Here is a 57,671-nt window from a genome sequence, read left to right on the forward strand (position 1 = left end):
TCTTAGTAACGTCTTCTCCCCGCTCTTTAGCGATACGAGAGACTTGACTTTCTGCGGCTACCACACTGATATGCGGATCAACACCGCTTGCAGAGTTTGTGACTAAATCGATTGGGATCTCCGTAGTTTGATTGCTTTGTTGTGCCAATTTCGTTTTATCTTCTACTAATTTCTTTTGCTCCGATGAGGTTGGTGAAAGTTGGGTCACGTCTTGCCCTCTTCCACTAAAATAAGCTGCCTGTTGAAAGGATTGTCCAATCAACGAAGAGCCAACCACCTTCCCTGAAACGACTTCCTGACTACCATTGGCTTGATGAGCAAAGAAAAGTTGACCGATACCAGTAACAGCGACGGTGTATAGCCCACCGAGGAGTAGGATGCTGAGGAATAAAAAACTAAGCTGTGCTCTAAGGATCTTTTTCATAGGTGAATTCCTTCTTTCTGCAAAATGTCTTTCTTTTTATATTAAGAAAAAGCTCAAAACGAGATCGATCAGTTTGATGAATATGAATGGGGCAATTAAACCACCTAATCCATAGACCAATAGATTATGCCGCAAAATCTGACTGGCAGGTTTTTCTGTATACTTGACTCCTTTTAACGCTAAAGGAATCAATGCGACAATAATCACTGCATTATAGATAACAGCCGATAAAATCGCCGTAAGAGGACTACCTAATGCCATGATATTCAATTGGGCCAATTCGGGATAGATCCCATAAAACAAGACTGGGATCACAGCAAAATATTTTGCGACGTCATTTGCAATACTAAACGTGGTCAAAGCACCTCTAGTCATCAATAATTGTTTACCGATACGTACGACCTTCAATAGCTTCGTTGGACTAGAATCTAAATCGATCATATTGCCCGCTTCTTTTGCTGCTTGTGTCCCTGTATTCATCGCCACTGCCACATCCGCTTGTGCTAATGCTGGCGCATCATTCGTTCCATCACCTGTCATTGCTACAAGATGACCTTTTTCTTGATAGTCACGAATAAGATCCATTTTATTTTCAGGTGTTGCTTCTGCGAGAAAGTCGTCGACCCCCGCCTCAGCCGCAATCGCCGCTGCTGTCAAAGGATTATCTCCTGTGATCATGATAGTTTTAATCCCCATTTTACGCATATCTGCGAAGTTTTCCTGTACGCCATTTTTTACAATATCTTTGAGATAAATGACCCCCATCACTTGATCATTTTTTACAACCACCAAAGGAGTTCCGCCAGCTTGGGCAACTTTTGCAACGATGTGATCACATTCTTCTGGATATTGTCCACCACGTGCCTGCACATATTTCTTGATCGTATCTGCGGCACCTTTACGGATCTGATCGCCACGATAATCCATGCCGCTCATGCGGGTTTGCGCACTAAAATCAATGAATTTCACTTCAGATTTTTCAAAAATACGTTCCCGCAAAGCAAATTTTTCTTTAGCTAAAATGACAATACTGCGGCCTTCTGCCGTCTCATCTGCTAAAGATGAAAGTTGTGCTGCATCAGCTAATTGTTGTTCTGTGACGCCATTGACCGGTAAAAACTCACTTGCCCGACGATTTCCTAAAGTAATCGTTCCTGTTTTATCTAACAGTAATACATCAACATCTCCCGCTGCTTCGATGGCACGACCACTCATTGCAATCACGTTTTCTTTCGTTAATCGACTCATTCCAGCAATTCCGATCGATGAAATCAATGCACCGATCGTCGTTGGCGCTAAACATACGAATAAAGCAATGACAACGATCGTCGCAATCGGCGCCCCTTTACCTGACAGCTGACTACTGAATTCGGTAAAAGGAACTAAACTAACAGAGACCGCTAAAAAGATGATCGTTAACGTGATCAAAAAGATTTGTAACCCGATCTCATTCGGGGCTTTCTTTCGTTGTGTCCCTTCCACCATTGAAATCATTTGATCTAAAAAGGAGTGTCCATTTTCGGATGTCACACGGATCACCAAGTAATCAGAAACCACCGTCGTCCCACCAGTAACGGCACTTCGATCGCCTCCTGATTCACGGATTACTGGCGCTGATTCCCCTGTAATGGCACTTTCGTCCACTGAAGCAGCTCCTTCGATTACATCACCATCCGCCGGAATTTGTTGACCCGATACTACGTAAATCAGATCCCCCTTTTTGAGATCAGAAGATTTGATCTCAATAAATTCTTGGTTTTCAATGTCTTCTAAGCGATTGATCTTATAAGTGACTACTTCTTTTTTTGCTTGCTTCAAGCTATTTGCTTGCGCTTTTCCGCGACCTTCTGCCACTGCTTCGGCAAAATTTGCAAACAATAAAGTGATCCATAACAAACAGGTGATCGTTATAGTAAACCATAAAGGCACGGTTGTTTGTCCAAAACAAAGGATCGTCGCTAAGATCGCTCCGATGTAGACCATGAACATCACTGGGTTTTTGATTTGTTGTCTTGGGTCTAATTTGACAAAGGCTTCTTTGATTGCCCATACATAAATAGTTTTCATTTGATTTTACTCCTTCTAACTTAAGGTAAAATGATCAGCGATCGGACCTAATGCCAACGCTGGTAAAAAGCTCAATGCTCCGACAACAAGGATAACGATCATCAACATGGAGATGAATGTGCCATTCGTTGTTGAAAGTGTTCCATCATTGATCGCGATGGTTTTCTTCCTTCCCATGTTTTCAGCCAAGAACAAAATAGCAACGATCGGAATGTAGCGAGAGCACAACATCAAGACACTTCCTAAAAGATTTAGAAACGGTTTATCTGCCGTCAACCCACCAAATGCACTCCCGTTATTATTTGCTAGAGAAGTCACATTATAAAGCAACTCACTAAATCCATGAGGCCCTTTATTGGTCAACCAAGTTAAAACATCAGGATGCAGTGAAACTGCCATCGTACCAAACAACGTCAATAATACTGGCGTCAAAATCACTAAACTAGCCATCTTGATATCGAAAGCCTCGATTTTCTTGCCTAAATATTCTGGCGTACGCCCGACAAGTAGCCCAGCGATAAAAACCGTCAGTAGTAGAAATGCCAACATGCCATATAATCCACTACCCACACCACCAAAGATGATCTCCCCTAATTGCATCAAGAAAAGCGGAATACCACCACCGAGAGGCGTAAAACTGTCCAACATCGCATTGACTGATCCATTCGATGCCGCTGTTGTGCTAACAGCCCATAAGCTTGACCAACCCACACCAAAACGTACTTCTTTTCCTTCCATATTCAGTGAACCCAGAACATCCGTAAAAGCGGGCCCATGATATTCACTAATTGCTACACCTACAAAAGCTGCAAAAAGAAAAACAAACGAAACGATCAAAATCGTTCGACCTTGTTTCCATTCTTTGACCCAATAGCCAAAAGCAAAAATCAATGCAGTAGGTATCAACAAGATGGCGAGATTCTCGATGAAATTAGAAAAAATCGTCGGATTCTCAAATGGATGAGCGGAATTTGCACCAAAAAATCCACCACCATTGGTTCCTAATTGCTTGATGGCTACTTGACTGGCCACAGGTCCTAGATACAACCATAAAGATTCTCCAGATAGACCAGTGTATGACATCCCATGACTAAACGTTTGAACCACGCCTTGGGAAATCAGAAGTACAGCAGTAATTAATGAAAGTGGTAAAAAAATGTAAAGCAAACTGCGTACTAGATCTTGCCAAAAATTGCCCAGTTGGCTTGATTTCCTTTGGATGATGCCGCGGATCAATGCACAAAGAACCGCTAAACCTACAGCTGCTGACAAGAAATTTTGAACAGTCAAACCAAGCATTTGCGTCGTATTCGACAGTGTCACTTCTCCTGCGTAAGCTTGCCAGTTGGTATTTGTCACAAAACTAACAGCTGTATTCACGGCTAAATCAAATGACAGATTTTCCACGCCATTATTGCCAGGAAGCCAACCTTGGACCATCAATAATCCGGTTAAAAATAGCAAAGAACAGATTCCAATACCCAACACATGCGCTAAATAGCGCTTCGCCGTCATTTTCTTTTGACTCTCAGGACCAATCAATTGATAAAAAAAGCGTTCGATTGGTTGGATGAAACGTACATATTTTGGTGTTTCCCCTGTCATGATCAACTTGATGTACCACCCAAGAGGTGCGGCTAAAACGAGTAGAATAAAAAAGAAAAACAACCCTTGAAATACTGCACTCATCATTGCTCTTCCCCCTTAAATAAAAACCAAAATAGATAAGCTAACAAAATAATACTGATACAACCTAAAAATAAGATCATTTTCTTCCTCTCCTTTGTTTTCATCATAGACAAAGGACTATAAAGATAGTGTTAATATTCAAGAAATTTCTTTATATGTTCTTTATACAACACAAAAAAACAGCTAAACCTTAAGGAGCAACGCTCGCTTGACTTAGCTGTTTCTCTATAAATAAGACAAAAAAAAGATGCTCCCATGATCTTGAACATCTCCCTTTATTTCTTTCAATCCTCCATTTTATGCATCAATGATCAGAGCTTACTTTCTTACCCATTTTTGGAAGCGATGGGCATAATGGTTTTCTTGATCCGTGATACCGATATGTTCTTCTGCTAGTTCAAAATCACTAAAGTCGATCTCTCCAATATACGTATCTCCTTCAAACTCACCATCGATCAGTGTTCGCCAAATAATCCCAGTCTGGGGCAATAGTTCTTGAAAGATCCGACTTCCACCAGAAACATAAATATCTTCTGAAACAGTCTCCGCAAAAGCCAATAATTCATCGATCGAATGCATGACTTCTGCATTTTCTTTGACCTCAAAATCTTCTTGGGTAGTCAACACGATGATGTGGCGATAAGGAAGAGATAGGTCGCCCATGCCTTCATATGTTTTACGCCCCATCACTAATAAACGATCCACCGTATGTTCTCTGAAAAAACGCATATCATTTGGCAAACGCCAAGGCAATAACCCATCTTTACCGATCAACCCATTCTTGTCTTGGGCCCACATGGAAATAAACATTTTGACTCGCTCCTTTCATCTACTACTTGATTATACTAAAAATAAAAAAGCTTGGGTACAGACCCAAACTTTTTTAGACATATTATTTTGTTTCGCGGTGCAAAGTAACTTTACGTTCGCGTGGGCAATATTTTTGCTTTTCCAAACGATCAGGATTGTTACGTTTGTTTTTGTTAGTTAGGTAGTTACGTTCTTTACAAGAAGTACACTCTAAAGTAATGTTTACGCGCATGATTTTCCCTCCCATTTATACTAGAATCCTCTAAGATGACTCTCAGACTTGATTATCTTACCATGATTTTTATCAGATTGCTAGCCTTTTTCACGATTTTGTTAAGTAGTTCTACTTGACGAGCAAAAAATAAGCATAGCAAAAATTGAAACAGATGATTTTTCTTTTTACCAAGTTGAGATTACACTTGTTATAGTAGTAAAATCAATTAGTCTTTTAGGAGGAGTTAACTATGCCTTGGAATATGAAAGATTTTCCACCAGCCATGAAGAACTTGGAAGAATTGACCAAAAAGAAAGCAATCGATATCGGCAATGCGCTTTTAGATGAAGGCTATCCTGATGATCGTGCAATCCCGATTGCGATCAGTCAAGCGAAAGAATGGGTTGAAAGTGCAGATGAGAAAGAGAAGAAAGCTTTCTCAAAAGAGAAAAATCCACAAAAAAATGACAAGCATGATAGCAATCCGCGAGCAGCCAAATTATTAGACGCCACAGTCGAAGTCAAATTCGAAGAAGATCATTGGATCGTTCGCTCTAAAGGCGCTGAAAAAGCAAGCAATCACTTCGATCATAAAGAAGACGCCATTGAAAAAGGAAAAGAAGTAGCTCGTAATAAAGAAACATCCTTGATGATCTATAAAAAAGATGGCACATTTGAGCGAGAAGTCCATTACTGATTGTATACTATCGTACCTTTGAATAAAAAATCAACCTAGTCCGATTTACGGCAAAAAACGAAGAGTCTGCCCATTATGGATCGGCACTCTTCGTTTTTGCGTTCAATAGAAACATAGTTGGATCGTCTAAACTGTTACATATTGGATCGGTTCAGCTTGAGGAATCGTTTCATCCACAAAATAAACTTTGTACCACGTCAAGAAACTGAAAATCGTCCAAATCTTACGCTGTTCTTCACTTCTACCTTCATGATGGTCATCAAGTAATTTGATGATCTTCGCTTGATCAAAGAACTCTTTCGCAAAATCAGCTTCAAATAATTCTTTTACTTGGTGATAGCCATGTTCTTCTTTCAGCCAAGCTTTGATCGGTACAGGGAAACCAAGTTTTACACGATTTGACCATTCTTCAGGCAGATGCTTGTTCGCAGCTTGTCTAAAGACATCTTTTGTATTGTTTTGATTCAATAAATACTTACTTGGGATTTGTTGCGCTAATTTCATTACTTCGATATCAAGAAGTGGTACCCGCACTTCCAGTGAACTTGCCATTGAAAGTTTATCGGCTTTTAACAAAATATCTTTTGGCATCCATTGGTGTAAATCAACATATTGCATCTTGTTGATCTCGTCTTGGATTCCTTCCGTTTTCGCATAATGTTCTGCCATGATTTCTTTGACTGTTGGGGCTTGTTGAAATTCTGGCGTCAACAAGTTGGCCGCTTCGTTTTCTTCAAAGATCCGTGCATGTCCGATAAAATATTCTTTGGCAGGCGCTAAAGATTCATATAGATGAATCCTACCATGGAAATTACGCATCTTACCGATTTTTCTACCTAAGTTATAGCGAGTGCCTTTCGGTAATTTTTTCAATCCTTGAGCAATCACTCGGATAAATTTTGAATTTGTGTGGAAGCCATATGATTGATAGCCAGCAAATAATTCATCTGCCCCCTCACCAGATTGGACCACTCGTACACTTTGTGCCGCAAGATTCGCTAAGAAATATAACGGTACACAAGATGGATTAGAATCTGGTTCATCTAAATGGTATTGGATCAAAGGGAAAGCCTTAAACGACATGTCTCCATCAATGACAGCTGCGGTGTTATCCAAGTCAAGCATTTCTGTTAATTTACGTGCCTCGATTGCTTCATTATAGGTTTTATCATCAAAGCCTATTGAGAATGAATGGTCTGGTTTCAAAACAGAAGTCACATAACTTGAATCGACCCCACTTGATAAGAACGAGCCAACTTCCACATCACTGATCGTGTGTGCTTCGATCGATGCTTTCACAGTTTCATCAATTTGATCGATCCATTCTTGACGGCTTTGTGTGCCTTTTTCTTCAAAGTTCGCATCCCAATACTGTTGGATATCCATGTGGCCATCTTTGTAAGTGAAATAATGACCTTCTGGTAAACGATAGACGCCTTTAAAGAATGTTTCCCCATTTAAAGGAGAATATTGGAACGTCATATATGGTTTCAATGCTTCCCGATTCAATTCTTTATTGAAGTCTGGATGTGGTAAAAAACTCTTGATTTCAGAACCAAACATCAAAGTTCCGTTCATTTCAGCATAGTAATACGGTTTGATCCCAAAATGATCTCTTGCACCGAATAATTCTTTTTTCTCATTATCCCAAATCGCAAAAGCAAACATCCCACGTACTTTTTGCAATAACTCAGTTCCCCATTCTTCATAGCCATGTAATAAAACTTCTGTATCAGCATGGGTTTTAAAAATATGACCTGCATCGATTAATTCTTTTCTAAGTGGTTGATAGTTGTAGATTTCTCCATTAAAAATAATGATTTTTGTTTGGTCTTCATTGTAAATGGGCTGTGTGCCCCCTTCTAAGTCAATAATACTTAGACGTCTAAAACCCAAAGCCACATCACGATCAATGTATTCACCTGAACTATTCGGTCCGCGGTGAATGATGCGATCCATCATGTCATTTATGATTGCTTTTTTATTATCTTTGTCATTAACAAATCCTACGATTCCGCACATTTATTTCACATCCTACTAAAATTACTATTCCATTATTATGTCCACATGAATCTTATCACAGGAAGGCATCCAGAATGAATGATTTTCACTCTTACAATTTCGTCACATGAAAACAAATAAAATGAAAAATCTCTATCTTTAAAAAAAGTAGACTCAACAATTAATTTAACATGTTTTATCCTAGGAAGCTACTGGATTCTCCTATAGTTTACAAATATTTCATGTTATTCATAAATAGGGAGATTTTTGTAGACGTATATCTTCAAAATAACAAGCGATTTCATTTTTTATTTCAATCTAAAATCTTCTTTACTTGCGCTTTGATAGGATACCTTTTATCCATCACTGTCTTTTACGTCGGCATGTAAGAAAATCATCATGCGAGAAAAAAAGTCAGTTATTCTGTTTGGTAGAAACGAGAACTACTCGGCACAATATTAAAAAAACTTTTTATTTGCCTCTTATTACATTTGAAAATAACTAAGTATCTCTTTGTACTACCTGCTTCACTATACAGAGTAGGTAAATTTCAATAAATAAAATTCAATATAAAATAACTGTAACCTGCTATCAAATCACTTGACGAAATAACTAATTTCGGAGATGCTCAATTTAAGAACATATTTTATTTTAAAGTTAGGAAGGATGAACATGAAAATCGGAAAAGTACTATTAGGGATATTGTTAGGGGTAACAACTATTATTGGGGCATTTATATTAGGTATCATGCTATTCCCGTTATTTGCACCAGAAATCCAAAACACGACAATTCAAGAAGCCACAAATACTTCACAGGCAAAAAGTACCGAATGTTCATTAACCACAACAGAAACAACAAGCCCAAATGATCAACAGCTGGTAAATCAAACACCTACACAAGGACAAACCCCAGATCCAATTTTGGAAAAGGCATTAAATACACCTGCTACACCATTGAGCGCCTTTAGCTCAGATCCTTATGATTGGGATTTAAATCAAGCGAATATCACGAACGGCACCGCTCAGTCTATCGGCTGGATTCAAGCAGAAGACGCAACTGGAAGAATAGAGGTAGAATACCACTGCTTCGCTTGCGACACGAATTGGAGCGGTAGAAATTACGCCTATGAATGGAATGGCCAAACGACGACAACTAAAATAACTCCTTTTACAATCGTTGGAACACCTTGCGAACATCAAAAATCCTTAAAAAATCATGGCTATATTAGTTGATTTCAGATAAATAGAAAATCTATCTAAAAAAGAGAACAGATTACTTGAATACAAGAAAACAAGCGCACAAACCAAAAAAGACTACACCGTCGTTTAGATTTTTGCGCTTATCTTCTTGTAAATAAAATTTTTTATTGCTCAGGATAGGAAGCTAATGATTGCCCCATTACGAGGAACAAAGAGCAAGAACTTGAGATTCAATCATAAAAAAATCAAAATTAGCAATCACTACTTTTATAAGAATTTTTTTTACATCCTTTTTATTGCAAGAGTATTTTAAAACAACCTCTTCCATCATAGCGAAAAAATAATCCTCATGTTCACTCAACCTTCCCGTATAATTTAAGTATCAACGAGCAAGACGTTGAAATAAATCAGGATGGTAGATATAGATGGCAATTTATTATTTTAACAAAAAAACAGATGCGCGAGGAAATCACGAAGTCCACGTGATCTCATGTACGCATTGTCCAGAGGATGTACTTTTTATTGGCGTATTTTCTACATGTGAAGAAGCCCTACATAAAGCAAGCACAACCCACACATCCAAAAGTTTCGATGGATGTCGCTACTGTTGCAAAGACTGCCATAACGGTTGACTTTCAAGGGATAGCTAGGCTGTCCCTTGTTGTTTCTTTTTACAGAGATCTTTCTTTATACATAAAATAGACCGTGTTTGTAAATTTACAAATCACATGAGATGAGTATGTAAAATTATAAAAGGAGTACCAAAAGGGGAGTCAAAGAATAATTTAAGATAAAAATACAACAAAAAAGACACGACCTAAATCGTGTCTAACCGTTGGTATATAAGGAAGGTACGGGATTTGAACCCGTGCACCACATTTCTGCGGCTCGCCGGATTTCGAGTCCGGTGCATTACCACTCTGCCAACCTTCCATGCCTACTATTTTTAATCTTTTTTCTACAAATGTCAAGAGGTATTATGCACTCCAGTTCATCTTATTTGTTTTGTAAACTGGTCATTTAAATACCATAACTGTTATGTTTAAATCCGAAAACACTTTTCAAATTACAGGATTGGAATAAAATAGCTTACGGGACATTCGTCTTCTCGCACCACCAAAAAACGAATAAACGGCGTTAACAGTAGAAGTAACCTCTTCGAAAAAATAAGGCGCCATCCACAAAAATTTGAAGAACATTTTTCGTAGATGGCGTCTTATTTCTAGAGGCTAAACACTTCTGTCTCGACCTCATGCTGTTGTAATTAGCGTATTTTTTCTGGATTTTCAATTGCAAGTACAGAATCGACCGTCGTTTTGATGATCGAAATGATTTGCTCCTCAGTCGGATGCATAATACTAGAAGACATCAATGAAGCAATACCAGTGATGGTTACCCAAGTACCAGTATGAAGCGCATCAATATACTCTTCCGATAAATCTTTATAGCGGGCGTCCTCTTTTAATAACTTGCGGAAATAATTATAAGAAAAATCATGCATCTTTTGACCATTTCCATGCTCATCGATATATAAAGCCATATAAAGGCTATGGTTTTTCTTAGCGAAATAAATATAATTCAATCCTAAATCAATGATTTTATCGCCTGTACGCTCTACAGGAAACACTTCTTCTTCTAACTGTTGGAAGATGACATCTAATAGCGTATTTTTTAAATCTTCCATATTTTTGAACTCTAAGTAAATCGGTTGGGTAGATATCCCCATCTTCTTCGCGATATTTCGTGCAGTGAAACCTTTAAATCCTTCTTTAGCAACAACTTCATATGCAGCTTTCAGAATTTGATCCTTCGTATAGACTTTTCTTCTCATAATAAACTCCCCCACTCCATGCTACAGTCTCTGTTCTTTTATTTTAACCGATATTGATCAATTTTTGCAAATAATATACCTAAATTGTTATATTTTAAAGCATATATGTGTTTTTTTATTGATTTTCTCAATTTTCTAAATATTTTTTTGTGTAATTTGTTTCCCCTTACAATTTTTTATTTTGTGTTGAATTTAAGTTGACCTAAAGTTTTCTTTCAAGTTATAGTTAAATAAAAAGGAAAAGAAGGTGTGTAATGAAGAATAAAAGTGACGTTATTTATATTCATCCTAAAAAAAGAATCATTTCTCAAAGGAAAAACTATTTTTACCTTATTTTTACAGGCGTGTTTTTTTTGATTATTGGATTGCTTAGCGATTCTTTATCAAATAACCTCGTGGGATTAATGGTCATCATGACCTCCCCCAGTAATCTTTTGACCGACTATATTGCTTTAGGTGGATTTGGAAGCGCATTTATGAATGTAGGCTTACTTACACTCTCTTCTGTGTTACTCGCCTATCGCCATAAAGTCATGTTGAATGGTGCAATGTTTGCTTCCATATTGACTGTCTCGGGTTTTTCATTCTTTGGGAAAAATCTATACAATTCCATCTCCATTATCCTCGGTGTTTATTTATATGCCTATTTTATGCACAAACCATTTTCTCAATATGTAATGATTGGCTTATTTGGTAGTGCACTCTCCCCTGTTGTCAGCTATATTACATTCGGGATGGGTTTACCAATCCTTCAAGGTGCTTTCCTGGGTAATTTAGCCGGTTTGATCGTTGGCTTTTTATTGCCGATCCTAGCTGTTCAGACTCTGACCTTTCATCGTGGTTTTACACTTTATAATATTGGTTTTACTTCAGGGTTGATTGCTATGTTGGTGACAGGTATCCTTCGACAATTTAGTTATTCGATCGAAGTACATTCGATTCTTTCGACTGATTACCACCATGAATTGACTTGGATCATTTTTTTATTCTTTTTATCAACCGCTGTTTGTGGCTTCTTCTTTAATGCCTTCAAATTGAAAGGATTACGTGAAATCTTTGAGTCTTCTGGAAAACTTACAACAGATTTCATCGGCACATCAGGTATCGGCGCCACCTTGATCAATATGGGCTTTGTTGGCTTGTTATTGATGTCTTACGTCTTGCTGATCGGTGGTGTGCTAAATGGACCTGTGGTGGGAGGAATCATCTCAGTGGCTGGTTTCAGCTCATTTGGAAGTCATGTTAAAAATTGTTTTCCGATTTTGATTGGTATCTACATTGCCTCAATATTAGGGACGATGCATGATATGACCGAAACAACCATGCTCGTAGCTGCGATTTTCGGTACAGGGCTTGCCCCGATCAGTGGATTTTATGGCGGCGTTTATGGAGTGATTGCAGGCTTTTTACATATTACTCTTGTCCATAATCTCAGCACATTACACGGAGGATTGAATCTATATAATAGTGGGTTTTCAACGGGATCTATTGCTGGTATACTAGTGCCTATCCTAGAAAATTTTACGTTTACCGGGAAGGGAAAGAACGCACATGGAAATGGAAAAAGAACTATCAAAGAGGATCATTGATGAATTTCTCACGTATTTTTACGAACACGAGATCAATGAGATTCGTATTGGCTTAGAATATACAGATGAAGGACTGTATTTCGAATTTCAAGGAACAACGAAAAATCCGCCAAAAGATTTGAATACATTGGCCTCACTGTTGAATACACCTAGAGATCCTAGTATGGAGATCTATTACCACGAGTTGCTAGGTACCCCTTCTCATGGCCAAGAATCCTATCGATTACTTGGGAATCTGATCGATGATGTGGAAATCATGTATGATTCGCCAATTTTGAACATCAAGATTTTTCGCCGGATTTAAATGTGAAATAGCCATGATCCTTTTATAGATCATAAAATTAAGTAAATAAGACTCTAGATGGATGTTTTATTTTGTTCCATCCTCTATACTTGGTTTGAACTTACAAAATTGTTTGTTGTTTCTCACTTGAAATAGTGGCGCGCAGTTGCGCTTTTCAGGTAAAATACAATTATCAGATGAAAACCTCGAAGGAGTTGACTAGGGATGAACGTTGCAGTATCACGTAAATTAATGAATATTATATCGATCATCGGTATTGGTTTTTCAATTGCACTCACGATTTATTTTATTAATCTAGGCGTCTTTAAAGATTTGAACGCATTAAGAGGTCTTGTAGGTGATTCAATTATTTTAGGACCGATAATCTTTATCTTGATCCAAATACTGCAAGTCGTTATACCGATCATTCCTGGAGGGATCAGCACCGCAGCAGGTGTCCTGATTTTTGGTCCTTACGCTGGCTTTATCTATAATTATGTTGGTATTTGTATCGGTTCGATCATTATTTTCCTATTAGGTAGAAAATATGGAAAACCATTTATCCTGTCGATGATTAGTGATAAAACATATGACAAATATATTGGTTGGTTAGAAAACCAAAGTCGTTTTGAAAAGCTTTTCGCGCTAGCGATCTTCTTACCAGTAGCACCAGACGATGCCTTGTGTTTAATGGCTGGCTTGACAAATATCTCAGTCAAAAAATACACGTTGATTATTTTGATTGCTAAACCCTTATCGATCTTTTTGTACAGCATGGCATTGATTTATGGTGGTAACTTCCTGACTGGCTTGTTAGGATGATTTCTTAATAGATACACTGTGAGTACTGCAATGAAAGATTCCTGCAGTACTCCTTTTTTATGTTTTTTGCGCTATAATGTTAGGAGTAGGTGATAATAATGATCGTTTATTTAAAACGAAGTTTAGGAAATGCTTGGGACTTCCTGAAAGGAACACAAGCTTATTTTCGTGATGTAGTTCTGATGCATGGGTTTATTTTGTTTATTTGTTTGCCTTTGCTTGGTAGTATGACACGCTTGATTTTACAACGTGGGTCGATCGATTATCTTTCAACGGATAATATCCCCACACTGATTTCGCAACATCCAGGAGTTTTCTTCTCCTTGATCGCTGTCTTATTGTTGATTTTGCTCTTAGTCTATTTTGAGTTTACTTTTTTGCTAATGAGTGTTTATTTCATCAAAAAACAAGAACCAATTTCATTAAAGCAATTATTGCAGTTGACCATCCGACAAATAAAAAAAGTTCGTCCGATGATTTTTTTATTTTTCTTAGCTTACTTTTTTTTGATTTTACCGATCAGTGGATTAAGTTTTAATTCGGACTTACTTTCTAAAATAAAAATTCCTGCATTTATTATGGATTTTATTTTCACTAACCGCTGGATCATCGTAAGTTCTTTTCTACTTGTCTATGTCTTCCTCGGTTATATCGGGATTCGTTTAATCTTTGCATTACCTGAAATGATTTTAAGAGATCGCCCTTTTCGTGAAGCGATCCGTGAGAGTTGGCGTTTGACCAAAGCACGTTTTTTTGCGATTTCAGGTCAATTTTTAGTGATCAGTGGTACGATTTTATTGATTTCAACAATCAGTTACTTGGCGATCTTGTCAGGTCAGATCTTTGTTGAGGAATATTTCTCCGATTACTCATTGATTAGTGCTGTTTTTGCCATGACACTCTTACAAGGCGTTCTTTTGTTCAATATTGTGATGTCTACCGTCGGAATTTTTTACGTCATTGTAGACTTTATGGATGATGAAGGTTTCTTACCAGATATTCCCAGCTGGTTCTCTTCACAAGAAGTGCCCAAAAAACACACAGCTTTAAAAAATACTGCGTTTACTTTATTTGCTGTTTTCTTCGGTGTCGGTGTTTGTATTTACAATATGAATTACCTGACATCTGCTTCTGAAACAAAACCTCTAACGATTTCCCATCGTGGCGTTAGCTTAGGAAACAGCGCACAAAATACGATTGCTGCACTAGAAAAGACGAGCAAAGATTATCATCCAGATTATGTAGAAATGGACATCCAAGAAACCAAAGATGGTCAATTCGTGGTCATGCATGATTTCAATTTAAGAAATTTGACTGGAGTCAATAAAGCACCGCAAGACCTAACTTTAGCAGAACTGGAAAAATTGACTGTGACTGAAAATGGTGCCAAAGAGCCATTGGTTTCATTCGATACGTATTTAAACCGAGCAAATGAACTGAACCAAAAATTATTGATCGAAATCAAAACGACTCGAAAAGACTCGGATGATTTAGTTAAAAATTTTGTTAAAAAATACGAAGAAACTATTTTAACACATGGACATATTTTACAAAGTTTGACTTACCAAACAGTGTCAGATTTAAAAGCGGAAAACCCTAATTTTTACGTTGGCTACATTTTGCCTTTTAATCTAGTTGGCCCTCCAGTAACACCTGCCGACTTCTTGACCATGGAGTACAGTACGATCAATCGTAATTTCATTGATTCTGCTCATCAGGATGGCAAAAAAGTCTATGTATGGACACCCAATGAGTCAGACGATATGAGCCGGATGATGTTTTATGGTGTAGATGGTATCATCACAGATGATATGCAAGCGTTGAATGATACGATCAAAGATTCTGAAGGAGAAATTACTTACTCTGACAAGTTATTAAACTTTGTTCTTGGTGTTGGTTAATATAAAAACGTGTTGCTCACTATCCCACCGGATAAGTAAGCAACACGTTTTTTTTAGTTTATCTTTGCTTTGATTCCTTAATAGCTCGAACGACTGCTAAAACAGCAGGGATAGCAGATATAACTGCTAGAAAAATGCTTAGTTTACCAGAATTTTTTCTTTTTTGCATAGCGATTCGCCCCCTTTCTTTTATTATAATGAAGTTTGCGAAATATCTCAAAGCAAGTGTTTGCTCGACGCTTTCAACTTTCACTATTTTGATGCCTGTTTTGCTATTATTTCAGTCATTTCAACCCAAAATATGACAATTTTGTTTGAACATTATCCCCCACTGTTCGTGAGTCCAAACCAAAAAAGAGATACATTAATCTTAAAGAGGTGAATAAAGATGGTCTACATTCAAACTGGTATATTTATTTTATTAATGATTGGATTATTGATGGGAATCTCAGAGAATTAATTTCAAGTAAACTAGCAACAGCTATCTTATAGCACATTGATTGCCCAAATATTAGAATGGTGCTAAACTTAAGGTGTATTCGGAAGTTTTATGAAAAATTTCATGAATACACAAATACCGATGAAAGGAGAAATATCTATGACATTCACAAAAACAAGCATCAGCTATCGTGTAGCATTTGATAGCTCAACGAATCGCTTCATGGCAATCGATGCAATGAACGAACAACACATCGCTTATGGGATCACCATTGAGCAAGCAGTAAAAGCGCTACACGAATCTAACTAAGGAGTGTTCCCTTTTCATGTCAGCTGATAATTCTATAGAGAATTAAAAGACGTTTTTGGCTAAACGAGCCATAGAAACGTCTTTTTTGTTTGCTCCAAATAAGAAGAGTATCCTAGCAGCACTTTTAAGAAAATCCTATCGATCATTTTTTGTACTTCCCCTGCTCCTCTGAGAAATCACGCCATTTTTTCAAACGTACTTTAACAAAATCAGGTACAGGTATTCCTAGTTTCCTTAGATTTTCAATAACGGACAAACCATAGATCGCACAATACGAAAAAACCAAAGCAATACCAATTGCTTCAAAACCTGTAATTTTGAGATAGGGATAAGCAATCAAAACAATAAGTAAAATCAACAAATATTTGATTACATCTTTTACCACAGAACGTTTGAATCGTTTCATTTTTCCTGTTTGCAGACAGATACCACTAATAAAATCAAGACACAGAATCAATACAAAAATTTGAATGTACACATTACTTACAAGATTTCTAAACTCATTCAATACCACATCATTCTCTACAATCATTTTGCTCACCCTCCACTTTCTGGAATACCTAACCTTTGTTTGATCTTACCTATTCCGACAGACTACTTCAATTTGATTACAATTCAATGTTCATCATCTTTGACACAAAATAACTTTTAAGCTATTATAAAGTCAATAGAAATCATAAGAATACGCTTTATCTTAAGCATGCTCTATTGAAAGAACTTTTAAGTAACTGTATTCTTAACTTTTCGAACAATTGAATCAGTGTATAAGCAAACTATAATAGCTTAAAAGCTAATTGTCAATCATAATGACTTTTATGCTATTTAAATATCAAGAAAGGTGGTTCCTTATGACACTAGTTGCGCGAATCAAACAATTAGCAGAAGAAAAAAAAGTAACCTTTGCTGAAGTCGAACGTGCCGTAGGAATCTCTAATGGCCAGATCCGAAGATGGGATCGTGTTTCACCCAAGTCGGAAAATTTAAAAAAAGTAGCGGATTATTTTGGGGTAACAACTGATTTCTTATTGGGCAGCAACCAAGCGCCAAAATGGGCAAATAAAGATGATTTATTTGAGTTAGACAAAATGCTCAATTCAAATGTCAATATGGCGTATGGTGGAGAAACATTGACAGAACAAGAAAAGCAACGTGTGAAAGATGTATTGACGGGGCTTTTCTGGGAATTTCGAAAACGTGGCAAAGAGAAGTGAGCATATATGGAGATGGATATTATCAAACTAGTAAGCGAACTGAAGCGTACCTATGATACCGCCAATCCTTTTGTGATTGCTGAAAAATTAGGAATAGAAATCAGATATGTTTCTTTTCTCGATAATCCAAAAGGACAGTTTCAAGAACTATTAGGCTCCCCTATTATTTTATTGAACAACTCACTGAAAGAATCAGAAGAACGTTTTTACATTTGTGCCCATGAACTTGGACACGCTTTGTTCCATCGAGAAATATCTAGTTACTATGTATCCTCTAGAAATTCAAGAAGCAAGTCTGAAAGCGAAGCTAACTGCTTTGCTTCGAACTTGATCGTTTCCTTGTACAAAGAAGATACGGAAACCTACCCAAGAGAAGTGGAAGAACTGACAAGACTTTATGGTCTTCCAGAGAGTTGTTATCGGTTTTTGATTTAATGAGTGTACTATTATGTTTATTTAGGACTTAGTGGGGTAAGTCCTCGATAATATAGATTTGGCGACTACTACTACCTGCCGTTAAATGGGAGTAAGAAACTATCAGGAGGGCTATTATGGAATTGGAAAAGTTTCAAGATAATTTAAAACAGTTAGGTAAAAGAGTTATTGAGCTAAAAGATAGTATTGGTACAGAGGAGGCAACCAAAACATCTTTGATCATGCCGTTCTTTGCAACTTTGGGCTATGACTTATTTAACCCCACAGAGTTTGTACCAGAATTTACAGCAGATGTTGGCATAAAAAAGGGAGAAAAAGTTGACTATGCTATTGTCTTAGATGGAAAACCCACTATATTAATCGAAGCAAAGTCAATCAATCAACAGCTAACGAAACATGATTCTCAATTGTTCAGATATTTTGGAACAACAACATCTAAGTTTGGAATATTAACAAATGGCGAAGAATATAAATTTTTTACTGATTTAGACGAGCCTAATAAGATGGATTTGACACCTTTTTTAACTATAAATATCACAAAAATTAAAGATAACCAGATTCCTGAATTAGCAAAATTTCATAAAGATAATTTTGACGTTGATAAAATCACAAGCTCTGCGGCAGAATTAAAGTATCTCAGTTCATTAAAATCTTATCTTACTTCTGAATTAAATGAGCCTTCCGATAACTTCGTTAAGTATCTATTAGGCGAAATTTATGAGGGGATGAAAACAAAACAGACAATAGAAAAATTTAAACCTATCATAAAAAAAGGAATGAATCAATTTATTGCTGAAAAAGTAAATGACAAATTAAGTGCAGCATTGAAAACATCAGTTATTACAGATGAAAATGAAGCTAAATCTCAATCAGACACAACAGATGAAAGTGACAGTGAAGTTATTACTACTCCAGAAGAGCTAGAAGCTTATACCATTTGCAAAGTTGTCTTAAAAGATACCATTCCATTAAACCGACTATTTTATAGAGATAATAGAAGCTATTTTAATATCCTATTAGACGACAATATTAGAAAATGGATTTTACGTGTTCGTTTTAATTCATCTGGTATGAAAATCGAATTGAACGATGATAATAAGACGATTTATGAGCTATCCGAACCAATGGATATCTATAACCTATCCAAAGAAATGATTAACGTGGTAAATAAATTTTTATAACCGCTAAAAAGAAAGCGCTATTATTTATAACACCTTCTCATTATGAGTTTGTTGTCTATTCAAATAAAAAAGAAAAAAGTTATCTGTAAAAATATTATTTGTATTTTTTACAGATAACTTTTTATTTTCAAATAATCTTTTCTACTTACACTGTTCACTCGGTTTTAGGAGAAGAAAGAATATTTAGAGTTAGCTTTGTCTCCAGCTTACCTTATATATATTTTATTGACTAGCGTTATCTAACATACGCATCAATAGTACAGATCACTTGCTGACATTATTTTACCAACACATTGATGCGGCGTAACTGCCGTTGTTTTGGTGTATCTTCATTCCGTTGATGCTTTCTGTTCTAGTTTTAAAAATCTTACAATACATTTTCCTTTTTATGTACATACTGTTTTAAATTTTAAATCTCAATAAGCCTAAGTATACCCTTTTACATGATTTAGTATATATCATAAATTAGCTTTATTTAACTCTCTTTCCAAATCTTATTATTTGATAAAAAGACAAAAAAACCATCTCACAAGGAGATGGTTCAAAGTCGTCTATTGAATTATTTATTGATATTTACTGCTTGTGGTCCACGTTGACCATCTTCAATATCATAAGTAACTGCTTGACCTTCATCTAAAGTCTTAAAGCCTTCACCTTGGATGGCTGAAAAATGTGCAAACACATCTTGTCCATCTTCACCAGTGATAAATCCAAAACCTTTGTCTGAGTTAAACCATTTTACTGTACCGTTATTCATATATATTTCCTCCTATTACGTAAATCATACGTGTTTTGTTGCAATTAACATTACTTGGTAAAAGGAGTTTTTATAGTGTGAATATATCGCTCAGATTACGTTTCAAATTAGATTACTTATTTAATATACCATGTATTACCTAAGAATACAAATATTTACGCTTATTCTTTTGATTTATCATTCTAGTAGTATAAGTTTGTACCATTAATATTTTTATTTTGTCAATTTGTACTCAATACCATGGATCGTAATATTTTTGATAGTATCAGGCCATCCCTTGCTCTGCCATTTCTCTTCATTTGCTTGTTTTTCGATTTGATCAGCACCTTGGTTATAAAACTTCACTTGGTTTTTATTATACCAAGGATCTTTATGTGGATTTGGACTTAATTGGTAGCGATATTTCCCTGGGTTGATTTCATACCCTCTGTTCGTACCACCAAATGACGCTTCTCTCCATTTATACTGTTTTCCTTCTATTCTCATGGTACAGCCTAGAAGATAAGTGCCACCTTGCTCCTTTGCTGCCGCATCTCTACTATTCCAAAACATACTCCCACTTAATAAAACTGTTATACCTAAAATAATTACTAAAATTCTCTTCATGAAAAAATTCTCCTATCAGTATTTTTGAATTCGCTTAATCTTACAAATAATCTGTGAAAAACATATTGAATTTCCCTTGATTTTTACTAAGAATGAGCTTATGAAAACATCAAACCAATGTTCAATAAATACGAACAAATATGTCTGCATACTTGTTTTACTTATTCAAATAACTGATTAATCGCTTAGTATGAGCCGCTCCTATTCATTGGGATTTTTCATTCATCAAATTTTTTTTTAATACCCGCATCAATCGTCCAAACCGATCATTTTCCTTAGTTATTTCCCGATATCCCCATTTTTCATATAACCCTTCATGTTGAGTTGTTATATATACACTGCCGAAACCAATTTCCTTTAGTTTATTTTCACCTGTTGTAACTAATTTTTGGCTGATATGCTTCCCTCGATATTCTGGCGCGACAAAAACAGTGGCAATGTTAGGCGTGTAGTCCTTCGTATCAATAATGTCTTTTTTTACAAGAGTACAAAATCCTACAACATGATTTCCATCTTTTGCAATAATCACGGATTCCCAATCTGTAAATTCTTGTTTTTCCATTTTTTCTGCTATATACTTTGCTGCTTTCCATTCAAATTGACGGATAGAATTAGCTACTGAAAGCCAATCAGAATGTTCTTGGGTTGTAATGACATATTCCATATACTTTTCCTCTTTTCTAATTACTTTAAAAGCATTTGATTCTTGCGATCTCTACCTACTGATTATTAAATAATAGTTTACTTGATTTTTCAAATGTTTCCAAAATTTTCATATCTATTCCAAATAACAAAAAAACCATCTCACAAGGAGATGGTTCAAATTCGTCTATTGAATTATTTATTGATATTTACTGCTTGTGGTCCACGTTGACCATCTTCAATATCATAAGTAACTGCTTGACCTTCATCTAAAGTCTTAAAGCCTTCACCTTGGATGGCTGAAAAATGTGCAAATACATCTTGTCCATCTTCACCAGTGATAAATCCAAAACCTTTGTCTGAGTTAAACCATTTTACTGTACCGTTATTCATATATATTTCCTCCTATTACGTAAATCATACGTGTTTTATTGCAATTAACATTACTTGGTAAAAGGAGTTTTTATAGTGTGAATATATCGCTCAGATTACGTTTCAAATTAGATTACTTGTTTAATATAGCACGTATCAGTTAAGAACACAAATAATAACTCTCGCAAAACATCATTAGAGTTTATGATACCTATCTCTAGTCAAAACAAGTTTAATGTAAGTAATTATTATTATCACGCTAATTTGGATGCGTTATCTTTTTACACTATATATATAAAGTGTACGATAAATAAATAATATATATGGGAGAAATTATAATAAAAAAATTGTTTTTATTGGTATGGTAACTAGTCTTCTTTTACTCGCTGCTTGTGAGACAACTACCTCAAAAAATACAGAGTCAGATAACCAATCTATAAGTTCAACGAGTAATATCGAACTAAATTCAATAAATGAAAAGAGTTCGTTTCAAGAAAATTCATCAATATTTCAACCTTGACAAATTCAAGAAGCTATAAATTCTACTCAATCATCTGAGGTAACAACGGAATCAACGGCTGCTTCTTCGCCCCTTGTAGGTAATGCAATAACCTCTCAGGAACGAGCAATGCAAGTACTTATCAGTGATTCTCCTGAATTACAAAATGAGGATATCGTGGTTACTTTCTATAAATAATTGAATCAGACTATCTATTCAATACACAAAGTAAATCAATACTTGAACAAGGAGGATCAGGATCGGTAGGTTTTTATCGAGTTTCTAAGGAAGGAACGATCACAATAACTGATGCATACGGAAACGCAGTTTAATTTTTTAACAAAAAAATTTAGTAGGCTTTATTTGTCAATAAACCTTGATCAAACTATACTACCTCCATAAATATATTTCTCACTCCAATTACACTTAGTTACAAAGAAGTATCTATCCCCCAGATATATGGTCACCTCTCTCTCCTTGTCAAAGAACGTGCTGTAAGTAAATCAGATGATTTTTTAAACAATCAAGATAAAAAGCATCTGGTCAACTGGTCCAATTTACATCAAAAAAAAAGACAGCCAATAATCGGCTGTCTTTTCTGCATGTAGTACCATTAAAATAAAATGGCACCTACATGTTTAGTCGTTTTCATTACTAAGAATCTTCTCTAACCCCCATCTTACAGGCGTTCGTTCAATTCTTTCGCAAGGTCTTCAAACCCTGGTTTGCCTAGTAAAGCAAACATGTTTTTCTTGTAAGCTTCTACTCCTGGTTGGTCGAATGGGTTGATGCCATTCAAGTAACCTGAAATGCCGACAGCAATTTCAAAGAAGTACATTGTGTAACCTAATGTGTAAGCATCCATTGTAGGGATTTTAACTAATAGGTTTGGTACATCGCCGTCTGTATGAGCTAATAATGTACCTTCAAAAGCTTTTGTATTTACAAAGTCAATTTCTTTTCCTTGTAAATAACCAAGTCCGTCCAAGTCTTCTGCTTGTTCAGGAATTGTAATTGATTTACGTGGTTTTTCAACTTTTACGATTGTTTCGAAGATATTGCGACGTCCTTCTTGGATGTATTGTCCAAGTGAATGCAAGTCTGTTGAGAAGTTTGCACTTGAAGGGTAGATTCCTTTTTGGTCTTTACCTTCTGATTCGCCGAATAATTGTTTCCACCACTCAGAGAAGTATTGCATTCCTGGTTCGTAGTTGATCAACAATTCAGTAACTTTGCCTTTACGGTAAAGAATATTACGCATTGCTGCATATTGGTAAGCTTCGTTTTCTTCAAGTTTGTCGCTTGAATAAGCTTTGCTTGCATCGGCAGCACCTTGCATCAAGGCATCGATATCTGCTCCGCTTGCGGCGATCGGTAGCAAACCAACTGCTGTCAATACAGAGAAACGTCCACCGACGTCATCAGGAATCACAAATGTTTCCCATCCTTCTGCGTCTGCTTCTACTTTAACAGCCCCTTTTGCTTTATCTGTTGTAGCGTAGATGCGTTTGTTTGCTTCTTCTTGACCATATTTTTTAACAAGTAATTCTTTGAATACACGGAATGCAATGGCTGGCTCAGTCGTTGTTCCTGATTTTGAAATGACATTTACTGAGAAGTCACGGTCGCCGATCACTTCGATCAAGTCAGCAAGATAAGTTGAGCTGATTGAGTTTCCAGCGAAGAAAATTTGTGGTGTTTGGCGTTTGTCGCTTCCCAACAAGTTGTAGAAGGTATGTTGTAAGAAATCGATTGCTGCACGAGCACCTAAATAAGAACCACCGATACCGATGACCACAAGGACTTCAGAATCAGATTGGATTTTCTTAGCAGCAGCTTTAATACGAGCAAATTCTTCTTTGTCGTAGTTCGTAGGTAGGTCGATCCATCCTCGGAAATCGCTACCTGCGCCAGTTCCTTCTCGTAATAATTTGTCTGCAGCAGTAACTTGACTCTGCATATAGCCTAACTCATGTTCATTGACAAATGGTGCAACTTTTGAATAGTCAAAATGAATGTGTGCCATTTTTGTTCCTCCTTAAAAGTTTCAATCTACAGATATACTTTACGTTTTTTTTTATTATTTTTCAAGCAAATATGCGAGAAGCTTCTAATATTTGCAAGAAACTTCCATTTTTTAGACTAAACCTTGCATAGCCATTACTTTTGCGACTTTTTCAAAACCTGCCACATTAGCACCAAGCAAAAGATTTTTTTCGTTGCTAAATTCTTTGGCAGTTTGACGACATGTTTGATAGATCGTTGCCATGATCTCATCAAGTTGCGCATCAACTTGGCTGCTTTCCCACACCAATCGTTGTGAATTTTGGCTCATTTCTAGCGCAGATACAGCTACACCACCAGCATTGGCAGCTTTTCCTGGACAATACCAGATGTCTGCTTTTTCATAGACTGAAACAGCATCTAATGTGGATGGCATGTTCGCACCTTCTGCGACGATCTTCACGCCATTTTCTACAAGGATCTCTGCCAATTGTCCGTCGATTTCATTTTGCGTTGCACAAGGTAAAGCAATATCAGCCGCTTGTTTCAAAGTCCAAACCGATTCATTTGCGTGGTATTCAGCTGATGAGCGTTCTTTGACGTATTCTGTTAAGCGGGCTCTTTTGACTTCTTTCAATTCTTTTAATAGATCAAGATCGATACCTTCTGGGTCATAGATATAGCCACCTGAATCAGAACAAGTAACCACTTTCCCTCCTAATTCATGGACTTTTTCGATTGCATAGATTGCCACATTCCCACTGCCTGAAACCATCACTGTTTTGTCAGCAAATGAATCTTGTTCTTCGTTCAATAAGTGTTTCACATAATAAACTAAGCCATAACCTGTTGCTTCTGTTCGGATCTTACTTCCCCAGAAATCTAAAGGTTTCCCTGTCAAAACGCCTGCATCATATTGTTTCAGTCGTTTATAGGCACCATACATATAGCCGATCTCACGAGCACCTACACCGATGTCGCCTGCCGGTACATCAATTGAAGGTCCGATATGTTTTGCCAGTTCCAACATGAAACTTTGACAAAAGCGCATGATTTCATTATCCGATTTTCCTTTTGGATCAAAATCACTTCCGCCTTTACCGCCACCGATTGGTAGGCCTGTCAGGCTGTTCTTGAAAATTTGTTCAAATGCTAAGAATTTTAAAATACTCAAATTGACACTTGGATGAAAACGTAAGCCACCTTTATATGGTCCGATGGCTGAATTGTATTGGATTCGGTACCCACGATTCACTTGCCAGTTTCCTTGATCATCTTGCCAAGGAACACGGAATTGGATCACTCGTTCTGGTTCTACTAAAATCCCTAGAATATTTTTTTCAATGTATTCTGGATTTTTTTCTAAAAATTGGATGACCGTAGGCATAAATTCATCGACCGCTTGCAGAAACTCGATTTGGCCGTCATCTTTTTGGTGAAGTTTTTCTTGTATCGCTTGTACGTATTCTTTTGCATTTGACATAGGTTCACGCTCCTTTATTCATCTGACTTTATTTTAGCTTATTTCAATCATAGGTCAAAACATTTTCTGCGAATCGTCTTCAAATATGCTACACTCTCTGTGAGGTGAGAAAATGGAAAAAACTTATGACGTGATTGTTGTTGGCGCAGGAACAAGTGGCATGATGGCTGCAATAAGTGCAGCCGAGTATGGTGCCAGTGCCTTGTTGATCGAAAAAAATAAAAAAGCAGGTAAAAAATTATTGATGACTGGTGGCGGTCGATGTAATGTCACAAATAATCGCCCTGTTGATGATTTGATTGCGCATATCCCAGGAAATGGTAAATTTTTATATAGTACGTTTTCTCAATACAACAATTTTGACATCATGGAATTCTTTGAAACACAAGGGGTTCACTTAAAAGAAGAAGATCATGGACGAATGTTTCCAGTGACTAATAAATCTAAAACGATCATTGAAGCACTGGTTCATCGTCTGAATGAATTGAACGTCACGATGTTTTTTGGTGAACGTGTAGAAAAATTGATCCATAAGGACAACCAAATCTATGGTGTGCGTACTGAATTTGATGAATTTAAAGCAAAATGCGTCATTTTGACGACTGGTGGACGCACCTATCCTTCTACTGGTGCAACGGGTGATGGGTATAAATTGGTCAAAAAAGTAGGCCACACGATCACACCACTTTATGCAACAGAGTCTCCTTTGATTTCTGAGGAATCATTTATTGCGGATAAAGTGTTGCAAGGTCTTTCTTTACAAGATATCACGTTACGTGTCTTGAACCAAAAAGGAAAAGTGATCACGGAACACACGATGGATCTTTTATTTACCCATTTTGGGATCTCTGGACCAGCAGCTTTAAGGTGTTCCAGCTTCATCAACAATGAACTACAAAAAACGCAGGCACCTGTAACTGTTTCTTTAGATTGCTTCCCGACGAAATCAGTCGAAGAACTGATACAGGAGTTAGTGGAACTAAGTAAGGAATCGAAAAAGAATTTGATCAATGCGTGGCGTGGTTTTCTACCTGAACGTCTACTCCAATTTTATCTTGAACGTCTAGAAATGACCGAACTAACTGGTAGCCAAACAACCGAAAAACAAATCCAAGAATTTGCTGAATTATGTAAAAACTTTGAGCTATTGATCCATAAGACATTTCCCATCGAGAAATCTTTTGTTACTGGTGGTGGCGTTTCATTAAAAGAAGTCAATCCAAAAACCATGGAAAGTAAAGTATTGAACGGATTGTTTTTTGGCGGTGAATTACTTGATGTAAATGGGTATACAGGTGGCTTTAATATCACGGCAGCTTTTGCTACGGGGCGTGTTTCAGGGATGCACGCAGCCATGCAAAGTCAATGGTAAGAGACAAAAAAGCAAAACATTGCTTGAATGAAACATCCATGAAAGGCAACGCGTGTCGTTCGCCTTTCATGGATCGATCTTTCAGCATTTGTTTTGCTTTTTGTTTGTGGTTTTTAAATTTTGATATCGACAAATGTTGCATTGGTCAACTCAGCGATTGCTTCTGGAGCAAGTTCCATTTGCAATCCGCGCTTTCCAGCAGAAATAATGATCTGGTCATATTCTTTTGCCTGTTCTTCAATAAATGTTGGGAATAATTTTTTCATACCAATTGGTGAACAGCCACCTCGAATATATCCGGTCGTTTTTTCCAAGTCCTTGAGATGGAGCATTTCTACTTTTTTATTGCCGGAGACTTTTGCTAGTTTTTTTAAATCAAGTTCAGTGCTTCCAGGGATAACGGCAACGATCGGACCTATGTTATTCCCCACTGCTACTAATGTTTTAAAAATTCGTGATTCACTTCCTGGCAACTGAGCAGCAACGGATGAGGCACTGATATGTGCTTCATCCCAAGCATATTCATGTTCTGTATAAGCAATCTTTTTTTGTTCTACCATACGTATAGCATTCGTTTTTACTGGTTTCTTCTTTGCCAAAATCTTCACCTTCGTCTAGCTTAATTTTCATTGAGTAAACTAATGATTTGTTTTAATTCTTTAACTGGTAATTGGCCAGGTGCAGAAGCTCGTGTCGCATCTAACGCACCGAAAGTGATGGCTGAACCTGTCACGTTGCCTGCAAGTCGAGAGACCATGCCAAGCTCACCCATTGACATAGTGATTAGAGGCATTGACACAAACGCATGTGCACGACGAGTCAATTCCATCATCCGTAAAACATCACGTTCATTATTTGGCATCACAGCAATTTTGCCGATACTTGCACCAAAATGTTCCATCATATTCAAACGATACAGCAAGACCGGATCTGCTGGTGTTTCTTTAAAATCGTGACTACTGATGACCAGTGGGATCTGGCGGCGGTGGATATCATGGAGCAGATCCTTTTCCATACTTTCGATTTTGAACAACTCAATATCTAGCATTTCCACTAATTCTGTGTCGATCAAAAATTTATACAGATCGTGATAGTCTTTGATTGAAATATCTTGCGTTCCACCTTCTTCTAAGGTTCGAAAAGTCAAAAGCAATGGAAGTCTTTCTAACATTTCATAGATCAGTACTAACGTTTCCTTTAGTTGTTCTTTGTTGAAGACATCCTGATAACAATCAAGACGCCATTCAGCCAAATCAGCACCGGCTTCCCTCGCCAGGATTGCTTCTCTCAGAAGTTCTTCGCGAGTTGTACCAGTCAAGGGCGCACAGACTTTTGGACGTCCAGTACCAAATCTTACTCCTTTTACTTGAAACATTTACTTCACGCCCTCTCTATTTTTTTATTTCATAAACAAATACCTTTAAATAATTTCCTTCTGGGAAAGAATCAATGGTTTGAAAATCATCAGGCAAACGATAAACACCGCTGATTTGGTATTCATACTCTGCAGAGATTAGTTCATCTTCGATCATTGCTTGAAATTGATCAATCGACACATTGGCTGCATTTGTTGAGGCAATCAGGATTCCTTCATCGGCTAAGATCGACAAGCTATCTTTCACTAATTCACCATAATTTTTGGCTACACGAAAGACTTTTTTCTTGTTCCGAGCAAAACTTGGAGGGTCCAAAACGATTACATCATAAGAGAAACCTTTACGTTGGGCATATTTAAAGTATTCAAAAACATCCATGACGATGATTTTATGGGCATCCGGTGTCAACCCGTTGACCTCAAATTGTTCACGAGTTTTTTTCAAACTTCGTTTTGCTAGATCGACACTTGTCGTTTCTGTTGCCCCACCCATAGCAGCAGCTACAGAAAAAGCACCGGTATAGCTAAACATATTCAGTACTGATTTCCCTAAAGCTAAGCCATCGATCAATGCCCCTCTGACTTCTTTTTGATCAAGGAAAATTCCTGTCATCAGACCTTCATTCAAATAAGTGGCATAAGTCACTCCATTTTCTTGGACAAGTAGTGGTTCTTTGGCCTCTTCTCCAGTCACATGCTGGCTCTCCGGTAATCGTGTTGTTTCAAAGCGGATTTTTTCGTAGATTCCGACAATTTCAGGATAAGCAGCTTGAAAAGCTTTTAATAAAACTTCACGAGCCAAATATAAGGTTTCATTGTACCAAGAAAAGACAGCAAAGCTATCGTAGTAGTCAATGATCAAACCACCGATCCCATCCCCTTCTCCATTGAACAAACGAAAAGCTGTTGTCTGCTCATCATTAAAATAGCTTGTCCTTTTTTCTTTAGCTGTCAGAAATTTTAGTTCAAAAAATGATTGATCAAATGGTTCATCCTTTTGACTGAGTACCCAACCAATCCCTTTGTTTTGTTTTCCTAAATAGCCTTTTCCTAAAAATTTTCCTTGCTGATCAATTAACTCTACCCATTCCGTCGTTTTTTTCATTTGGACTAGATCTTCTTCTTGGATCAATGGATAGCCTTTTAAAAATTTTTTGACTGCTCTTTTTTTTATTGTTAGTTTCATTGGCTCACCTGCTTTTTCATTCTCCCTTTTAGTATAACAAAAAACACGCTTCTTGTCTTAGAGATTCCTTGTCTTATAGGTAGTTTCCCTTAGAAAAGAGCTAAAATAAAAACTCCTTATCTCCCACTAAAACGAAATGCACAGTGTTCCGAAAGTAGCTCCTTCAGAAAAAAATTTGAAAAACGACAATTTGAAGAATGATTTCCGATTTTCCATGATGATTTCTCAGTGCTGCGCACTTTTGTCCTCCCTATTCATGTGTAGATTTTTGTACAAAACTTAGCGATCTTAAAGAAAATCTTAATCTATCAAGCTTGATTTGTACTTTCAATTGACACTATTTTGGTCTACTAGTAAAATGGTTAGGAGTATGTGAGTCGTGAGTATGTTTCATGTCACTCTTTTTTTATGTAAGAGTGCAGAAAGGAAGATTAATTTGAAAATAAAAACACCCGCTTTTTTAAATAAAAGGCTCGGATTTTTTTCTTTACTAGCAGTTTTGTTATGGGTCAAAACGATTGCTACTTATCTATTTGATTTCCATTTAGGGATCGAGAGTGGCATCCAATATTTTATCTTGTTCATCAACCCGATCGCAACGACTATCCTTCTTTTAGGGATTGCCTTATATGTTAGACGAACGAAAGCAGCGTATATCACGATGCTAGTCATCTATTTCTTGTTGACCTTGCTCTTATTTTCTAACATCATCTATTATCGTGAGTTCACTGATTTTATTACGATCAACGCGATCCTAGGCGCCGGAAAAGTCGCAAGTGGTTTAGGCGAAAGTGCCTTACGGTTATTCCGTCCTTATGATGTCCTTTATTGGATCGATATCATTTTGATCATTGCACTTTTAGCAACGAAAAAAATCAAAATGGACCCACGTCCTGTACGCGCTCGAATGGCGTTTGCTTTTACTACATTAGCAGTGATGATCTTCTCTGGAAATCTATTTTTAGCTGAAGCAGATCGCCCAGAGTTATTGACACGTACATTCTCTCGTGATTATCTAGTTAAATATCTTGGACTGAACGCGTTCATGGTATACGACGGTATCCAAACTTACCAAACGAACCAAGTACGAGCTGAAGCAAGTCCAAATGATATGAAAGAAGTAGCAACTTACGTCAAAGAACATTATGCGCAACCAAACCAAGATCTCTATGGATTAGCTGAGGGTAAGAATGTTATCTATATCCATTTAGAAAGCTTACAACAGTTTGTGATCGATTATAAACTGAAAGACGAAAATGGCGTAGAACATGAAGTAACACCTTTCTTGAATAGTTTATTCCACAGTAATGAAACATTTAGTTTTGACAATTTCTTCCATCAAGTAAAAGCTGGAAAAACAAGTGATGCAGAGACATTGATGGAAAATTCATTATTCGGTTTGAACCAAGGATCGCTATTCACTCAACTTGGTGGTAAGAATACTTTCCAAGCAGCACCAAATATTTTAAAACAAACAAAAGGCTATACCAGTGCAGCATTCCATGGGAATGCTGGTACATTCTGGAACCGTAACGAAACTTATAAGAGTTTTGGATATGATTACTTCTTTGATGCTTCATACTATGACGTGAATGACGATAACTCATTCCAATACGGTTTACATGATAAACCATTCTTTGAACAATCCGTCCAATATTTAGAACGTATGCAACAACCCTTCTACTCAAAATTCATTGCTGTATCGAATCACTTCCCTTATTCAAAATTCACGAATGAGGAAGCTGGATTCCCAGTAGCTAATACGAACGATGAAACAATCAATGGTTACTTTGCGACAGCTAACTATTTAGACACAGCGGTAGAAGAATTCTTCAACTATTTAAAAGCAAGTGGCTTGTATGAAAACTCAGTCATCGTCTTATATGGTGACCACTACGGGATCTCTAATACAAGAAACAAATCTTTAGCTGAATTAGTTGGTAAAACAAGTTCGACATGGACAAATTTTGACAATGCAGCGATGCAACGCGTGCCATATATGATCCATATCCCCGGACAAACAAAAGGTGGAATCAATCATACGTACGGTGGCCAAGTAGATGCTTTACCGACATTGCTTCATTTGTTAGGTGTTGATTCAAAAAATTATATCCAATTAGGACAAGATCTTTTCTCACCTGATAATAACCAGTTAGTCGCTTTCCGTGATGGTGACTTCGTTTCACCTAAATATACCTATTATGGTGGATCTGTCTACGATACCCAAACAGGTGAAGTCCTATCCGATATGACTGAAGAACAACAAGCAGAAGTTACTGCCTTACGTGAAGCAGTCAGCAAGCAACTCGCCGTTTCAGACCAGATCAACAATGGCGATCTACTTCGATTTTATACAGAAAGTGGTTTAGAACCACTTGATACTTCTAAGTTTGATTACAAAAATGGCTTGCAACATCTAAATGATGCCGAGCGTTCACTTGGTGACAAATCAACAAGCGTCTTCAGTGAGAACAACAATCAAACGACACAAAATCTTTACGAAACAAAAACTTTCCAAGATATCCATGGTATTCCTACCGAGGAACCTACGGATAGTGAAGATGCAGTAGAAAACAACGAATGAACAACGTGAGAATAAGTAGCTAATGTTATCACTCAACGAACAGCACTCGAGGAAATCCTTTCTTCGGGTGCTTTTTTTGATCTAATAACTAGCGATATAAATAGATTTGCTTATTTCTACTCAGTGATTTTTTTTACCCGCACGATTGAAAGTGCAAAGAGATGCTACTAAACATATTCGATGCATCTCTGTCCCCTCATACATACTCTAAGTCTGAAACCATTAAGATCCCAGACAAATCATTTGATTCTTGGGGACTCATCGCTCGTTCATAAATCTTGAAATTAATACATTTTCCTATTAGTTTTTGCACTGGATCTCATAGTAGGACCAAAAGAATAGCGTCACTAAAGAAGTTTTTTATACGCCTCCAGGTTCCCATTGCTTGTCCTACTTGGTCAGCCTTCCTTTATTTCGGTTTTTCACTAAATGATTTTCATACTTTATTCATATTCATTTTTTATACTATTCTTGAGGTGAAAAGTATGAATATGATCCGTTATTCTACCGCACGATTACTTTATTACAAAAAACAAACATTTCTATATACTTTGTTTTCAAGCTTTTCTGCTTTTCTATTATTGATCAGCTTTAACTTATATAATCTACAAACCACTTTACACAAACAAATCCAAGATCGGGTGTTGATATTTGATGCTTCTGATGTCAAAGAAAACTTGCCTTCATCAGAAACGCTTCAACAAGCCTATCTGGTTGTGATCAGTTGTATACTGGCACTGTTTGCCTTGTGTTTCTTTTTTTTCTTTTTACTCTCACTCTATCGTCATCGTATGGAAATCATCAATTGGCGATTAGCGGGTCTTTCCAAACCAAAAATGTTCTTCTTTGTTTTTTGGCAATCCTTGATTCCATTAGTTCTGAGTTGTCTTGGCGTTCTTTTGATCGTTTTTGCTTTCCAAAATGGCTATCAAGCTTTACTCCAAAAAATCAATTTGGCTCTGTTAGATTTCTTCGAACTACCGAATTTACCAAGTGTCTTTTCTTCTGGAAATGGTTTATCGATCTCGATTGATCAAAATAGTTTTTTCATGATCGATTTTTTTAGCGATAACTTTTTAGTAGATACCTTAAAAGGGATCGGACAGACGATCATTTGTTTAGTTAGTATTAGCACATTACTTAGTACCTGTCTTTTCATGATTTCAAATCGACTTTTAAAAAGAAAGAAGCTGATCATTGATGAACCAACATGATTCACTGATATCATTTAGCGGTTTTACTGTTCTGATCGGTTCGAAAGCCGAACAACAGGTGATTTTCACAGAGATCAAAGCACAACTCCTTGCTTCAGAACGAACTGATCTGATGATCGTTCAAAAAAATTGGCCGTTCTTCCCTTATCTTAATTTAAAAGAACAAGTATTTTTGGACATCCCCGAAAAACAAAAAAAAGCCAAACAGGAACAAGCGCAAGATAAGCTAATGATAGATTCCTCGTTGCTCAAAAAATCAGTAAGTGAATTGAGCACGTATGAAAGAATCAAATTGCAACTGATGCATGCGATCCTCGCCGATAAAAATAAACTGATCATCGAAGACCCTATCGATGATTTGTCGATTATCGAGATTCAAGATCTTTTGACAAATCTTTGCGATTTAGTCAACGATCATTCTTTTTCGATCTTATTGTTGACTCATGATCTTTCGATTGCCGAAAGCCCATATGTCACTGATTGTAAAGAAGCGAGTTGACTTGTGCTTGTTGATCTTCATAAAAAAACCGTTAAAACAAGATAGAAGCCTTGTTTTAACGGTTTTTGATTTAGTTATCATTCGATTTCAACATCTGGTAATTTTACAGTAAATGTCGTTCCTTTTCCTAACTCACTTGTTACGTCGAGTTTTCCTTTATGCAATCGAACTAATTGTTGAACGATCGGTAACCCTAAGCCGGATTCGCCATATTTTGTATTTTTTCTAGATGGATCAACTTTGTAATAGCGATCCCATATGCTTTTCATTTGTTGTTCTGACATACCAATACCAGTATCGGTCACTTTGATGATCGTTTCAAGATAACCTTTTTCTAATGTGACTGTGATCGTTCCATTTTCAGTGAATTGGATCGCATTTTGAATAATGTTGACCATGATCTGTACAAACCGATCATAATCAGCGTATACGTCTAATTGTTCAGGTGCTTCTAAAATCAATTGATTACCCGCAGCTTCTGCTTTTGCTTCCAATTGAGCAACAATGTTTTTTAACGTTTCTGTCCCATCAAATTTTTTGATGACCATACTGATTTGATTCGTTCTGATTTTTTCATAATCTAGATTCTCATTGACTAGACGAATCAAACGTTCAGTTTCATTTTTCATTAATTTAATGGCATTTTCCCGTTGGTTTTCTGGGATGGCATTATACTCTAAACCTTCTAACAAGCCATTGATGGTTGTTAAAGGGGTCCGCATTTCATGGGAAGCATCTGCCATGAATTGTCTGCGCCGATTCTCTTGTTCCTCGATTTCTGCTCGTGATTCTTTCAGTGAGTTGGTCATCTTATTGAAATCATCTGCTAATTCATCAAATTCATCTTTGTCATTTACAGGTAATTGCACATCGAAGTTGCCATTCGTGACTTCTTTTGTAGCATTTCTCAAACGATTGATCCGTTTGACTTGGAAAGCCGCAAAGGCATAGCTTGCGATGATTGCAATGATACTTGAGAAGATGAAGCCTTTGAAGAGATTCAAGGTGACTGATCGCACGCTATTGTCGATGTTTCTGGCTGGTTGGCTTACAACTAATCCCCCATAAAACTCATGATTCAAGTTGAAAGGAACCAAAGCATAGGATGTGGCTTGATTCTCTCCTGAGATATTTTTATTTGAAGTAAACTTGACTTGGCGACCGCTTCTCAAACTTTCCCATTGATCTGCTGTAATCGTAAAATTCAAGTAAACCCCAGCAGTTGGATAAATCACTCGCTCATATTTATCAATAAAGATAAAATTGACATTTTGTTCAGTTAATACTTGTTCAGTCAGTTCCAACGCATTTTGGAATGCTTGATCTTGATTGAATTGAGGAAACGTATCCGCAAAGGTTTGGGTCGTTTTCTCCACCGACTCGGCATAACCAAAAAGTTGTTGGTAATTATTTTCTTCGATGGTCTGCTTGGTCAATTGCGTAAAAGAAATACCGACGATCAAGATGATCATCGCGATCATCCCACAAAATGCCAGTAATTGTTGGTATAAATAGCGCATCAGGCAACACCTGAATCATCAAATTTATAGCCTACTCCCCAAACGGTCTGGATCACTTGTGGGCCTACTTTCTCGATTTTTTGACGCAATTTTTTGATATGGGCGTCGACGGTTCGTTCATCACCAAAATATTGATAATCCCAAACGAGTTCCAATAACTGTTCTCTTGAAAACACTTGTCTTGGTTTTTTTGCTAATGTAAATAAAAGATCAAATTCTTTTGGTGTCAATCCATCGATCGGTTGGTTATTCAAGTAGGCTTCACGCGTTTTCGTATTCATCTTGAAGTGATCGGTTTGGATGTCAAAATTTTGATCAGATAATGGATTTTCTTCTTTTGTTTCTACCAATTCGCTACGACGGTGTAATGCCTTCATACGTGCAATCAATGTCAAGGGACTAAAAGGTTTAGTGACATAGTCATCAGCTCCCATCTCTAAACCGATCACTTGATCACTTTCAGAATCTCGGGCGGTCAACATGATGATTGGTACTGTACTAGAAACTTTTCGGATTTCTCGTCCAACCATCATGCCATCCATTGTCGGAAGATTAAGATCCAACGTGACCATATCCCAATGTTGCGGATTCTCTAAAAACGCATCTAATCCTTCTTTTCCGTCGTATTTGAAGGTTGCTTCCCATCCTTCATTCAAAAAAAACATCTGCATCATTTCAGATACGGATTGATTATCTTCAATCATTAAAATGTTCATGCTCGTCTCCTCCATTTATCAAATCGTAAGTTTGTAATTTTTTTTCTGTTAATATAAAAATCGGCATGATCGGAAACACTAAGACCAACATTTCAATAATAAAAAAATTGGTATGTCCTGTGATTTTTAATCCGTAGCCGATCAAGGTCATCAATAATCCGAAAATCAAGAAATATTTTCCGCTTGTTCGTTGGGCAATCCGCCAATGTTCGTCGGATCTTGTGGCACGTTCTGAATGATAACCATAGAAAGGTAAATTACCTTTAGAAGGCAAAATTAAAAATAAGAGCCCTATCAAGGTCAAAAAAAGACCAACTGTTAAAAAAATCATGATTTCACTCTCCAATCTCTGTCTATAGTATACTCTAAAATGGTTGCTGAACCAATAAGTTCAGTAATTCTTCACGAAACGTTTGTCTTTTGTTCATTCTTTGATAAGATAAAGATAGTCAAATGAAAAAGGAGTTTTATTTGTGACAAACTATCAAGCAATCACATTTTTCGATCTCGATGGAACTTTATTAGATGGACATTCTAAAATAACTCCTGAGATCGCCGCAGCAATCCAAGTATTAAAAGAGAATGATATCCTACCTGTTATCGCTACTGGACGGACAGAAATGGAAATCAAACAAATCATGCGTGATGCGGGTATTACTTCCGCTGTAACAATGAATGGTTCTTGCATTAGCGTAGAGGGAGAAGAAATTTATTCTGTACGCTTTTCTAAAGAAGAATGTCAAAAAATGCGTGACCATATCGAAGAGCAAGGTCATGCCCTTTGTTTTTATAATAGAGAGAACATTTGGAGTACTCATCACACAGAGACCATGAGAAAAGCTTATGGCTTTATCCATTCAGATGTGCCACCAATCGATCCTTCCGCTTTTCAGGATCATCCGATCAATATGTTGCTGATTCTTTCCGAATCAGGTGATGAATATTATCATGAACGTTTCCCAGACATGACTTTTTACCGCAATAGTCCTTATTCGATTGATACGGTCAGAAAGGGTATTTCAAAAGGTGCAGGCGTCAAACACTTAAAAGAAACGTTACAATTGGAAAATGTTCCGACTTTTGGTTTTGGTGACGGACCGAACGATTTTGCCTTACTCGAAGCTTGCGATCACAAAATCGCAATGGGCAATGCCTATGATGAGTTAAAAGAACTTGCAACCTTCATTACGAAGAAAAATACCGAAGGCGGGATCGTTCACGCATTGAAGCATTTTGAATTGATTTGATTGTGGAACTGCTTAAACATGACAAAACAAAATAGCCGTCACTTTAACAGAGGACGACTATTTCTACTATACCGAATGAAATTTTTGGCGCCTTTTTTAGCGGCGCTTTCCAAAGGGACTGTTCAAGCAGTTCCTTTTTTATTGTTAATCTCGCCCAAGACTGAGGATTCAGACATCGCCCCTAAGTCCATGAGTAGGGAATTTTATCTACTCAACATCTCTAAAATGACATATATCCACCTTTATTTTACTATCTCTCAACTGCGGCTAAAAACCGAATCCTTGTTTTGACATCAGTCCATGTCGATCATCACTTCAACCGTTTGCAGTGGTACGTCATAGAAGCGGTCTTCGAGACGCCCTAAGAAATCTTTGGCTTGTTGAGGGAACAAGGCATAGCTTAAAAGATCTTCTGGTGATTTTGCATACTCACTGATTTCTTTTTTGAGTAGCGACAATTGAGGTGCTAGTAAATCTGCGGGTCGTTCCTGGATCACTTGTTCATCACCAATGATTGTTTGTTGGATGGCTTCAGCGATTGGTGCTGGAGGACGGCCGTACAACCCTCGAACATATTCTTTGATTTCAGTTGGGACGAGTTTATATCGCTCACCAGAAAGTACATTCATCAGCGCTTGCGTTCCTACCATTTGGGACAACGGAGTAACGAGTGGCGGAAAGCCAAGATCTGCTCGAACTTTTGGCACTTCTGCTAATACTTCTTCATATCTCTCTTGTAATCCTTGTTCCGTCAACTGACTTAATAAATTAGATAACATACCGCCAGGCACTTGATAAATCAATGTTTTAGGTTCAATGTCCTTGACTTTAGGATTTAACATCCCTTCTTCGCGAAAACGATCTCTGATCGGATTGAAGTATTCTGCTATTTTTGTTACTTTTTTCATATCTAGCCCTGTCTCATAGCCCATTTCTTCAAGCACCAAAGCCATTGATTCAGTTGCAGGCTGACTCGTTCCACCCGCAAAAGAAGAGATAGCCGTATCGATGATGTCCGCCCCTGCTTCAACTGCTTTTAAATAGGTCATTTCAGCGATCCCACTTGTTGCATGGGTATGGACTTCTAATGGTAATGGAACAGCATCTTTGATTCGACTGATCAATTTGTAACCCGTTTGCGGGGTCAATACGCCCGCCATATCTTTGATACATAACGAATCTGCTCCAGTATCCGCCATTTCTTTTGCTAACCTTACAAAATAATCGATCGTATGGATCTCACTCGTCGTATAAGAAATAGCTGTTTGGCAATGACCACCAGCTTCTTTAGCTGTCACAATAGCAGTCTGTAAATTTCGGACATCATTCAATGCGTCAAACACACGAATACTATCAATGCCATTCTTGATCGATTTCTCGACAAATTCTTTGACTACATCATCTGCGTAATTTTTGTACCCAAGGAGGTTTTGTCCTCGAAGCAACATTTGTAGCTTTGTTTGTTTGACTTGTGAACGAATCATACGCAAACGCTCCCATGGATCTTCATTTAAGAAACGTAAGCACGCATCAAAGGTAGCGCCACCCCACATCTCTAATGAATGGTAGCCTGCTTGATCCATTGTTTTCAGGATTGGCAACATGTCTACTGTACTCATTCTTGTGGCAATCAAGCTTTGTTGCCCATCACGCAAAACGGTTTCCATCATTTGGATTTTTTTTGCCATTTACTTCCTTCCTTTCTCAACAAGTTGCTGGATATGTGTGCGTATCATTTGAAGGGAATGTTTCTGTTCGCGACTACAAACTTTGGCTACTTCGTTACACACGTAACATGTCCGTTGGTTATATCCCAGCATCTCGCGACTCAACTGCTGCATCTTTCCTTCTTCCCAAAAAAGTACATCAAGATCAACTAATCGACCATAGGGGCATGTTTCTTCGAGTTCGATCATGCGCTTTTTTAGTAGCTCTTTTCTTAAAGGAAGAAGCAAAAAATACTCGTAACCTGTTTTTTTCTTACGGTACAACTGGACCAATGGAGTGACTTCTGAAACACATTCTTCTATAGCTTCGACCATTATATGAAAGACTTGTGCGATTTCCTCTGACGTTTTGACAGGACCTGGTATATTCGTAGTTGCTGAAAGCAACACATGTTGTGGATTTGCTACCAATAATTTTCTTTGTCTTTTAGCACGGGCCTCTCTTGCGATAAGGATCTCTTCATGCGTCACAATTGGTCCATTGAATAATTTGCTACACATTTTTGACCACGTCGATCAATGTGCCATCGCGATATTCCACCAAGGCAACGATTTTTTCGCCATACTGGATGGCTGAAGGCTCGCCAACGATGGCATATGCTTTTTGTTTAAGCTCGTCAATCGTATATTGCGGTATATCTACACCCTTAAAATACTCGATCAGATCTTGACGTTCAGGATTGATGGCGATACCTACTTCCGTAACTAAGACATCAATGCTAGTTCCGGGAGTCACAACCGTATTGACATGATCAACAACAGTGGGTATCCGTCCACGAACGAGTGGCGTGATCACCAGGCTCATTTTACAACCCATGCTTGTATCTGGATGCCCACCAACAGCTCCACGAATCACTCCATCTGAACCAGTCATGACATTGACATTGTAAGCCGTATCGATTTCTAGCGCAGACACAATGGCTGTATCTAGCTGATTTACCATAGCACCTTTACTTGCTGGAGAAGCATACATACTTGCATCTATTTCATAATGTTGGTTGTTTTCACCTAAAGAAATCGCAGATAAATGATCGAAATCCTGGACATCAATAATCTTTTCTACTAAACCTTCCTCCAGTAATTCCACCATCGCATTTGTAATTCCACCTAAAAAAAAACTAGCAGTCATTTGGTCTTTCAACATTGCTTCGCGTAAAAAACGGGTAACTGCCAGTGCCGCACCACCTGTGCCAGTTTGAAAGGAGAATCCCTGTTGATAATAAGGCGAATGAGTGATAACTTTTGCTGCATACTCTGCGATCAAAAGTTCTTTAGGATTTTTAGTAAAGCGTGTCGCACCTTTGGCAATGCCTTCGGGATCACCTATCGCTTCCACTTCTACAACATAATCGACATCCGTCTGTGCAATACTGATTGGGATATTAGGAAAAGAAACTAATGTATCTGTGAGGATGACCACTTGATCCGCATATTTTGCATCGACCATGGCATAACCTAGTGATCCGCAAATGGCCTTTCCAGTGGTTCCATTGGCATTTCCATATTCATCTGAACTCGTCGCCCCTAAAAAAGCGACATCAATATGCAGATCACCGGATGCAATTGCTCGCGCTCGTCCACCATGGGAACGAATGATTACTGGTTTTTCCATGATTCCTTGCGAAATCGCTGCACCTACTTTATCCCGCAAACCGCTTGTGGTAATTCCTGTCACAACGCCATTTTTTATATGATCAATCAAAGGTTCATGGACATTTGCGATTGAACTTGGTGCGATCGTGATATCTTTGATTCGTAACGAGGCAATCTCTTCCATGACCTTATTAAGTACAAAGTCTCCTTCACGGAAATGATGATGAAAAGAAATCGTCATTCCATCTTTCAGCCCTGTTTTTTCAATGGCTTCTTTGAGACTTCCCACTATTTTTTTCTCATTTGATCGGACAGGATGGATGTTTCTACTGGCTTCCTTGTATGGTTCAATATGGTCCAACTCACCTTCGTACAGACGATGAGCAACTGTTGCTGTTTGTGGAATCTCTTTGCCAACTTTATTTACAACCATTTCTAGATCTCCTCCTCTCTGATCAACTTCGCTGCTTTTGCAAGAGCAATCACTCTTTCTGCTCGCTCGACGATTGGTTTGTCCACCATCTTGCCATTCACAGAAATCACGCCTGAACCTTTTGCTTCCGCTTCTTGGATACCCCAGATCACTTCTTTCGCTGCTTGGATCTCTTTTTCTGTTGGTTCATAAATAGCATGGACTAATGGAATCTGACGTGGGTTGATCACTGATTTCCCATCAAAGCCTAGTTGCTTGATCAGACGAACTTCTGTTTGAAATCCCTCAAGATTTTCAACATCTGAATAGACAGTATCGATTGCTGCAATACCAGCAGCTCTGGCTGAATGAAGGATCATATTTCGGGCAAAAGACAATTCTTGCCCATCTGGGTATCGTTGGGTTTTCATATTGGTCACATAATCTTCGGCACCTAACGCGATGCCAACTAACCGTTTGGAAGCTTTAGCGATTTCTCTTGCATTCAATACCCCTTCTGCAGATTCGATCGCTGCCATCATTTTTGTGGTTCCCATTGGGATTTGATAGGTTTCTTCCACTGAAGTGATGACCTGATCAACCTCGATGATGTCTTGTGCGGTTTCTGTTTTTGGCAAGCGAATGACATCGATCCCTGCTAATACCATTGCCTCAATGTCTTGGTCACCCCCAGCCGTCAATGCGTTGATTCGAACGACCGTTTCTACTTTGCTATAGTGAAATGTTTTTAATGCCATATGAACGAGCAAGCGTGCCGAATCTTTTTCTTTTAAGGATACGGCGTCTTCCAAATCAAACATGAGTGAATCTGCACCGTATAATGGCGCATCTCTCAGCATCGCTGCATTTGCACCAGGGACAAACATCATCGTTCTCCTTAAACATTCCATGAATTGATCTCCTTCCAATCATAGCGCTCTTGCTTTCCAGCTCGATGGACTGCTGTAATCGTCCTTGCCTGGATCGTGCAATCAAGCGCACCTTTATCGACAGCTGTTACTTTGGCGGCTTCAATGCCTAACTGTTGAAGGGTGTCCATAATGACTTTTCTGATTTGGTGACCAAATTGTTTTTCGACATTGCTTGTCAAGGAAAGTTCAATGCCTTTTTCTATCTTTGGATCGATCGTGATCATGATATCACTGGATTCAATTGTTCCAGCCACTGCACTTTGATAAATTTTCACTTCCTGTCACCTCTATTACGTTTATGATTTTTGATATAGTTATAAGTCGAAGCAGGCAAATACGCTTGTAATGTCTGCAAGTCATCTTCTTGTAAGGCTTTTCGGACTTTTGTTGCACTGATTGCTACTCTTTTGATACGTTTGCGTGGTAGGACGATCAAAGAAAGCGATTCTCCAAATACCTTTTTCAACGTTTCATTATAGATTTCAGTTATCTTAGAGTAGGGTTCTTCACCGACAAACCGATTTTCAATTTTAAGTATCGGTGCGATTTTTTCTTTAAAAAGTAGCGCATCCAAAGTACCTTGCGCTTTTGCCGCTTCTTCTGTAGCATGTTCCTTTAAAAAATAGGCAGGAAATGTGGCGGAAGAAATCAGATAATCTTCAGTCGGCAAAATCGTGACATTTTTTACATGCGCGACCCCTTGCTTGACCATTTCGAACCGTTCAGAAAAGGAAAATTCTGAACAATCTTCTGAAAGGATAAAAAGGTAGACTTGGTCTGCTTGTTTGGCTGCGCACTCCACCAAGTACTGATGTCCTTTTGTAAAAGGATTGGCATTCATCACAATCCCACAGCCTGTACCTTTTTTCTTTTTTGCCTTCAACATGTCAAGATAATCTTGAAAGTCAGGTGTACCTTGTTCCATAAACAATATGGTTTCAGTGGCAATGATCTCTTTAAATCCCATAGCATGAAAAATGGAGTGATTACTAGGATCTGTGTAGACAAAGAAATGCCTTTTGTTTTCTTCGGATAAATGATCAATTAATTGCTGAACGAGCTTCGTCAACAAATTTTCTGATTGGAAATCTTTCGCAACAGCCAAATATTTTAAAATATTACGCTCATAAGAACCGGTGGCAATCAGCTGCTCTTCTTGATAGATCCCAACGGTATAGTCAACCTTTTCATTCAATGTGAGACCGGATTTTTCGATCAGCTTCAGCCATTGTTGATAGACTTGAGCGTCCTTTTCCAACCATAATCTTTTGATTGTATACATGTACAAGACCTTCTTTTTATTTTCTTACTGGAAACAAGCGACTCAATAGCATCGAGGCAAGATAAATGATCAAGATAACAACGAATACGCCACCCCATCCTAAAACTAGTAGTTCAAGAGATTTAATTAACTCTGCTGACATCGTTTTTCTCCTTTCTTATACCAATAAGGCGAGCAATAAGCCGCCGGCAATCACTGAAGCAATCTGACCAGATACATTGGCTCCAGCTGCGTGCATCAAAATAAAGTTCTGTGGGTCTTCTTCTGTTGCCATTTTCTGAATGACGCGACTAGACATTGGAAAAGCAGAGATTCCTGCTGCTCCGATCATTGGATTGATTTTCTTTTTTCGGAATAAATTTAACAATTTAGCAAACAATACTCCACCGATCGAGTCCATAATGAAAGCAACCAGCCCTAGACCGATAACCATCAACGTATCGATCTGTAAAAATTCTTCATACTGCATTTTGACCGAAATGGCGATCCCTAATAATATGCTGATGAGATTGACTAACTCATTCTGAGCAGTGATCGACAAACGATCCAATACCCCACATTCTCGTAACAAATTTCCAAACATCAAAAACCCAACAAGTGGCAGAGAGACAGGCGCAATCAAACCAGCGACGACTGAAATAACTAAAGGAAAAAGGATTTTTGCTGTTTGCGACACTTCCCCTGCACGATAATTCATTCGAATACGTCGCTCTTTTTTAGTCGTCACAGCTTTGATCGCAACTGGCTGAATGATTGGCACGAGGGCCATATACGAATAGGCAGCCACCATGATGGCACCCATATATTTCGAATTCAACGTGTTCGCGACAAAAATGGAAGTTGGTCCATCCGCTGCTCCGATGATGCCAATAGAAGCTGCATCATTCAAATCAAAACCTAATAGGATCGCTACGATGATCGTAAAGAAAATCCCAAATTGTGCGGCGGCTCCAAAAAGTAATAAAAATGGATTTTGTAACAAGGGACCGAAATCGATCATTGCACCAATACCAATGAATAATAAGAGCGGAAATAGCTCCGTCGTAATCCCCATATCAAACAAAATTTGGAACGCGCCGGCCTCACCACCGGCACTCAGCACACCTGAATTAGGGAAATTAACTAAGATCGTACCTAACCCCATCGGTACGAGTAACGTTGGTTCATATTCTTTTTTTATCCCAAGGTACATGAGGACTCCGCCAATCACCATCATCACGATGCGTCCCGGCTCTTGCCCCATGCCAATAACTCCTTCAATAAGTGTTTCCACAGATGTCACTTCCTTTTACTTAATACTGAATACCAAGAGTCACCAAAATGACTCTACTCTCAAAGCGAACATTTAACTAATCGTGATAAGTGGATCACCAGGATTCACCATTTCTCCTTGACTGATATGGATTCCAGTCACTTGACCAGCTTTTCCAGCAACGATTTCATTTTCCATTTTCATCGCTTCTAAAATCATCAAAGGTTGATTGATTTCCACTACCTCCCCAACTGTAACTAATAAACGAGAAATCGTGCCTGGCATCGGCGAAGTCATCGCATCCGCTCCCGCTCCGACTGAGGATTTCGTTTCTGGTACAGTTGTTGAGACCTCTGATGGTATGACCGCTTCAACTGGTGTAGATCGTTCTGGTGTTGGAACTGGATTCGTTTGCGGACTTCCACCGATTTCTTCCATTTCCACTAAATATTCTTTTCCGTCAATTGAGATTTTGAATTTCCGCAACATTTTTTCTCCTCCAAAACATTTATTTTTTGGCTATTTTTCGTATAATAAACTGACTATTTGGATTGACTCCCGCTGCTACACCTGTAGCAATCAGTGAAACCAAAATTGCTTCCGGATTTCTCTGCTTGATTTTTTTGATAATGAATCGACTCTCCGGATCATATTCTGCTGCTAAACTTGCAGCTACCACGCTGACAAGCTGAATATCAGCTGGCGCAGCATCAATATATGCAGGAACCGGTTTCATTTTTTCTGGCTTTTCATTGTCTCTTTCTACTATTGTGGGATTGGGCTTCACTGCTGGTTGTTGCTTCTTTCTTCGTTTTGTAAACAGCCACATACTTCTTGCTCCTTTCTTCTTTTCTGTCCTTATTTTTATTATAGGATGATTCAACCAATTATGTTTTTCAAACTGATATAAGATTGTTTTTTTGTTGTTTCTTTTTCTTGAATCAGGCAAAAAAAGCAATACAAACATTGATATAAAAGCTTTTTCCAATGAATTAATGTTCTGTTAAGGTACTATTAAGCATTCGATAAGATTAGGTAGACCAAATTGTTTTTTTCATGTTCTTTTTTCTTACTTCATCTATCTTCCCTTTAAAATATTGCTTATCCTAAAGTCGTCAAGGAGGCGTCAATTTTAGAAACACACAACTCTTTCTGTCCTAAGAATAATTTTCTACCCATCTAATTTTGATACCGCTTACAAACAATGCAATCAGAAAAGGAGAAGCGTATGTTACTAACCGTTTTATCTTATGCAATGATCATTATCTTCATGTATGTCATCATGAAAAAGAAAATGTCCCCTTTTACTTCCCTTGTGGTTATTCCACTTTTATTTACCTTAATTGCAATGATTTCTGGTGCTTCAAAGAAAGGAAATATTGGCGATTTTGTATTAGAAGGCATCAAAACAACTTCAAATACAGGAATCATGCTATTATTTGCCATTTTATATTTTTCAATCATGTTAGACGCTGGTCTATTTGATCCAATCACTAAAAAAATGATTTATTTTGCCAAAGGCGATCCGATGAAAGTTTTAATGGCAACTGCGATCGTTGCCGCAACCGTTTCGCTGAATGGCGATGGGACAACGACTACGTTGATTTGCTGTTCCGCTTTTATTCCTATCTATAAAAAATTAAACATGAAAATGATGAACTTAGGGGTATTGATCATTCTTCAAAATACCATCATGAATCTATTACCTTGGGGTGGACCGACCGCTCGAGCGATGGCAGTATTGGAAGTCGATGCGGATATCTTGTCTTACCTAGCTCCTGGAATGATCTTGTCTTTGCTTTATGTCATTTTTTTCGTTGCACGCCGGATGGGAAAACAAGAACGTGACCGTTTAGGTATTACCCAATTATCAAATGAGGAAATTGAAGAAATCACTAAAATCACCGATCCTGAAACAGTCAAAATGCGCTGTCCTAAAAATTTTGTATTCAATGGGATACTCACGATCGTGTTGATTGCCTGGTTGGTTGCAAGCTCGTTTATCTCTTCGATTGCCTTACCACCTCTTTTATTATTTTTAATAGGAACATGCATTGCCTTAATGGTCAATTACCCTAATCTAAAAGATCAATCCGCCCGTATTGGTGCAAATGGTGGCGATGCAGTGCAAGTCGTGATTTTAGTTTTTGCAGCAGGAGTTTTCATGGGGCTTTTCCAAGGTTCCGGTATGGCTGAAGCACTCGCGAATAGCTTTACTTATCTCATTCCAAAACAACTAGCAGGATTCTGGGGATTAGTCATTGCGTTGATTTCAGCGCCCGGTACTTTCTTTATTTCAAATGACGGTTTTTATTTCGGTGTATTACCCGTTTTAGCAGAAGCCGGACATACCTATGGCTTTACGAATATGCAAATGGCTCTCGCCTCTTTGATGGGTCAAGCCTTCCATTTGCTCAGTCCTTTAGTCGCTTTTATCTATCTTTTGTTACGTTTGACCGGATTGGATATGGGGAAATGGCAACGAGAAGCTGGAAAATATGCCTTGGGTATTTTTACTATTTTTGTCGTCACAATTATTCTTTTTGGCTATATGCCATTTTATATTTCCCAATAAAAACAACCGTCTAAAGTAGATGTCCACTCTGAGAAGTGCTCCGTAATAGTAGAAAACAATTGATCCTCTCTTTTTCGATGTTACGGAACAATTTCTCAGAGATTTCCAGACGGACACTTTATTCCGATTTGTAAAATAAAAGTCACTCACATTTTAGTCATTTCTCATGAGGCGAAGGATAAAGCATGATAGACTTATTCATTGACTTAGTTTTTTATAGCAAAAGTAGAAATGGGGAGAAGAAATGAACAAGGTTGTTGAAGCATTACGTAAAAATTTGGACCTCACACAAAATAAGACATTGAATGTGCTTATTTATGAAGCGTTTCGTAAAACGATCATTCTTGGCGATATCCCTGCCAATACGCGGATCAACGAAAAAGTCTTAGCCGAAGAATTGAATATCAGCCGTACACCTATTCGCTTAGCAATGAAACAATTAGTCAATGAAAAATTGGTTGAACACGTACCCAAAATCGGCATCGTCGTCAAAGGTATCCGCATAAAAGACGCTTACGAAATCTATGATATCCGTAAATCTTTAGATACACTTGCCACGATCAAAGCAATGAATCAGATGACAAAAGAAGATTTCATTGAGCTGAAAGAACTATTATTACGAGGCGAAAGCTATAATCAAGCAGATCAAACAGAAAAAGTCTTGCAAAATTTTTCGGACTTCAATACGTTCATCTATGAAAAAAGCCAAATGCTCCGTTTAAAATCCATTGTCTTAGAGTTACAAGCTTACCTCGTTTATTTTCGCGATATCGCCATTCGTTCATCCAGACGCAGGGATAAAGCCCTTGAAGAACATTGGCTGATCTATCGCGGGATGCAAACAAAAAATGCAGAACAAATCACTTTGATCACCCACGAGCATTTAGATCGTTCATTACAATTTATTTTAGCTGAAATGGAGCGTAGAAAAATTGACTGACTACAAACTGATCGGTACGATCGCACAGGCTGCACAGCATGCTTTGTTTTACGAAGTAGCATTAAGTCCAAAACCAGGATTAGTCGATCCTATTTCAAATGGTGCGCATACAGATATGGATTTTCAGACTTTTCAAATAAGTATCCAAACCTTAACACCTTTTTTTCAAAAATATATCGCATTAGGTCTTACCCATAAAGGAAACACGAAATCATTATTTGAACAGCTAAGGCAGACTGGATATCAAGCAGAGCAAGCAATGCTTGACGCAACAAATGACATCAACACACATAAAGGAGCGAATTTTTCGTTTGCTGTCATCTTGGGCGCGATCGGTTGGCACATGCAACAGTGCTTTATCCAAAGACTTCCATTAAACGCCAAACAGACGGAGCAAATTTTAAAGCTTACCGGAGAACTGACCCATGATTTGATCAAAGAGGATTTTCATGATTTAGCGCGGAAGACACAGCGTACACATGGGGAAGAGCTTTTTTTGGTGCATGGTATTTCAGGTATTCGTGGCGAAGCTGCTCAGTGTTATCCCAGTCTTGCTTCCATTCTTCTTCCCTACTTACGTTCAGCAAACTATCATGCGCCCGATGAAGTCTTTCTACGTGCCTTGGTTTTATTGATGAGCGAAATCGAAGACGGGAATATACTTCACCGAGGCGGTATTCAGGAGTGGCAAAAAGTACAACAAGAGACAAAAAAAATTCATCAAGCAAAGCTTCCACGGAAGCAGCTACTTGATGAATTAACGATCTATGATCAACGATTGACCAAACGCAATCTAAGTCCTGGTGGTGCAGCAGATTTACTTTCATTAGGTATTTTTTTCGCTCAATTAGAAGGATTACTTTCTTTACCAGAGGGTAAGAAAATATAACCAAGTCCTCTAACCGTTCTGAGGTACTGGACATTTTTTGGATCATCTTCGATTTTGTTTCGTAAGTGATTGATAAAAACCATAATGGTATTGGCATCCAGCTCACTGTCATTCCAAACACTTTGATAAATTTGTTCCTTTGAAAAAACCTGTTCGGGATTTTCTATAAAGAATTGCATCAGCTTGATTTTTTTTGAAGACAACTCAATGGATTTGCCTTTTTTATATAAACGATAAAGCGCTTTGTCAAAGCAAAAATCACCTATACTGATTTTATTTTTTTTGCACTTTGTCGTTTGTTCTTTAAGTACCTTGTGTCTGTCCAAAATAGCGAGAACTTGCGCCTTTAGCAGTGTCGGATTGAATGGTTTAGTGATGTAATAATCTGCTCCCATCTCCAATCCAGTGATAATTTCAATCTCATTTTGTTGTTCGGTAAAAAAAACGATGGGAGAAAGACTGTCTTGCTCTCGGATGAGTTGAACAATATGGTAGCCATCTGTTTGATGGGCTAAACGAATATCTAAGAGATATAGATCAAAAGTCACTCTAGACATGATATCCAGTGTTTTTTCGACGGAATCACTTTGATAGATCAATACACCAGCTGGTTGTAAGGCCTTCCAAATCATTCTTCTAAATGTTAGATCTTCATCGATCGCCAATATCTTCTCATTTCTCATTTTCTTTCCTCCTGCCTAGAGCATCCATAGGTTAAAAAATACACTATGACCTGTATTTTGCTTATTCAAGTAAAAAAAGTAATTGATCATAATATCACAATTCATCCTCCAGCTCTATTATACGCAAAGAAACGGTGATTTTCCGACTTCAAAAAAGAAAATACAATATAAAAACATTTTTGACCTGGATTTTGACCTAGATAAATTTTCATAAAAGCAAGAACAACTGAAAACTAAAAACGCTAAAATCCTTCATAAAAAGGATTCTAGCGTTCAGCTAAATCGTGTGATTTCTCCGAATGGAGACGGCGGGAGTCGAACCCGCGTCCAAACACATCGCCACTTAAAAATCTACGTTCATAGTCAACTCATTTAGAGGTTCGCTTTACAGCTTGCCGAGTGACAGGCATTCTGTATCGCTAGTCTGATGTTCTCTTTTTCAACTTACAGACGGAAAGTTGAAACGTATCCCACTAAAGTTAGGACCCTTACTCGAGCACATGGGCGATGCCGAGAGGATCTACGCTAACTGTTTTTAGGCAGCTAAAGCGTAAGAGTTGTTTTCGTTTTTAGCAGTTATATTTAACTGTAACGTTTTAGCGTAGACGTAACCTACGAAACGCAATTCAAGCTCGAACTGTGCCTGTCGAATCCGTAACGTCCCCTTAATAAAATGGGTTACGGTATTTTCAAGATACTTACATAATATACCATATATGTAGTTTTTTTTCAATATGATTGTTTGCTTTTCGAGTAGATGCTTCACTTCTTGAGCAAAGCAAGAAAGGTCTTAGGGATGAATAGACATCAGACTTTTCTTGCTCCCTCTTAAAGTGAACGTTCTTTCTACTTTAGCTGCTTCGATCGCAAAAGAACGTCTCAACGAATCCTTTTAAGCAAGTGTTTTCGCGACATTCAATTCTGTTTCTTTTTCTGCATATTCAGGCATATTTTTGAACAATTGTTGCAACAATGGACTTTGGTTATGTCCTTCGATTGCTTGTTCGTCACGCCAGTTTTCAACCATCACAAAGACATTTACTTGTTCCGTTGACTCATACAATTGATAACTCAAGCAGCCATCTTCTTTTCTAGTCGCTTCGATCAATTGTGTCGCTTCTTCTAAAAATTCAGCGCGTTTTGCTTCTTTGATGGTAAATTTTGCATTGATGATGATCATTCGTCCGTCTCCTTTTTCTTTCTATTTGAAAGAAGTGATTTTTTCTGAAGCTAAACGAACAGATTCGTAGCCTTGATCGACTGCTTTACCAACTGACAAGATCATTACAGGGACATAACGTTCTTTGTCCAAATCGAAAGCTTCGGCTAATTGGTCTGCTTCAAATCCGCCGATTGGATTTGTATCATATCCATGGCTACGTGCAGTTAACATAAATTGCATAGCTGCTAAGCTTGAATCGATCTTCACTACGTCATTCATTTGTTCACGTGTGAAATTTTTGTAATAAGGAATGATCGCTGCTAGTTGTTCGTCACGAACTTCTGCTGGCATTTTGCCTTCTTCCACAGCTTGATCATAGATTTCTTCTCCGTATTCATAGCAATTCATATCACCAAAAATCAAGACCATGGCAGATGATGTATCATTTTGTTTTGTGTTGAAACGGATCAATGGTTTCAATTTCGCTTTTGCTTCTTCGCTTTCAACTACTACAAAGCGCCAAGGTTGTAGATTCACAGAAGATGGTGCTGTTGTTGCTTCTTGGATCATTTCCAACATTTCTTCATGAGGGATTTTCACATTTTCATCGTACACACGGATTGATTTTCTGCCAAAGACGATATCAGAAAAATCATTGTTTGCTAGAGTTTTATTCATTACTTAACCGCTTCTTTCTTCGTTTTGATTTTTAGTATAATCTATCTAGTAATTTAGTCAGTTGATCGATTTCTTCATCTGATAGCGAAACACACAGGGAGTCATCTGATTCTTGATGATTTTTTTCACACTCGGTCAATTCATTCACTGCTTTATCGGACAAAGAAACGAATACTTCACGATTATTGTTCTCATTTCTTTTTCTGATCACATATCCTTTTTGTTCTAATATCTTTAGATGACGTGAAATAGCTGCCAAATCGATTTTTAAATCGCTCTGTAACTTATTTTGCAAACATTCCCCGTTTTCTTGTAAGAACATCAAGATCTCGTACCTCGTTAAACTAAATCCAGTTTCTTTTTCAAATAAAGCTGTTCCTTCTTGACTGATGATTTTTATCTGATAAAGCAATTGACTTAACTTTCTCAGCTCCATAATGTTGCCTCCTACTATCTTTGACTAATCAATTATTGACTTGTCAATAATATAAATCATTTACTTCCTTTTGTAAAGTAAAAAGAAAAAGAAGCAAGTTAAAAGTTATTTTCCCTTTTAACTTGCCCCTTCTTCAACTGTCTGTATTCGAGTATTCTATTTCTTAACGATTATGTATGAATGTTCAATTGCTTCTATTATGTATGCAAATTAAAGGAAGTCTGATAATTAACAATAGCTTATTCAAATCAGACTTCCTGCTAGGCGATAGGCGTATTCATCACTTTAAGATACCATTGCTTGTGTGTACAGCTTGGTTGGTGACTGAAAGACCTGTTCAACGGGACTCAACTCAAAGATATCTGTATATTTTGCGACAACTTTCCCACATTTCTCTAGAATATCTAAGTGATCTGTACGATCATATTCCTCTACACTCATAATCACACAGTTTTCTAATTTTCCAATTACTTCTCCGACTACTTTATTTTTGATGCCGATTGGATAACATACATATTTTTGTCCTAAAACGATTGTTTCGCTTGTCATAACTCATTCTCCTCTTGGTTCTTTAATATTTTATAAAATGATAATAACATTAAAATTAGATTATGAAAACAAAAATATTCAATAAATTAAAAAAAAGTTGAAAAAAAGTGATCAAACACCTTTTTTCAACTCTTTTTCACTTTATTTCATAACATTTACAGGAAAATCACCTAACAATAACTCAACATATTGTTCCAAAAATTCTTGATCTAAAGCATCGTAGCCCTCGGTCACACCACAATCGATATCAAGTACTCCGATCAATCGACCTTCTTTGATCATAGGTACTACGATTTCAGATTGTGCGGCTGAATCACATGAAATATAATTTTCATGGGTTTTCACATTCGCAACGATCAATGTTTTTTGTTTTTCTGCTGCTTCGCCACAAACACCTTTTCCCATTTTGATACGGGTACATGACACTCTACCTTGGAAAGGGCCTAAAATCAATTCTTGTCCATCATATAAATAATAGCCGGCAAAGACTGTTTGAGGTAATGTTTCATTCAATAATGCAGAGGAATTAGCTAAATTGGCCAACCAGTTGTCTTCTGCTTCTAAAAGTCCTTTTTGTTGGAGTAGCAAAATTTCATAAGCATCTCTTTTTTCTTTTTCTGTCCATAACATCCAAAATCACTCCTTCTATGCCCAAAATTATAGCCTAATTCAAGGAGCAACGCTATGGTTTTATTTTTGTTTCTTAATGACTAGATCATTCTGCTTGCTCGATTTCAGCAGCTAGATCTGCATAGTCGATTTCATTTTGGATAAAAGTCGGATCATTCGTCGGAAAATGTTGCACCAAAGATTCCATTTGACTGATTTCTACTGTTCCTTGCGACACAGTAAAATCGAGGATATGCCCTCCAAATGTTTTCTCATCGTCAATAAAATGCAAATGGAAGCCTGCAGCAGCCACCCCTTGAAATAATTCCGGTGTATAAAACCCAACAATTGTCCCTTGAATATCTGATCGATGAAACTCTGGCTGGGATTCTGAGATCTTCGCTAAGCGTCGATATGGTTTTTCTTGTTTTGGCATGATCCGGATATGCATATCTTTAAATAAACCGCTGATCTTGACTGCTAAAAAGAGATTTTTCCCTGCTTCGTCCTTCAGGATTTTTTCTTTTAATGCTTCGCTAGATAGATGTTGGACTGTAAATGAACGGTCCGCTGAAAATGCAGTGATTGCCGCATAAGGAGTGGACTCTTCTCCGGACAAATGGATCAATGCACCATCTGATCTACCTTGATAGGCTTCACCGTCTAAAAATATCACTTCGCCGTCTAACCCATGTAATGTTCCAAGACCTAGTGTACCGTACTTCAAGACCCCCGCAATGGAAGTAGTCCCGTCCATCAGTCCCGCCATTAGCGCACCTAATGTACCATGTTGATATAATACTTTCTCTGTCATCTGAACATCCCCTTAGTAAAATTGGTCTGGTAAGATCGTTTCACCTAATTTTTCATTATCTCGATAATCAATTGGGATATCGATGATGACTGGTCCTTCTGTAGCAAATCCTTCTTCTAAGGCAGATGCCAATTCTTCTGCATTGCTTACTCGCAGACCTTTAGCGCCAAAAGCTTCGGCATATTGAACAAAATCAACTGGACCAAAATCAACCCCTGATGCTCGATCATATTTCATGATTTCTTGAAACTCGACCATATTATAACGACCATCATTCCAAATCAAATGAATGATCTTCAATTTTTTACGCACAGCTGTTTCTAAGTCTTGGGCAGAAAATAAGAAGCCACCGTCACCTGATACAGAGATTACTTGCGTATTTGGACGAACTAGTGCAGCAGAGATCGCCCAAGGAAGTGCAACGCCTAACGTTTGCATGCCATTACTGAATAGCAAATGACGTGCTTCATAACTTCTAAAGTGGCGGGCCATCCAAATATAATGACTACCTACATCAACCGTCACAGTCATGTCGTCTGTTACTTTCGATTGCAGTGTATTGATCACTTCTAACGGATGTAAGATCCCGTCTTCACTACTGGTTTCACAAATATCTCGTGCCTTCAACTTTTCTTGCAACGTATTTAAATATTCTTGCGCATCTGCTGATACTTGTGTTTCTTCTAATGACTCTGTCAGTAAATCTAATGTTGCAGAAATGTCCCCGATTAGTTCACGTTCTGGTTGCATGTAACTGTCGATTTCAGCTGGTGTTTCATCAATGACGATGATTCTAGCATCTTTTTCAGCATTCCAGTTTCTCGCTTCATATTCGATTGGATCATAGCCAATTGCAATCACTAAATCACTCCGTTTTAACAGCATATCTCCTGGTTGATTGCGGAATAGACCTACTCGACCAAAAAAGTGGTCTTCTAATTGACGAGAAATCACACCAGCTGCTTGGAAAGTTTCTACCACAGGCAATCCTGTTTTTTCAACAAGTTGGCGAATGGCTGCTGTTTCATCTTTACTAGATCCACGCATTCCAACTAACAATACAGGTAACTTCGCTTCACGAATCCGTTCAACCAGATAGTCGATATCTCCTGAAGATGCTGAGCCTAATTTAGGATCTTGTAATGGTTTGATGACCTCACTTTTGACTGGTGCATCCACCACATCTTGAGGGATACTGATAAAACTAGCGCCTTTTTTCGAACTCTTTGCCATTCGATAGGCATTAGCGATAATTTCTGAAATTGTTTCAGGATCTTGGATCTCTGCACTATATTTTGTGATTGGTTCAAACAACGCAGCATTGTTCATGCTTTGATGTGTTAATTTTAATAAATCACTTCGTTTTACTTGCCCTGCGATTGCCAACACGGGATCACCTTCTGCTGTTGCTGTGACTAGTCCGGTTGCTAGATTACTCGCACCTGGCCCACTTGTCGCAATCACCACACCTGGTTCTCCAGTAATACGACCAATTGCTTGCGCCATAAAGGCAGCATTTTGCTCATGACGCGTCACGATCAACTCTGGACCATGATCTTCTAATTCATTGAATACTCCATCGATTTTCGCTCCTGGAATACCGAATACGTAATCAACTTGATGATTGATTAAACTTTCTACTACAGTTGTTGAACCTTGTTTTTCTTTAATCATTTCTTCTGATACAGTTTCGTCACCTTGTTTTTCTTTAATTACTTTTTCTGATACAGTTCCTACGCCTTGTTTTTCCTTAAACAACATGAGACACCTTCCTTTTCAAAGCTATTTACATGATCATTACATTATAAATAGAAATAATATTAATACAGATATTCATACCTGTTTCATCTATTAGTCTAGCACTTAATGAGTCATTTGTGTAGTAAGAAGCAAAAAAAAAACATACATTTTTGTCACATGGACAAAATGTACATCTTTTTTATTGATTTTGATATTTTTTCCCTAGAATGATCAGGTCATTTTCTTGATTGCCCATATTGGCAACTTTTGGCAAATGTCCCCAAACGGCATATCCATTTTTGAGAAATAACTTTTTACTTGCCTGATTCATATCAAAAACAAATGCAAGCACTGTCTGGATTTTTAAACGATGCAGTTGAGTTTCCACAAAGGCAAGTGCGGCCTTACCTAAATGATGACCACGTGTCACTGGGTCTAGATAAATACTGATTTCCGCTGTCTGTTGATACGCAGGCCGACCATAAAAATCACTAAGGCTGATCCAACCGACGATATGATCGCCATGACGCATTACCCAAAGCGGTCTAGAATCAGCATGATGCGCCTCAAACCAAGGGACCCTCGAGTCAACCGTTATCGGTTCTAGGTCCGCTGTTGCTTGCTTCGATGCGATAGACTGATTATAAATGTCCACAATTCGCGGTAGATCCTTGATCGTTGCATAGGTATACTTGATATCGATTGATTTCGCCCCCTTTATTTTTGAATAGTATAACACGTTTTTTATCATCGTTATACAGCAAAAAAAAGAGTTGTATCGAAACCAATGATATTACTACTATTAGTGTTTATTCTTCAATCTTTTTGATTGTTGAATGAGTTTGAGCGCACGTTTTCGTGTTTTGATATTCGGGCTGTTCAATCGTCTATATGCGCTTGAAAGGTCTTGCTTCTCCATTTTATCCCCCCATTTTCTAGAACATTCATTTCACCTTATTTTACTTCTGTAAATAGCATTTTCTTTCTTAACTTTGGCGAATATTTCTTTAACGTTAATCGTTCCGGTGTATTTCTTTTGTTTTTACTCGTCAGATAGATTCGTTCACCCGTTTCTTTGCATTCTAATGTAATGTTTTGGCGCATGTTTTCTCCTTCTCTCACTCTTTTTTAGCAATTCAATCGTTGTCCTATTTTCAGCTTCGATCAAACCACTCAAATTTTAAATAGTAATGATTACGATTTATAAAATATAATATACGCTAGTAGCGAATTACTGTCAATAAAAAAACGAATGAAAATAACTTCAAATGAATGGATACTCATTTTAAACAATTAAAAATAACAAAAAACTGATTTTCAACAGGCAACTACGTACGCCATCGAATGACAGTTTTTTGTCTTTACTATTGTTTTACAGTTGTTTCTAGTAGTTCAAACAGATCGGCTAGTACAAACTCTGCTTGTGGCTCATCTGCCCAAATACCAACCATACTACCCATCACTGGTAATTCGGTATTGCTGACTACAGTGGATGTCGAAATTGTCGCTAGTGCGTTTTTTGCTGTATCAAAGGAGTAATGTCCTTGTTCACTTGTTTTTCGACCGATGACCCAATACCAGTGATCGTTCGTATTCACTACTTGATGCCCTTGATCAAGTAAAAATTCGGCAGAACTGACGTGATAGTTGTCCCACCCTGCTGTCCAATAGGCAATCACTAAGTCTTGATCGAATCGACCAAATTGTTCTTTTTCCTCGTAGTAGATGCCGTCGTTAAATACGATCGGAATCATCCCATAGGTTTTGACCAGTTCAGCCAATTGATTGGTATAAGTGACAAAATCGCGATACTTCCCAGACTGCTGGAGTCCTCGCCATCCGCCATCAGTTAAATCATTGGCAAATTCATCGCAACCTATATTGAAGGAATTAGTGATCGTTGAGAAGTAGCTCACATATTTTTCAAGTAGTGCTTTGGTGAAAGCGACCGCTTCTTGATTATCCAAATCAAGTGTTCGAATCGACGTTTGATAACAAGGGTGTTCGATGCCTAATTGTTGCATTCCTGTTAGAATCGCGTCCATATGGCCAGGGGTATTGATAAGCGGGATCACTTCCATGTTTTCTGCCTTAGCCACACTAGCTAACTCTGCCATTTCTGTTTCCGTCAAATAAGTACCATTAGGATCCTCATAGTACTGTTTTGTTCCTGCAATCAATGCTTCTTTGACTGATTGACTGGAATAAGTTTTCCCTTT

Annotated in this window: 60 protein-coding genes, 1 tRNA gene and 1 other RNA gene (2 of these 62 only partly in view); 18 read left to right on the top strand and 44 right to left on the bottom strand. The window is 37.7% G+C overall.

The features are described 5' to 3' along the window. The 5 genes from IGK01_RS08380 to rpmG (IGK01_RS08400) all read right to left on the bottom strand — a co-directional run. Positions 1-424 carry the 5' portion of a potassium-transporting ATPase subunit C gene (locus IGK01_RS08380; RefSeq protein ID WP_023519889.1) on the bottom strand. Its footprint begins 98 nt before the window's first position, so 424 of the gene's 522 nt are visible here — the first part of the coding sequence; the start codon lies at positions 422-424; the stop codon falls past the left edge of the window. Between the two features lie 36 nt (positions 425-460). Next, the gene (gene kdpB / locus IGK01_RS08385; protein WP_438840654.1) at positions 461-2,491 is read right to left on the bottom strand and encodes a potassium-transporting ATPase subunit KdpB; all 2,031 of its coding nucleotides are present in this window, start codon (positions 2,489-2,491) and stop codon (positions 461-463) included. 15 nt (positions 2,492-2,506) lie between these two features. Next, entirely contained in the window at positions 2,507-4,183 is a 1,677-nt protein-coding gene (gene kdpA, locus IGK01_RS08390; RefSeq protein ID WP_023519891.1) for a potassium-transporting ATPase subunit KdpA, read from the bottom strand. Between the two features lie 315 nt (positions 4,184-4,498). Next, positions 4,499-4,990 carry a dihydrofolate reductase gene (locus IGK01_RS08395; RefSeq protein WP_010735128.1) on the bottom strand — a complete coding sequence of 164 codons (492 nt, stop codon included), beginning with the start codon at positions 4,988-4,990 and terminating at the stop codon, positions 4,499-4,501. An 82-nt stretch (positions 4,991-5,072) separates the two neighbouring features. Continuing rightward, entirely contained in the window at positions 5,073-5,237 is a 165-nt protein-coding gene (gene rpmG, locus IGK01_RS08400; protein WP_373865805.1) for a 50S ribosomal protein L33, read from the bottom strand. Between the two features lie 217 nt (positions 5,238-5,454). Between rpmG (IGK01_RS08400) and IGK01_RS08405 the strand changes: the two genes are divergently transcribed. Next, on the top strand, positions 5,455-5,901 hold the full coding sequence (locus IGK01_RS08405) for a DUF2188 domain-containing protein (protein ID WP_010735127.1): 447 nt from the start codon (positions 5,455-5,457) through the stop codon (positions 5,899-5,901). Between the two features lie 126 nt (positions 5,902-6,027). Here IGK01_RS08405 and asnB read toward each other — a convergent pair whose 3' ends face one another. Continuing rightward, positions 6,028-7,923 carry an asparagine synthase (glutamine-hydrolyzing) gene (gene asnB / locus IGK01_RS08410; RefSeq protein ID WP_010735126.1) on the bottom strand — a complete coding sequence of 632 codons (1,896 nt, stop codon included), beginning with the start codon at positions 7,921-7,923 and terminating at the stop codon, positions 6,028-6,030. A 651-nt stretch (positions 7,924-8,574) separates the two neighbouring features. Here asnB and IGK01_RS08415 point away from each other — a divergent pair. Continuing rightward, positions 8,575-9,135 carry a hypothetical protein gene (locus IGK01_RS08415; RefSeq protein WP_438840655.1) on the top strand — a complete coding sequence of 187 codons (561 nt, stop codon included), beginning with the start codon at positions 8,575-8,577 and terminating at the stop codon, positions 9,133-9,135. 812 nt (positions 9,136-9,947) lie between these two features. Here the strand turns inward: IGK01_RS08415 and IGK01_RS08420 are convergent. Both IGK01_RS08420 and IGK01_RS08425 read right to left on the bottom strand, forming a co-directional pair. Next, positions 9,948-10,035 (bottom strand) — tRNA-Ser (locus tag IGK01_RS08420). Between the two features lie 331 nt (positions 10,036-10,366). Beyond that, entirely contained in the window at positions 10,367-10,933 is a 567-nt protein-coding gene (locus tag IGK01_RS08425; RefSeq protein ID WP_023519894.1) for a TetR/AcrR family transcriptional regulator, read from the bottom strand. Between the two features lie 254 nt (positions 10,934-11,187). Here IGK01_RS08425 and IGK01_RS08430 point away from each other — a divergent pair, with 254 nt between their 5' ends. From IGK01_RS08430 to IGK01_RS08450, 5 genes are all read left to right on the top strand, one after another. Further along, the gene (locus tag IGK01_RS08430) at positions 11,188-12,522 is read left to right on the top strand and encodes a DUF1576 domain-containing protein (RefSeq protein ID WP_438840656.1); all 1,335 of its coding nucleotides are present in this window, start codon (positions 11,188-11,190) and stop codon (positions 12,520-12,522) included. Further along, positions 12,491-12,826 carry a hypothetical protein gene (locus IGK01_RS08435; protein ID WP_375152673.1) on the top strand — a complete coding sequence of 112 codons (336 nt, stop codon included), beginning with the start codon at positions 12,491-12,493 and terminating at the stop codon, positions 12,824-12,826. The genes IGK01_RS08430 and IGK01_RS08435 overlap by 32 nt, the downstream gene beginning before the upstream one ends. A gap of 204 nt (positions 12,827-13,030) precedes the next feature. Continuing rightward, entirely contained in the window at positions 13,031-13,627 is a 597-nt protein-coding gene (locus IGK01_RS08440) for a TVP38/TMEM64 family protein (RefSeq protein ID WP_010735121.1), read from the top strand. Between the two features lie 101 nt (positions 13,628-13,728). Further along, complete coding sequence (locus IGK01_RS08445; RefSeq protein ID WP_175401364.1) at positions 13,729-15,528, top strand: glycerophosphoryl diester phosphodiesterase membrane domain-containing protein; 1,800 nt, start codon at positions 13,729-13,731, stop codon at positions 15,526-15,528. A gap of 598 nt (positions 15,529-16,126) precedes the next feature. Then, positions 16,127-16,276 carry a hypothetical protein gene (locus IGK01_RS08450; protein WP_010735118.1) on the top strand — a complete coding sequence of 50 codons (150 nt, stop codon included), beginning with the start codon at positions 16,127-16,129 and terminating at the stop codon, positions 16,274-16,276. Between the two features lie 142 nt (positions 16,277-16,418). On the opposite strand, the gene IGK01_RS08455 is transcribed toward IGK01_RS08450, so the two are convergent. Beyond that, positions 16,419-16,808, bottom strand: a complete 390-nt coding sequence (locus tag IGK01_RS08455) for a phage holin family protein (RefSeq protein ID WP_438770762.1) — start codon at positions 16,806-16,808, stop codon at positions 16,419-16,421. A 316-nt stretch (positions 16,809-17,124) separates the two neighbouring features. On the opposite strand from IGK01_RS08455, the gene IGK01_RS08460 reads away from it, so the two are divergent. From IGK01_RS08460 to IGK01_RS08470, 3 genes are all read left to right on the top strand, one after another. Next, positions 17,125-17,487, top strand: coding sequence for a helix-turn-helix domain-containing protein (locus IGK01_RS08460; protein ID WP_010735116.1), 363 nt, complete (start codon positions 17,125-17,127; stop codon positions 17,485-17,487). Between the two features lie 6 nt (positions 17,488-17,493). Continuing rightward, positions 17,494-17,922, top strand: coding sequence for an ImmA/IrrE family metallo-endopeptidase (locus IGK01_RS08465; protein ID WP_019722947.1), 429 nt, complete (start codon positions 17,494-17,496; stop codon positions 17,920-17,922). A gap of 116 nt (positions 17,923-18,038) precedes the next feature. Continuing rightward, positions 18,039-19,103, top strand: coding sequence for a type I restriction endonuclease (locus IGK01_RS08470; RefSeq protein WP_010735114.1), 1,065 nt, complete (start codon positions 18,039-18,041; stop codon positions 19,101-19,103). 559 nt (positions 19,104-19,662) lie between these two features. On the opposite strand, the gene IGK01_RS08475 is transcribed toward IGK01_RS08470, so the two are convergent. From IGK01_RS08475 to gdhA, 6 genes are all read right to left on the bottom strand, one after another. Next, complete coding sequence (locus IGK01_RS08475; RefSeq protein ID WP_010735111.1) at positions 19,663-19,860, bottom strand: cold-shock protein; 198 nt, start codon at positions 19,858-19,860, stop codon at positions 19,663-19,665. Positions 19,861-20,073: 213 nt separating this feature from the next. Continuing rightward, the gene (locus IGK01_RS08480) at positions 20,074-20,466 is read right to left on the bottom strand and encodes a hypothetical protein (protein WP_062805015.1); all 393 of its coding nucleotides are present in this window, start codon (positions 20,464-20,466) and stop codon (positions 20,074-20,076) included. A 205-nt stretch (positions 20,467-20,671) separates the two neighbouring features. Further along, positions 20,672-21,130, bottom strand: coding sequence for a GNAT family N-acetyltransferase (locus IGK01_RS08485; RefSeq protein WP_438840657.1), 459 nt, complete (start codon positions 21,128-21,130; stop codon positions 20,672-20,674). Between the two features lie 173 nt (positions 21,131-21,303). Beyond that, positions 21,304-21,501, bottom strand: coding sequence for a cold-shock protein (locus IGK01_RS08490; protein ID WP_010735111.1), 198 nt, complete (start codon positions 21,499-21,501; stop codon positions 21,304-21,306). Between the two features lie 1,157 nt (positions 21,502-22,658). Then, positions 22,659-24,005, bottom strand: a complete 1,347-nt coding sequence (locus tag IGK01_RS08495; RefSeq protein WP_019722952.1) for a glucose-6-phosphate isomerase — start codon at positions 24,003-24,005, stop codon at positions 22,659-22,661. Positions 24,006-24,116: 111 nt separating this feature from the next. Next, positions 24,117-25,466: an NADP-specific glutamate dehydrogenase gene (gene gdhA / locus IGK01_RS08500; protein ID WP_023519903.1), complete on the bottom strand. Its 1,350-nt coding sequence runs from the start codon at positions 25,464-25,466 to the stop codon at positions 24,117-24,119. A gap of 112 nt (positions 25,467-25,578) precedes the next feature. Between gdhA and IGK01_RS08505 the strand changes: the two genes are divergently transcribed. Next, entirely contained in the window at positions 25,579-26,838 is a 1,260-nt protein-coding gene (locus IGK01_RS08505; RefSeq protein ID WP_438840658.1) for an NAD(P)/FAD-dependent oxidoreductase, read from the top strand. Positions 26,839-26,951: 113 nt separating this feature from the next. Here IGK01_RS08505 and ybaK read toward each other — a convergent pair whose 3' ends face one another. From ybaK to IGK01_RS08520, 3 genes are read right to left on the bottom strand one after another with little or no spacing between them, the layout of a single operon-like run. Continuing rightward, a complete protein-coding gene (gene ybaK, locus IGK01_RS08510) occupies positions 26,952-27,437 on the bottom strand; it encodes a Cys-tRNA(Pro) deacylase (protein ID WP_224434865.1) in 486 nt (161 codons plus the stop codon). Between the two features lie 20 nt (positions 27,438-27,457). Next, entirely contained in the window at positions 27,458-28,213 is a 756-nt protein-coding gene (gene aroD / locus IGK01_RS08515) for a type I 3-dehydroquinate dehydratase (protein WP_023519905.1), read from the bottom strand. 16 nt (positions 28,214-28,229) lie between these two features. Continuing rightward, positions 28,230-29,399: a class I SAM-dependent rRNA methyltransferase gene (locus IGK01_RS08520; RefSeq protein WP_065095976.1), complete on the bottom strand. Its 1,170-nt coding sequence runs from the start codon at positions 29,397-29,399 to the stop codon at positions 28,230-28,232. Between the two features lie 385 nt (positions 29,400-29,784). On the opposite strand from IGK01_RS08520, the gene IGK01_RS08525 reads away from it, so the two are divergent. The 3 genes from IGK01_RS08525 to IGK01_RS08535 all read left to right on the top strand — a co-directional run bounded on the left by IGK01_RS08525 (position 29,785) and on the right by IGK01_RS08535 (position 33,696). Next, complete coding sequence (locus tag IGK01_RS08525; protein WP_404852096.1) at positions 29,785-31,983, top strand: LTA synthase family protein; 2,199 nt, start codon at positions 29,785-29,787, stop codon at positions 31,981-31,983. A 485-nt stretch (positions 31,984-32,468) separates the two neighbouring features. Then, on the top strand, positions 32,469-33,197 hold the full coding sequence (locus tag IGK01_RS08530) for a hypothetical protein (protein WP_019722957.1): 729 nt from the start codon (positions 32,469-32,471) through the stop codon (positions 33,195-33,197). Beyond that, a complete protein-coding gene (locus IGK01_RS08535) occupies positions 33,184-33,696 on the top strand; it encodes a hypothetical protein (RefSeq protein ID WP_010735100.1) in 513 nt (170 codons plus the stop codon). The genes IGK01_RS08530 and IGK01_RS08535 overlap by 14 nt, the downstream gene beginning before the upstream one ends. Before the next feature lie 77 nt (positions 33,697-33,773). Here IGK01_RS08535 and IGK01_RS08540 read toward each other — a convergent pair whose 3' ends face one another. From IGK01_RS08540 to IGK01_RS08550, 3 genes are read right to left on the bottom strand one after another with little or no spacing between them, the layout of a single operon-like run. Continuing rightward, positions 33,774-35,216, bottom strand: coding sequence for a sensor histidine kinase (locus IGK01_RS08540; protein WP_019722958.1), 1,443 nt, complete (start codon positions 35,214-35,216; stop codon positions 33,774-33,776). After that, the gene (locus IGK01_RS08545; protein WP_010735098.1) at positions 35,216-35,932 is read right to left on the bottom strand and encodes a response regulator transcription factor; all 717 of its coding nucleotides are present in this window, start codon (positions 35,930-35,932) and stop codon (positions 35,216-35,218) included. The genes IGK01_RS08540 and IGK01_RS08545 overlap by 1 nt, the downstream gene beginning before the upstream one ends. Then, positions 35,913-36,263 (bottom strand): SdpI family protein, encoded by a 351-nt coding sequence (locus IGK01_RS08550; protein WP_010735097.1) that lies wholly within the window; start codon positions 36,261-36,263, stop codon positions 35,913-35,915. The genes IGK01_RS08545 and IGK01_RS08550 overlap by 20 nt, the downstream gene beginning before the upstream one ends. Positions 36,264-36,405: 142 nt before the next feature. Between IGK01_RS08550 and IGK01_RS08555 the strand changes: the two genes are divergently transcribed. After that, positions 36,406-37,179 (top strand): Cof-type HAD-IIB family hydrolase, encoded by a 774-nt coding sequence (locus IGK01_RS08555; protein WP_010735096.1) that lies wholly within the window; start codon positions 36,406-36,408, stop codon positions 37,177-37,179. A 293-nt stretch (positions 37,180-37,472) separates the two neighbouring features. Here the strand turns inward: IGK01_RS08555 and IGK01_RS08560 are convergent, their stop codons facing one another. From IGK01_RS08560 to IGK01_RS08605, 10 genes are all read right to left on the bottom strand, one after another. After that, the gene (locus IGK01_RS08560; RefSeq protein ID WP_438840659.1) at positions 37,473-38,867 is read right to left on the bottom strand and encodes an oxaloacetate decarboxylase subunit alpha; all 1,395 of its coding nucleotides are present in this window, start codon (positions 38,865-38,867) and stop codon (positions 37,473-37,475) included. After that, positions 38,868-39,407 carry a citrate lyase holo-[acyl-carrier protein] synthase gene (gene citX / locus IGK01_RS08565; protein ID WP_438840660.1) on the bottom strand — a complete coding sequence of 180 codons (540 nt, stop codon included), beginning with the start codon at positions 39,405-39,407 and terminating at the stop codon, positions 38,868-38,870. It abuts the gene before it with no gap. After that, complete coding sequence (gene citF / locus IGK01_RS08570; RefSeq protein WP_438840661.1) at positions 39,400-40,932, bottom strand: citrate lyase subunit alpha; 1,533 nt, start codon at positions 40,930-40,932, stop codon at positions 39,400-39,402. The genes citX and citF overlap by 8 nt, the downstream gene beginning before the upstream one ends. Before the next feature lie 2 nt (positions 40,933-40,934). Further along, on the bottom strand, positions 40,935-41,822 hold the full coding sequence (gene citE / locus IGK01_RS08575; RefSeq protein ID WP_244062864.1) for a citrate (pro-3S)-lyase subunit beta: 888 nt from the start codon (positions 41,820-41,822) through the stop codon (positions 40,935-40,937). Further along, complete coding sequence (gene citD / locus IGK01_RS08580) at positions 41,810-42,118, bottom strand: citrate lyase acyl carrier protein (RefSeq protein WP_010735091.1); 309 nt, start codon at positions 42,116-42,118, stop codon at positions 41,810-41,812. Before citD ends, citE begins: the two co-directional genes overlap by 13 nt. Beyond that, positions 42,115-43,125: a [citrate (pro-3S)-lyase] ligase gene (gene citC / locus IGK01_RS08585; protein ID WP_438735105.1), complete on the bottom strand. Its 1,011-nt coding sequence runs from the start codon at positions 43,123-43,125 to the stop codon at positions 42,115-42,117. Before citC ends, citD begins: the two co-directional genes overlap by 4 nt. A gap of 16 nt (positions 43,126-43,141) precedes the next feature. Beyond that, positions 43,142-43,267 carry an OadG-related small transporter subunit gene (locus tag IGK01_RS08590; RefSeq protein WP_010735089.1) on the bottom strand — a complete coding sequence of 42 codons (126 nt, stop codon included), beginning with the start codon at positions 43,265-43,267 and terminating at the stop codon, positions 43,142-43,144. Between the two features lie 15 nt (positions 43,268-43,282). Then, positions 43,283-44,398, bottom strand: coding sequence for a sodium ion-translocating decarboxylase subunit beta (locus IGK01_RS08595; RefSeq protein ID WP_195513555.1), 1,116 nt, complete (start codon positions 44,396-44,398; stop codon positions 43,283-43,285). 72 nt (positions 44,399-44,470) lie between these two features. Continuing rightward, the gene (locus IGK01_RS08600; protein ID WP_023519913.1) at positions 44,471-44,866 is read right to left on the bottom strand and encodes an acetyl-CoA carboxylase biotin carboxyl carrier protein subunit; all 396 of its coding nucleotides are present in this window, start codon (positions 44,864-44,866) and stop codon (positions 44,471-44,473) included. Positions 44,867-44,885: 19 nt separating this feature from the next. Next, positions 44,886-45,206, bottom strand: a complete 321-nt coding sequence (locus tag IGK01_RS08605; RefSeq protein ID WP_023519914.1) for a hypothetical protein — start codon at positions 45,204-45,206, stop codon at positions 44,886-44,888. A gap of 399 nt (positions 45,207-45,605) precedes the next feature. On the opposite strand from IGK01_RS08605, the gene IGK01_RS08610 reads away from it, so the two are divergent. The 3 genes from IGK01_RS08610 (at position 45,606) to citG (ending at position 48,781) form a co-directional block, all read left to right on the top strand. Beyond that, entirely contained in the window at positions 45,606-46,952 is a 1,347-nt protein-coding gene (locus tag IGK01_RS08610) for a CitMHS family transporter (protein ID WP_244062862.1), read from the top strand. A gap of 244 nt (positions 46,953-47,196) precedes the next feature. Next, a complete protein-coding gene (locus IGK01_RS08615) occupies positions 47,197-47,892 on the top strand; it encodes a GntR family transcriptional regulator (RefSeq protein WP_010735084.1) in 696 nt (231 codons plus the stop codon). Beyond that, the gene (citG, locus tag IGK01_RS08620) at positions 47,885-48,781 is read left to right on the top strand and encodes a triphosphoribosyl-dephospho-CoA synthase CitG (protein ID WP_153829725.1); all 897 of its coding nucleotides are present in this window, start codon (positions 47,885-47,887) and stop codon (positions 48,779-48,781) included. The genes IGK01_RS08615 and citG overlap by 8 nt, the downstream gene beginning before the upstream one ends. On the opposite strand, the gene IGK01_RS08625 is transcribed toward citG, so the two are convergent. The 13 genes from IGK01_RS08625 to IGK01_RS08685 all read right to left on the bottom strand — a co-directional run. Then, positions 48,736-49,464, bottom strand: coding sequence for a response regulator transcription factor (locus tag IGK01_RS08625; RefSeq protein WP_438840662.1), 729 nt, complete (start codon positions 49,462-49,464; stop codon positions 48,736-48,738). The genes citG and IGK01_RS08625 overlap by 46 nt on opposite strands. A 297-nt stretch (positions 49,465-49,761) precedes the next feature. Beyond that, positions 49,762-50,129: a transfer-messenger RNA gene (gene ssrA, locus IGK01_RS08630) on the bottom strand. Between the two features lie 227 nt (positions 50,130-50,356). After that, positions 50,357-50,644, bottom strand: a complete 288-nt coding sequence (locus tag IGK01_RS08635) for a putative quinol monooxygenase (RefSeq protein ID WP_023519920.1) — start codon at positions 50,642-50,644, stop codon at positions 50,357-50,359. Positions 50,645-50,665: 21 nt separating this feature from the next. After that, positions 50,666-51,304, bottom strand: coding sequence for a nitroreductase family protein (locus IGK01_RS08640; protein WP_010735080.1), 639 nt, complete (start codon positions 51,302-51,304; stop codon positions 50,666-50,668). 31 nt (positions 51,305-51,335) lie between these two features. Further along, the gene (locus IGK01_RS08645; protein WP_438840663.1) at positions 51,336-51,740 is read right to left on the bottom strand and encodes a MarR family winged helix-turn-helix transcriptional regulator; all 405 of its coding nucleotides are present in this window, start codon (positions 51,738-51,740) and stop codon (positions 51,336-51,338) included. A gap of 285 nt (positions 51,741-52,025) precedes the next feature. Then, positions 52,026-52,289 (bottom strand): hypothetical protein, encoded by a 264-nt coding sequence (locus tag IGK01_RS08650; protein ID WP_023519921.1) that lies wholly within the window; start codon positions 52,287-52,289, stop codon positions 52,026-52,028. A 141-nt stretch (positions 52,290-52,430) separates the two neighbouring features. Next, the gene (locus IGK01_RS08655) at positions 52,431-52,919 is read right to left on the bottom strand and encodes a GAF domain-containing protein (protein ID WP_010735077.1); all 489 of its coding nucleotides are present in this window, start codon (positions 52,917-52,919) and stop codon (positions 52,431-52,433) included. Between the two features lie 85 nt (positions 52,920-53,004). After that, positions 53,005-53,712, bottom strand: coding sequence for an acetolactate decarboxylase (gene budA, locus IGK01_RS08660; protein WP_010735076.1), 708 nt, complete (start codon positions 53,710-53,712; stop codon positions 53,005-53,007). A gap of 12 nt (positions 53,713-53,724) precedes the next feature. After that, on the bottom strand, positions 53,725-55,386 hold the full coding sequence (gene alsS / locus IGK01_RS08665) for an acetolactate synthase AlsS (RefSeq protein ID WP_065096024.1): 1,662 nt from the start codon (positions 55,384-55,386) through the stop codon (positions 53,725-53,727). 265 nt (positions 55,387-55,651) lie between these two features. Further along, entirely contained in the window at positions 55,652-56,203 is a 552-nt protein-coding gene (locus tag IGK01_RS08670) for a GNAT family N-acetyltransferase (protein ID WP_010735067.1), read from the bottom strand. A 51-nt stretch (positions 56,204-56,254) separates the two neighbouring features. Further along, positions 56,255-56,371 (bottom strand): putative metal homeostasis protein, encoded by a 117-nt coding sequence (locus tag IGK01_RS08675; RefSeq protein WP_096081604.1) that lies wholly within the window; start codon positions 56,369-56,371, stop codon positions 56,255-56,257. A gap of 35 nt (positions 56,372-56,406) precedes the next feature. Beyond that, complete coding sequence (gene rpmG / locus IGK01_RS08680) at positions 56,407-56,556, bottom strand: 50S ribosomal protein L33 (protein WP_010735066.1); 150 nt, start codon at positions 56,554-56,556, stop codon at positions 56,407-56,409. A 260-nt stretch (positions 56,557-56,816) separates the two neighbouring features. Beyond that, positions 56,817-57,671, bottom strand: the 3' portion of a protein-coding gene (locus tag IGK01_RS08685; protein ID WP_010735065.1) for a family 20 glycosylhydrolase. It continues 162 nt past the right edge of the window; the window shows 855 of its 1,017 coding nt (coding positions 163-1,017); the start codon falls outside the window, past its right edge — the gene reads right to left on this strand; its stop codon occupies positions 56,817-56,819.

Source organism: Enterococcus sp. AZ080, from assembly GCF_051714945.1.
In the GTDB taxonomy this organism is placed as follows: domain Bacteria; phylum Bacillota; class Bacilli; order Lactobacillales; family Enterococcaceae; genus Enterococcus_B; species Enterococcus_B pernyi.

What these genes read in the sequence shown, in the direction of transcription:
- IGK01_RS08640 (WP_010735080.1), bottom strand. Translation starts at nt 51,304, where the DNA reads ATGAATAAAACTCTAGCAAACAATGATTTTTCTGATATCGTCTTTGGC.
- IGK01_RS08530 (WP_019722957.1), top strand. Translation starts at nt 32,469, where the DNA reads ATGAATATGATCCGTTATTCTACCGCACGATTACTTTATTACAAAAAA.
- kdpA (WP_023519891.1), bottom strand. Translation starts at nt 4,183, where the DNA reads ATGATGAGTGCAGTATTTCAAGGGTTGTTTTTCTTTTTTATTCTACTC.
- aroD (WP_023519905.1), bottom strand. Translation starts at nt 28,213, where the DNA reads ATGTTTCAAGTAAAAGGAGTAAGATTTGGTACTGGACGTCCAAAAGTC.
- IGK01_RS08480 (WP_062805015.1), bottom strand. Translation starts at nt 20,466, where the DNA reads ATGAAGAGAATTTTAGTAATTATTTTAGGTATAACAGTTTTATTAAGT.
- IGK01_RS08560 (WP_438840659.1), bottom strand. Translation starts at nt 38,867, where the DNA reads ATGGCAAAAAAAATCCAAATGATGGAAACCGTTTTGCGTGATGGGCAA.
- IGK01_RS08590 (WP_010735089.1), bottom strand. Translation starts at nt 43,267, where the DNA reads ATGTCAGCAGAGTTAATTAAATCTCTTGAACTACTAGTTTTAGGATGG.
- IGK01_RS08525 (WP_404852096.1), top strand. Translation starts at nt 29,785, where the DNA reads ATGTTTCATGTCACTCTTTTTTTATGTAAGAGTGCAGAAAGGAAGATT.
- IGK01_RS08465 (WP_019722947.1), top strand. Translation starts at nt 17,494, where the DNA reads ATGGAGATGGATATTATCAAACTAGTAAGCGAACTGAAGCGTACCTAT.
- IGK01_RS08475 (WP_010735111.1), bottom strand. Translation starts at nt 19,860, where the DNA reads ATGAATAACGGTACAGTAAAATGGTTTAACTCAGACAAAGGTTTTGGA.
- IGK01_RS08470 (WP_010735114.1), top strand. Translation starts at nt 18,039, where the DNA reads ATGGAATTGGAAAAGTTTCAAGATAATTTAAAACAGTTAGGTAAAAGA.
- IGK01_RS08535 (WP_010735100.1), top strand. Translation starts at nt 33,184, where the DNA reads ATGAACCAACATGATTCACTGATATCATTTAGCGGTTTTACTGTTCTG.
- IGK01_RS08655 (WP_010735077.1), bottom strand. Translation starts at nt 52,919, where the DNA reads ATGTTATGGACAGAAAAAGAAAAAAGAGATGCTTATGAAATTTTGCTA.
- IGK01_RS08605 (WP_023519914.1), bottom strand. Translation starts at nt 45,206, where the DNA reads ATGTGGCTGTTTACAAAACGAAGAAAGAAGCAACAACCAGCAGTGAAG.
- IGK01_RS08540 (WP_019722958.1), bottom strand. Translation starts at nt 35,216, where the DNA reads ATGCGCTATTTATACCAACAATTACTGGCATTTTGTGGGATGATCGCG.
- gdhA (WP_023519903.1), bottom strand. Translation starts at nt 25,466, where the DNA reads ATGTCAAATGCAAAAGAATACGTACAAGCGATACAAGAAAAACTTCAC.
- IGK01_RS08440 (WP_010735121.1), top strand. Translation starts at nt 13,031, where the DNA reads ATGAACGTTGCAGTATCACGTAAATTAATGAATATTATATCGATCATC.
- IGK01_RS08495 (WP_019722952.1), bottom strand. Translation starts at nt 24,005, where the DNA reads ATGGCACACATTCATTTTGACTATTCAAAAGTTGCACCATTTGTCAAT.
- rpmG (WP_373865805.1), bottom strand. Translation starts at nt 5,237, where the DNA reads ATGGGAGGGAAAATCATGCGCGTAAACATTACTTTAGAGTGTACTTCT.
- IGK01_RS08450 (WP_010735118.1), top strand. Translation starts at nt 16,127, where the DNA reads ATGACATTCACAAAAACAAGCATCAGCTATCGTGTAGCATTTGATAGC.
- IGK01_RS08545 (WP_010735098.1), bottom strand. Translation starts at nt 35,932, where the DNA reads ATGAACATTTTAATGATTGAAGATAATCAATCCGTATCTGAAATGATG.
- citF (WP_438840661.1), bottom strand. Translation starts at nt 40,932, where the DNA reads ATGGTTGTAAATAAAGTTGGCAAAGAGATTCCACAAACAGCAACAGTT.
- IGK01_RS08425 (WP_023519894.1), bottom strand. Translation starts at nt 10,933, where the DNA reads ATGAGAAGAAAAGTCTATACGAAGGATCAAATTCTGAAAGCTGCATAT.
- IGK01_RS08415 (WP_438840655.1), top strand. Translation starts at nt 8,575, where the DNA reads ATGAAAATCGGAAAAGTACTATTAGGGATATTGTTAGGGGTAACAACT.
- IGK01_RS08615 (WP_010735084.1), top strand. Translation starts at nt 47,197, where the DNA reads ATGAACAAGGTTGTTGAAGCATTACGTAAAAATTTGGACCTCACACAA.
- kdpB (WP_438840654.1), bottom strand. Translation starts at nt 2,491, where the DNA reads ATGAAAACTATTTATGTATGGGCAATCAAAGAAGCCTTTGTCAAATTA.
- IGK01_RS08430 (WP_438840656.1), top strand. Translation starts at nt 11,188, where the DNA reads ATGAAGAATAAAAGTGACGTTATTTATATTCATCCTAAAAAAAGAATC.
- IGK01_RS08520 (WP_065095976.1), bottom strand. Translation starts at nt 29,399, where the DNA reads ATGAAACTAACAATAAAAAAAAGAGCAGTCAAAAAATTTTTAAAAGGC.
- budA (WP_010735076.1), bottom strand. Translation starts at nt 53,712, where the DNA reads ATGACAGAGAAAGTATTATATCAACATGGTACATTAGGTGCGCTAATG.
- IGK01_RS08435 (WP_375152673.1), top strand. Translation starts at nt 12,491, where the DNA reads ATGGAAAAAGAACTATCAAAGAGGATCATTGATGAATTTCTCACGTAT.
- alsS (WP_065096024.1), bottom strand. Translation starts at nt 55,386, where the DNA reads ATGATTAAAGAAAAACAAGGTTCAACAACTGTAGTAGAAAGTTTAATC.
- citX (WP_438840660.1), bottom strand. Translation starts at nt 39,407, where the DNA reads ATGTGTAGCAAATTATTCAATGGACCAATTGTGACGCATGAAGAGATC.
- asnB (WP_010735126.1), bottom strand. Translation starts at nt 7,923, where the DNA reads ATGTGCGGAATCGTAGGATTTGTTAATGACAAAGATAATAAAAAAGCA.
- IGK01_RS08635 (WP_023519920.1), bottom strand. Translation starts at nt 50,644, where the DNA reads ATGATCATCATCAATGCAAAATTTACCATCAAAGAAGCAAAACGCGCT.
- IGK01_RS08625 (WP_438840662.1), bottom strand. Translation starts at nt 49,464, where the DNA reads ATGAGAAATGAGAAGATATTGGCGATCGATGAAGATCTAACATTTAGA.
- IGK01_RS08600 (WP_023519913.1), bottom strand. Translation starts at nt 44,866, where the DNA reads ATGTTGCGGAAATTCAAAATCTCAATTGACGGAAAAGAATATTTAGTG.
- IGK01_RS08395 (WP_010735128.1), bottom strand. Translation starts at nt 4,990, where the DNA reads ATGTTTATTTCCATGTGGGCCCAAGACAAGAATGGGTTGATCGGTAAA.
- IGK01_RS08485 (WP_438840657.1), bottom strand. Translation starts at nt 21,130, where the DNA reads ATGGAATATGTCATTACAACCCAAGAACATTCTGATTGGCTTTCAGTA.
- IGK01_RS08405 (WP_010735127.1), top strand. Translation starts at nt 5,455, where the DNA reads ATGCCTTGGAATATGAAAGATTTTCCACCAGCCATGAAGAACTTGGAA.
- IGK01_RS08460 (WP_010735116.1), top strand. Translation starts at nt 17,125, where the DNA reads ATGACACTAGTTGCGCGAATCAAACAATTAGCAGAAGAAAAAAAAGTA.
- IGK01_RS08670 (WP_010735067.1), bottom strand. Translation starts at nt 56,203, where the DNA reads ATGATAAAAAACGTGTTATACTATTCAAAAATAAAGGGGGCGAAATCA.
- IGK01_RS08490 (WP_010735111.1), bottom strand. Translation starts at nt 21,501, where the DNA reads ATGAATAACGGTACAGTAAAATGGTTTAACTCAGACAAAGGTTTTGGA.
- IGK01_RS08675 (WP_096081604.1), bottom strand. Translation starts at nt 56,371, where the DNA reads ATGGAGAAGCAAGACCTTTCAAGCGCATATAGACGATTGAACAGCCCG.
- citC (WP_438735105.1), bottom strand. Translation starts at nt 43,125, where the DNA reads ATGTATACAATCAAAAGATTATGGTTGGAAAAGGACGCTCAAGTCTAT.
- IGK01_RS08505 (WP_438840658.1), top strand. Translation starts at nt 25,579, where the DNA reads ATGGAAAAAACTTATGACGTGATTGTTGTTGGCGCAGGAACAAGTGGC.
- citE (WP_244062864.1), bottom strand. Translation starts at nt 41,822, where the DNA reads ATGGAATGTTTAAGGAGAACGATGATGTTTGTCCCTGGTGCAAATGCA.
- IGK01_RS08610 (WP_244062862.1), top strand. Translation starts at nt 45,606, where the DNA reads ATGTTACTAACCGTTTTATCTTATGCAATGATCATTATCTTCATGTAT.
- IGK01_RS08550 (WP_010735097.1), bottom strand. Translation starts at nt 36,263, where the DNA reads ATGATTTTTTTAACAGTTGGTCTTTTTTTGACCTTGATAGGGCTCTTA.
- rpmG (WP_010735066.1), bottom strand. Translation starts at nt 56,556, where the DNA reads ATGCGCCAAAACATTACATTAGAATGCAAAGAAACGGGTGAACGAATC.
- IGK01_RS08645 (WP_438840663.1), bottom strand. Translation starts at nt 51,740, where the DNA reads ATGGAGCTGAGAAAGTTAAGTCAATTGCTTTATCAGATAAAAATCATC.
- IGK01_RS08455 (WP_438770762.1), bottom strand. Translation starts at nt 16,808, where the DNA reads ATGATTGTAGAGAATGATGTGGTATTGAATGAGTTTAGAAATCTTGTA.
- IGK01_RS08650 (WP_023519921.1), bottom strand. Translation starts at nt 52,289, where the DNA reads ATGACAAGCGAAACAATCGTTTTAGGACAAAAATATGTATGTTATCCA.